Origin of the sequence: Micromonospora sp. NPDC053740 (assembly GCF_040677775.1) — a bacterium.
GTDB lineage: Bacteria > Actinomycetota > Actinomycetes > Mycobacteriales > Micromonosporaceae > Micromonospora > Micromonospora alfalfae.
In genome coordinates this window covers 621617-677265 of sequence record NZ_JBFASO010000003.1, presented here as the reverse complement: position 1 = coordinate 677265, position 55649 = coordinate 621617, and the positions used below count along the sequence as shown (strand labels likewise).

At 71.0% G+C, this 55649-nt stretch carries 55 protein-coding genes and 1 pseudogene (2 of these 56 running past the window's edge); 17 read left to right on the top strand and 39 right to left on the bottom strand.

Going from position 1 to position 55649, the window contains the following annotated elements:
- The 18 genes and pseudogenes from AB0K35_RS12000 to paaA all read right to left on the bottom strand — a co-directional run.
- A protein-coding gene (locus AB0K35_RS12000) for an NADH-quinone oxidoreductase subunit G (RefSeq protein ID WP_238668749.1) crosses the window boundary here: on the bottom strand, positions 1-692 show its 5' portion. Its footprint begins 1816 nt before the window's first position; the window shows 692 of its 2508 coding nt (coding positions 1-692); the start codon lies at positions 690-692; its stop codon lies off the left edge, out of view.
- A gap of 55 nt (positions 693-747) precedes the next feature.
- Positions 748-2064 carry an NADH-quinone oxidoreductase subunit NuoF gene (gene nuoF / locus AB0K35_RS11995; RefSeq protein ID WP_238668747.1) on the bottom strand — a complete coding sequence of 439 codons (1317 nt, stop codon included), beginning with the start codon at positions 2062-2064 and terminating at the stop codon, positions 748-750.
- Positions 2061-3287: an NADH-quinone oxidoreductase subunit NuoE gene (nuoE, locus tag AB0K35_RS11990; RefSeq protein ID WP_363885116.1), complete on the bottom strand. Its 1227-nt coding sequence runs from the start codon at positions 3285-3287 to the stop codon at positions 2061-2063. The genes nuoF and nuoE overlap by 4 nt, the downstream gene beginning before the upstream one ends.
- A 109-nt stretch (positions 3288-3396) precedes the next feature.
- Positions 3397-4722, bottom strand: a complete 1326-nt coding sequence (locus AB0K35_RS11985; RefSeq protein WP_238668744.1) for an NADH-quinone oxidoreductase subunit D — start codon at positions 4720-4722, stop codon at positions 3397-3399.
- Between the two features lie 55 nt (positions 4723-4777).
- Entirely contained in the window at positions 4778-5515 is a 738-nt protein-coding gene (locus AB0K35_RS11980; protein WP_112620361.1) for an NADH-quinone oxidoreductase subunit C, read from the bottom strand.
- On the bottom strand, positions 5512-6189 hold the full coding sequence (locus tag AB0K35_RS11975; RefSeq protein WP_238668742.1) for an NADH-quinone oxidoreductase subunit B: 678 nt from the start codon (positions 6187-6189) through the stop codon (positions 5512-5514). Before AB0K35_RS11975 ends, AB0K35_RS11980 begins: the two co-directional genes overlap by 4 nt.
- A gap of 14 nt (positions 6190-6203) precedes the next feature.
- A complete protein-coding gene (locus AB0K35_RS11970; protein WP_007454588.1) occupies positions 6204-6569 on the bottom strand; it encodes an NADH-quinone oxidoreductase subunit A in 366 nt (121 codons plus the stop codon).
- A 135-nt stretch (positions 6570-6704) separates the two neighbouring features.
- Positions 6705-7982, bottom strand: a complete 1278-nt coding sequence (locus AB0K35_RS11965; RefSeq protein WP_238668741.1) for a geranylgeranyl reductase family protein — start codon at positions 7980-7982, stop codon at positions 6705-6707.
- A 140-nt stretch (positions 7983-8122) separates the two neighbouring features.
- Entirely contained in the window at positions 8123-8347 is a 225-nt protein-coding gene (locus AB0K35_RS11960; protein WP_091395588.1) for a hypothetical protein, read from the bottom strand.
- Between the two features lie 87 nt (positions 8348-8434).
- The gene (locus AB0K35_RS11955) at positions 8435-9145 is read right to left on the bottom strand and encodes a demethylmenaquinone methyltransferase (protein ID WP_363885113.1); all 711 of its coding nucleotides are present in this window, start codon (positions 9143-9145) and stop codon (positions 8435-8437) included.
- A 738-nt stretch (positions 9146-9883) separates the two neighbouring features.
- Positions 9884-10969, bottom strand: a pseudogene (locus tag AB0K35_RS11950) (cell wall anchor protein); the annotation flags it as partial.
- A gap of 374 nt (positions 10970-11343) precedes the next feature.
- The gene (gene mqnC / locus AB0K35_RS11945; protein ID WP_238668738.1) at positions 11344-12534 is read right to left on the bottom strand and encodes a cyclic dehypoxanthinyl futalosine synthase; all 1191 of its coding nucleotides are present in this window, start codon (positions 12532-12534) and stop codon (positions 11344-11346) included.
- A gap of 70 nt (positions 12535-12604) precedes the next feature.
- Positions 12605-13006, bottom strand: coding sequence for a hypothetical protein (locus AB0K35_RS11940; RefSeq protein ID WP_363885111.1), 402 nt, complete (start codon positions 13004-13006; stop codon positions 12605-12607).
- Positions 13003-14112 carry a 1,2-phenylacetyl-CoA epoxidase subunit PaaE gene (gene paaE, locus AB0K35_RS11935; protein ID WP_238668735.1) on the bottom strand — a complete coding sequence of 370 codons (1110 nt, stop codon included), beginning with the start codon at positions 14110-14112 and terminating at the stop codon, positions 13003-13005. Before paaE ends, AB0K35_RS11940 begins: the two co-directional genes overlap by 4 nt.
- Entirely contained in the window at positions 14109-14603 is a 495-nt protein-coding gene (paaD, locus tag AB0K35_RS11930) for a 1,2-phenylacetyl-CoA epoxidase subunit PaaD (protein ID WP_238668905.1), read from the bottom strand. Before paaD ends, paaE begins: the two co-directional genes overlap by 4 nt.
- 23 nt (positions 14604-14626) lie before the next feature.
- Positions 14627-15352 (bottom strand): 1,2-phenylacetyl-CoA epoxidase subunit PaaC, encoded by a 726-nt coding sequence (gene paaC, locus AB0K35_RS11925; RefSeq protein ID WP_363885109.1) that lies wholly within the window; start codon positions 15350-15352, stop codon positions 14627-14629.
- Entirely contained in the window at positions 15349-15633 is a 285-nt protein-coding gene (gene paaB, locus AB0K35_RS11920) for a 1,2-phenylacetyl-CoA epoxidase subunit PaaB (RefSeq protein WP_238668904.1), read from the bottom strand. The genes paaC and paaB overlap by 4 nt, the downstream gene beginning before the upstream one ends.
- A gap of 32 nt (positions 15634-15665) precedes the next feature.
- Complete coding sequence (gene paaA / locus AB0K35_RS11915; protein ID WP_363885107.1) at positions 15666-16742, bottom strand: 1,2-phenylacetyl-CoA epoxidase subunit PaaA; 1077 nt, start codon at positions 16740-16742, stop codon at positions 15666-15668.
- A 371-nt stretch (positions 16743-17113) separates the two neighbouring features.
- Between paaA and AB0K35_RS11910 the strand changes: the two genes are divergently transcribed.
- Both AB0K35_RS11910 and AB0K35_RS11905 read left to right on the top strand, forming a co-directional pair.
- Positions 17114-18091, top strand: a complete 978-nt coding sequence (locus AB0K35_RS11910; RefSeq protein ID WP_363885105.1) for a hypothetical protein — start codon at positions 17114-17116, stop codon at positions 18089-18091.
- The gene (locus AB0K35_RS11905) at positions 18091-19050 is read left to right on the top strand and encodes a class A beta-lactamase-related serine hydrolase (RefSeq protein WP_238668730.1); all 960 of its coding nucleotides are present in this window, start codon (positions 18091-18093) and stop codon (positions 19048-19050) included. Before AB0K35_RS11910 ends, AB0K35_RS11905 begins: the two co-directional genes overlap by 1 nt.
- 105 nt (positions 19051-19155) lie before the next feature.
- Here AB0K35_RS11905 and AB0K35_RS11900 read toward each other — a convergent pair whose 3' ends face one another.
- From AB0K35_RS11900 to AB0K35_RS11890, 3 genes are read right to left on the bottom strand one after another with little or no spacing between them, the layout of a single operon-like run.
- Entirely contained in the window at positions 19156-20007 is an 852-nt protein-coding gene (locus AB0K35_RS11900) for a menaquinone biosynthesis protein (protein WP_238668729.1), read from the bottom strand.
- Positions 19959-21341, bottom strand: a complete 1383-nt coding sequence (locus AB0K35_RS11895; protein WP_363885103.1) for an MFS transporter — start codon at positions 21339-21341, stop codon at positions 19959-19961. The genes AB0K35_RS11900 and AB0K35_RS11895 overlap by 49 nt, the downstream gene beginning before the upstream one ends.
- Positions 21342-21383: 42 nt before the next feature.
- The gene (locus AB0K35_RS11890) at positions 21384-21968 is read right to left on the bottom strand and encodes a winged helix-turn-helix domain-containing protein (RefSeq protein ID WP_238668727.1); all 585 of its coding nucleotides are present in this window, start codon (positions 21966-21968) and stop codon (positions 21384-21386) included.
- A 524-nt stretch (positions 21969-22492) separates the two neighbouring features.
- Between AB0K35_RS11890 and AB0K35_RS11885 the strand changes: the two genes are divergently transcribed.
- Positions 22493-24754 carry an AAA family ATPase gene (locus tag AB0K35_RS11885; protein WP_363885101.1) on the top strand — a complete coding sequence of 754 codons (2262 nt, stop codon included), beginning with the start codon at positions 22493-22495 and terminating at the stop codon, positions 24752-24754.
- A 13-nt stretch (positions 24755-24767) separates the two neighbouring features.
- On the opposite strand, the gene AB0K35_RS11880 is transcribed toward AB0K35_RS11885, so the two are convergent.
- From AB0K35_RS11880 to AB0K35_RS11865, 4 genes are read right to left on the bottom strand one after another with little or no spacing between them, the layout of a single operon-like run.
- The gene (locus tag AB0K35_RS11880) at positions 24768-25379 is read right to left on the bottom strand and encodes a hypothetical protein (protein ID WP_238668725.1); all 612 of its coding nucleotides are present in this window, start codon (positions 25377-25379) and stop codon (positions 24768-24770) included.
- On the bottom strand, positions 25379-25723 hold the full coding sequence (locus AB0K35_RS11875; RefSeq protein WP_357364833.1) for a YbaB/EbfC family nucleoid-associated protein: 345 nt from the start codon (positions 25721-25723) through the stop codon (positions 25379-25381). Before AB0K35_RS11875 ends, AB0K35_RS11880 begins: the two co-directional genes overlap by 1 nt.
- A gap of 9 nt (positions 25724-25732) precedes the next feature.
- Positions 25733-26659, bottom strand: coding sequence for a WXG100 family type VII secretion target (locus AB0K35_RS11870; RefSeq protein WP_238668723.1), 927 nt, complete (start codon positions 26657-26659; stop codon positions 25733-25735).
- Entirely contained in the window at positions 26656-27051 is a 396-nt protein-coding gene (locus AB0K35_RS11865) for a type VII secretion target (RefSeq protein WP_238668722.1), read from the bottom strand. Before AB0K35_RS11865 ends, AB0K35_RS11870 begins: the two co-directional genes overlap by 4 nt.
- 135 nt (positions 27052-27186) lie before the next feature.
- On the opposite strand from AB0K35_RS11865, the gene AB0K35_RS11860 reads away from it, so the two are divergent.
- The 5 genes from AB0K35_RS11860 to AB0K35_RS11840 all read left to right on the top strand — a co-directional run bounded on the left by AB0K35_RS11860 (position 27187) and on the right by AB0K35_RS11840 (position 30669).
- Positions 27187-27831, top strand: coding sequence for a transporter (locus tag AB0K35_RS11860; RefSeq protein ID WP_363885098.1), 645 nt, complete (start codon positions 27187-27189; stop codon positions 27829-27831).
- Entirely contained in the window at positions 27828-28139 is a 312-nt protein-coding gene (locus AB0K35_RS11855) for a transcriptional regulator (protein WP_357267490.1), read from the top strand. Before AB0K35_RS11860 ends, AB0K35_RS11855 begins: the two co-directional genes overlap by 4 nt.
- The gene (locus tag AB0K35_RS11850; protein WP_238668719.1) at positions 28136-29062 is read left to right on the top strand and encodes an ABC transporter ATP-binding protein; all 927 of its coding nucleotides are present in this window, start codon (positions 28136-28138) and stop codon (positions 29060-29062) included. The genes AB0K35_RS11855 and AB0K35_RS11850 overlap by 4 nt, the downstream gene beginning before the upstream one ends.
- Positions 29063-29072: 10 nt before the next feature.
- Positions 29073-29810: an ABC transporter permease gene (locus AB0K35_RS11845; protein WP_363885096.1), complete on the top strand. Its 738-nt coding sequence runs from the start codon at positions 29073-29075 to the stop codon at positions 29808-29810.
- A gap of 94 nt (positions 29811-29904) precedes the next feature.
- Entirely contained in the window at positions 29905-30669 is a 765-nt protein-coding gene (locus AB0K35_RS11840) for a VOC family protein (protein WP_238668717.1), read from the top strand.
- A gap of 45 nt (positions 30670-30714) precedes the next feature.
- Here the strand turns inward: AB0K35_RS11840 and AB0K35_RS11835 are convergent, their stop codons facing one another.
- The 4 genes from AB0K35_RS11835 to AB0K35_RS11820 form a co-directional block, all read right to left on the bottom strand.
- Positions 30715-31518, bottom strand: coding sequence for an ABC transporter ATP-binding protein (locus AB0K35_RS11835; RefSeq protein WP_363885094.1), 804 nt, complete (start codon positions 31516-31518; stop codon positions 30715-30717).
- Complete coding sequence (locus AB0K35_RS11830) at positions 31515-32543, bottom strand: iron ABC transporter permease (RefSeq protein WP_238668903.1); 1029 nt, start codon at positions 32541-32543, stop codon at positions 31515-31517. The genes AB0K35_RS11835 and AB0K35_RS11830 overlap by 4 nt, the downstream gene beginning before the upstream one ends.
- 154 nt (positions 32544-32697) lie before the next feature.
- A complete protein-coding gene (locus AB0K35_RS11825) occupies positions 32698-33627 on the bottom strand; it encodes an ABC transporter substrate-binding protein (protein WP_238668715.1) in 930 nt (309 codons plus the stop codon).
- 367 nt (positions 33628-33994) lie between these two features.
- Entirely contained in the window at positions 33995-35887 is a 1893-nt protein-coding gene (locus AB0K35_RS11820) for a M14 family metallopeptidase (protein WP_238668714.1), read from the bottom strand.
- A gap of 210 nt (positions 35888-36097) precedes the next feature.
- On the opposite strand from AB0K35_RS11820, the gene AB0K35_RS11815 reads away from it, so the two are divergent.
- Positions 36098-37435 (top strand): C39 family peptidase, encoded by a 1338-nt coding sequence (locus tag AB0K35_RS11815; RefSeq protein ID WP_363885092.1) that lies wholly within the window; start codon positions 36098-36100, stop codon positions 37433-37435.
- Positions 37436-37512: 77 nt separating this feature from the next.
- Here AB0K35_RS11815 and AB0K35_RS11810 read toward each other — a convergent pair whose 3' ends face one another.
- The 3 genes from AB0K35_RS11810 to mqnE all read right to left on the bottom strand — a co-directional run bounded on the left by AB0K35_RS11810 (position 37513) and on the right by mqnE (position 39522).
- The gene (locus AB0K35_RS11810; RefSeq protein ID WP_363885279.1) at positions 37513-37818 is read right to left on the bottom strand and encodes a DUF4229 domain-containing protein; all 306 of its coding nucleotides are present in this window, start codon (positions 37816-37818) and stop codon (positions 37513-37515) included.
- Positions 37819-37891: 73 nt separating this feature from the next.
- Positions 37892-38329 (bottom strand): hypothetical protein, encoded by a 438-nt coding sequence (locus tag AB0K35_RS11805; protein ID WP_091395682.1) that lies wholly within the window; start codon positions 38327-38329, stop codon positions 37892-37894.
- 23 nt (positions 38330-38352) lie between these two features.
- The gene (mqnE, locus tag AB0K35_RS11800) at positions 38353-39522 is read right to left on the bottom strand and encodes an aminofutalosine synthase MqnE (protein ID WP_091395685.1); all 1170 of its coding nucleotides are present in this window, start codon (positions 39520-39522) and stop codon (positions 38353-38355) included.
- A 239-nt stretch (positions 39523-39761) separates the two neighbouring features.
- Between mqnE and AB0K35_RS11795 the strand changes: the two genes are divergently transcribed.
- The 4 genes from AB0K35_RS11795 (at position 39762) to AB0K35_RS11780 (ending at position 45949) form a co-directional block, all read left to right on the top strand.
- On the top strand, positions 39762-41309 hold the full coding sequence (locus tag AB0K35_RS11795; protein ID WP_363885090.1) for a C40 family peptidase: 1548 nt from the start codon (positions 39762-39764) through the stop codon (positions 41307-41309).
- Between the two features lie 114 nt (positions 41310-41423).
- The gene (locus AB0K35_RS11790; protein ID WP_363885088.1) at positions 41424-42980 is read left to right on the top strand and encodes a hypothetical protein; all 1557 of its coding nucleotides are present in this window, start codon (positions 41424-41426) and stop codon (positions 42978-42980) included.
- Between the two features lie 353 nt (positions 42981-43333).
- On the top strand, positions 43334-45226 hold the full coding sequence (locus AB0K35_RS11785; protein WP_363885277.1) for a DEAD/DEAH box helicase: 1893 nt from the start codon (positions 43334-43336) through the stop codon (positions 45224-45226).
- Between the two features lie 102 nt (positions 45227-45328).
- On the top strand, positions 45329-45949 hold the full coding sequence (locus AB0K35_RS11780; protein ID WP_238668901.1) for a putative glycolipid-binding domain-containing protein: 621 nt from the start codon (positions 45329-45331) through the stop codon (positions 45947-45949).
- Positions 45950-46066: 117 nt separating this feature from the next.
- Here the strand turns inward: AB0K35_RS11780 and AB0K35_RS11775 are convergent, their stop codons facing one another.
- From AB0K35_RS11775 to AB0K35_RS11765, 3 genes are read right to left on the bottom strand one after another with little or no spacing between them, the layout of a single operon-like run.
- Positions 46067-47158, bottom strand: coding sequence for a PLP-dependent cysteine synthase family protein (locus AB0K35_RS11775; RefSeq protein ID WP_238668707.1), 1092 nt, complete (start codon positions 47156-47158; stop codon positions 46067-46069).
- 32 nt (positions 47159-47190) lie between these two features.
- Entirely contained in the window at positions 47191-48021 is an 831-nt protein-coding gene (locus AB0K35_RS11770; RefSeq protein ID WP_363885086.1) for an SDR family NAD(P)-dependent oxidoreductase, read from the bottom strand.
- 50 nt (positions 48022-48071) lie between these two features.
- Positions 48072-48530 (bottom strand): Lrp/AsnC family transcriptional regulator, encoded by a 459-nt coding sequence (locus AB0K35_RS11765; protein ID WP_238668705.1) that lies wholly within the window; start codon positions 48528-48530, stop codon positions 48072-48074.
- A 270-nt stretch (positions 48531-48800) separates the two neighbouring features.
- On the opposite strand from AB0K35_RS11765, the gene AB0K35_RS11760 reads away from it, so the two are divergent.
- A complete protein-coding gene (locus AB0K35_RS11760) occupies positions 48801-49067 on the top strand; it encodes a BldC family transcriptional regulator (protein ID WP_007454516.1) in 267 nt (88 codons plus the stop codon).
- 143 nt (positions 49068-49210) lie between these two features.
- Here the strand turns inward: AB0K35_RS11760 and AB0K35_RS11755 are convergent, their stop codons facing one another.
- Positions 49211-49840 (bottom strand): UbiX family flavin prenyltransferase, encoded by a 630-nt coding sequence (locus AB0K35_RS11755; RefSeq protein ID WP_363885084.1) that lies wholly within the window; start codon positions 49838-49840, stop codon positions 49211-49213.
- A gap of 151 nt (positions 49841-49991) precedes the next feature.
- Between AB0K35_RS11755 and AB0K35_RS11750 the strand changes: the two genes are divergently transcribed.
- The gene (locus tag AB0K35_RS11750) at positions 49992-50978 is read left to right on the top strand and encodes a terpene synthase family protein (protein ID WP_363885082.1); all 987 of its coding nucleotides are present in this window, start codon (positions 49992-49994) and stop codon (positions 50976-50978) included.
- 21 nt (positions 50979-50999) lie between these two features.
- Here the strand turns inward: AB0K35_RS11750 and mqnP are convergent, their stop codons facing one another.
- Positions 51000-51911 (bottom strand): menaquinone biosynthesis prenyltransferase MqnP, encoded by a 912-nt coding sequence (gene mqnP / locus AB0K35_RS11745; RefSeq protein WP_363885080.1) that lies wholly within the window; start codon positions 51909-51911, stop codon positions 51000-51002.
- Positions 51911-53371, bottom strand: coding sequence for a menaquinone biosynthesis decarboxylase (locus AB0K35_RS11740; RefSeq protein WP_238668701.1), 1461 nt, complete (start codon positions 53369-53371; stop codon positions 51911-51913). The genes mqnP and AB0K35_RS11740 overlap by 1 nt, the downstream gene beginning before the upstream one ends.
- 314 nt (positions 53372-53685) lie before the next feature.
- Between AB0K35_RS11740 and AB0K35_RS11735 the strand changes: the two genes are divergently transcribed.
- On the top strand, positions 53686-54561 hold the full coding sequence (locus tag AB0K35_RS11735) for an alpha/beta hydrolase (protein ID WP_363885078.1): 876 nt from the start codon (positions 53686-53688) through the stop codon (positions 54559-54561).
- 24 nt (positions 54562-54585) lie between these two features.
- On the opposite strand, the gene AB0K35_RS11730 is transcribed toward AB0K35_RS11735, so the two are convergent.
- On the bottom strand, positions 54586-55140 hold the full coding sequence (locus AB0K35_RS11730) for a carboxymuconolactone decarboxylase family protein (RefSeq protein ID WP_238668699.1): 555 nt from the start codon (positions 55138-55140) through the stop codon (positions 54586-54588).
- A gap of 82 nt (positions 55141-55222) precedes the next feature.
- Between AB0K35_RS11730 and AB0K35_RS11725 the strand changes: the two genes are divergently transcribed.
- Positions 55223-55649, top strand: partial view of a MarR family winged helix-turn-helix transcriptional regulator gene (locus tag AB0K35_RS11725; RefSeq protein WP_238668698.1) — the 5' portion only. 50 nt of this gene lie beyond the right edge of the window; only the first 427 of its 477 coding nucleotides appear in the window; its start codon is at positions 55223-55225; its stop codon lies off the right edge, out of view.

Below are 55649 nucleotides of genomic sequence, written 5' to 3'. Positions count from 1 at the left end.
AAGCGGTACTGGGCACCGGTCAGCGCACCCACCGGGCAGATCTGCACCGTGTTGCCGGAGAAGTAGGAGTTGAACGGGACGTCGCCGGCGTCACCCTCTTCGCCGTACGCGTCGTCCCGGTAGATGTTGATCTCCTCGGCGGACGACCGGCCCATCAGGTCGATGAACTTGTCGCCGGCGATCTCCTCGGAGAACCGGGTGCACCGCTGGCAGAGCACGCAACGCTCGCGGTCCAGCAGCACCTGGCTGCTGATCGCCATCGGCTTCTCGTACTCCCGCTTGTGCTCGTGGAAGCGCGAGTCGGTGCGGCCGGTGGACATCGCCTGGTTCTGGAGCGGGCACTCGCCGCCCTTGTCACACATCGGGCAGTCCAGCGGGTGGTTGAGCAGCAGCAGCTCCATCACCCCCTCCTGCGCCTTCTTGGCGACCGGGGAGGTGATCTGGGTACGCACGACCATGCCGTCGGCGACGGTCTGGGTGCAGGAGGCGACCGGCTTGCGCTGCCCCTCCACCTCGACCAGGCACTGCCGGCACGCGCCGGCCGGGGCCAGCAGCGGGTGGTCGCAGAACCGGGGGATCTCGGTGCCCATCTGCTCGGCGACCCGGATCAGCAGCGTCCCCTTGGGGGCGGTGACCTCGACGCCGTCGATGGTGAGGGTGACGGTCTCGGTCTGCTTGGCTACGTCGGTCATCAGAGTCGCCTTCCATTCGCGACTGCGGGACTCGCAAGCTCATTCCTCGCGCTCATCAGTGCGCCCCTACCAGGGTCTTCTCCGACAGCTTGGGTGCGGTCCGACCCTCGATGTAGTCGAGGTAGTCCTGCTTGAAGTACTGCAGCGAGGAGGTCACCGAGCTGGTCGCGCCGTCACCCAGGCCGCAGAACGAGCGGCCGAGGATGTTGTCGCAGGTGTCCAGCAGGGTGTCCAGGTCTTCGTGGGTGCCTTGACCGGCGAGGATCCGCCGGTAGACCCGGACCATCCAGTAGTTGCCCTCACGGCACGGGGTGCACTTGCCGCACGACTCGTGGTGGTAGAACTCCAACCACCGGTACGTCGCGTAGACCGGGCAGTCCTGGTCGGAGAAGATCTGCGTGGCGGTGGTGCCCAGGATCGAGCCGGCCGCCGCCACCCCCTCGAAGTCCAGTGGCACGTCCAGGTGCTCGGCGGCGAGCAGCGGGGTGGACGAGCCGCCCGGGGTCCAGAACCGGAGGTTGTGGCCGGGCTGCATGCCACCGGCCAGCTCCAGCAGCTCGCGCAGCGTGACACCCATCGAGCACTCGTACTGGCCCGGGTTGACGACCCGGCCGGAGAGCGAGTAGATCATCGGCCCGGAGGACTTCTCGGTGCCCATGCTCTTCCACCAGTCGGCCCCACCGAGCACGATCGGCGGCACGCTGGCGATGGTGCCGACGTTGTTCACCACAGTCGGGCTCGCGTACAGGCCGTGGGTGGCCGGGAACGGCGGGCGCAGCCGGGGCTGACCCCGGAACCCCTCCAGCGAGTCAAGCAGCGCCGTCTCCTCGCCGCAGATGTACGCCCCGGCGCCGGAGTGCACCACCAGCTCCAGGTCGTAGCCGCTGCGCAGGATGTTCCGGCCCAGGTAACCCTTGTCGTACGCCTCCTGGACCGCGTTGCGCAGCCGACGCGCGGCGTGCACCGCCTCGCCCCGGATGTAGATGTAGGCGCGGGCGGCCCGGATCGCGTACGACGCGATGATGACGCCCTCGACCAGCGCGTGCGGGTCGTGGGTCATCAGCGGCAGGTCCTTGCAGGTGCCCGGCTCGCCCTCGTCGGCGTTGACCACCAGGTAGTGCGGCTTGCCGTCGCCCTGCGGAATGAAGCCCCACTTGAGGCCGGTGGGGAAGCCGGCGCCGCCTCGGCCCCGCAGCCCGGAATCCTTGATCAGCTGGATCAGGTCGTCCGGGTGGGCCTTGAGCGCCTTGCGCAGCGCGGCGTAGCCGTCCAACTGCTCGTACGTGCCGATGCGCCAGGCGTCCGGCGACAGCCAGCGCTTGGTCAGCACCGGCGTCAGCTTGGCCAGCGTCTCCGGGCGGGGAGTGGTCACTTCTGGGCCCCCGTTTCGTTCGCGTCCGCCGGTCCGGCGCCGTCGGCGTCCGTCCCAGCCTTCGCTTCGGTGAGGTTGCGCTCCTGCGCCCCGGCCTCGTCGCCGGCGGGCTTGCCGTCGCCGGCCGGCGGGTTGGCCGCCACGCCGGCGGCCTCGGCCGCCCGTGCGTCGCCAGCCTCGGGCGCGGTGCCGGTGGCGTCCGTCGGGACCTTCGTGCCACTGGCGTCCGGCGCTGCCGTGCTCGCGTCCGGTTGCCGGGTCTCGGCGGTGCGCACCTGCGGCGACTTGTCGTCCGGTGCCTTGACGTCCCGCGTGGTGCTGCCGGTGGCGTCTGCCGGCTTCGCCGGCTCAGTGGCTCCTGCCGGCTTCGCGGGCTCAGTGGCTCCTGCCGGCTTCGCGGGCTCGGCGACTGCGGCCGCCCCCGTCGGGGCGGACGCCCCGTCGCTGCCCTTGACCGGGGCCGCGCTGGCCTCGACGGGCGCCGGCTTGGCGGCCTCCGCCTTCGCTTTCGCCTCGGCGGCGGCCTTGTCGGCCTCGGCCTTGCTGCGGATCGGGGTGTTCGGGTCGAAGCCCGGCACCGAGACGCCGTGCTGCTGGGCCAACCGCAGCCCGCGCAGGGTGGGCTCACCCGGCCCGCCGTCGGCGACCGCACCGTCGCGCTCGTCGGCGAAACCGGCGAGCTGCACCGCCATCTCCTTGAGCGTGCAGAGCCGGGCACCCCGGGTCGGCATCGGCCGACCGCCGGCCCGCAACTCGTCGACCACACCGACAGCGGTGGAGGCGTCCACACCGTCGAAGAAGTCGTAGTTGACGGTCATCACCGGGCCGTAGTCGCAGGCCGCCAGGCACTCGGCGTGCTCCAGCGTGATCGTGCCGTCCGCCGTGGTCTCGTCGTGCCCGACGCCCAGGTGCTCGGCGAGGGTGTCGTAGACCTCCTGGCCACCGAGCACGTTGCACATCGTGTTGGTGCAGACGCTGACCAGGAAGTCACCGGTCGGCTTGCGCTTGTACATCGTGTAGAAGGTGGCCACCGCGCCGACCTGGGCCTTGTTCAACCCCAGCACCTCGGCGCAGAACGCGACCCCGGCCGGGGAGACGTACCCCTCCTCGGCCTGGACCAGGTGCAGCAGCGGCAGCAACGCCGAGCGGGACCGGTCCGCCGGGTAACGGGCGATGATGTCGCGCGCCCGCTCCCGGGTCTCGTCAGTGAAAGTCGTCGTCATCAGAGCCGCCTTCCGTTCGCGACTGGGCTGCCCTCTGCCCGCGACTGCGGGGCTCGCTTCGCTCGCTCCTCGCGCGTGCGGCTGGGGCTCGCAAGCTCACTCCTCGCGCTCACCTGTCACACCCGCCCATCACCGGGTCCAACGAGGCGCCGCCGGCGATCACGTCGGCGATCAGACCGCCCTCGGCCATCGCCGGGAGGGCCTGCAGGTTGACGAAGCTCGGCTCCCGGTAGTGCACCCGGTAGGGCCGGGTGCCACCGTCGGAGACCGCGTGGACGCCCAGCTCGCCGCGGGGCGCCTCGATGGCGACGTACACCTGGCCGGGCGGGACCCGGAAGCCCTCGGTCACCAGCTTGAAGTGGTGGATCAGCGACTCCATCGACTGACCCATGATCTTCGCGACGTGCTCCAGCGAGTTGCCCATGCCGTCCACGCCGATGGCGAGCTGCGCCGGCCAGGCGATCTTGCGGTCGGCGACCATCACCGGGCCCGGACGGAGCCGGTCCAGTGCCTGCTCGACCAGCTTCATCGACTCCCGGATCTCGGCGAGCCGGACCTGGTAGCGACCCCACACGTCACCGTCGGGGTGGGTCGGCACGTCGAACTCGTACGTCTCGTAGCCGCAGTAGGGCATGGTCTTGCGCAGGTCCCAGGCGAGGCCGGCGGAGCGCAGCACCGGGCCGGTGATGCCGAGCGCCACGCAACCGGTGACGTCAAGCACCGCCACGTTCTTCGTCCGCTCGGTCCAGATCGGCTGGCCGGAGAGGAGGTCCTCGTACTCCTTGAGCTTCTTCGGCATCATCTTCAGGAACTCGCGGATCTTGACGATCGCGTCGTCCGGCACGTCCTGTGCCACGCCGCCCGGCCGCACGTACGCGTGGTTCATCCGCAGGCCGGTGATGGTCTCGAAGATGTCGAGGATGTACTCCCGCTCGCGGAAGCCGTACAGCATGATCGAGATCGCGCCCAGCTCCATGCCGGTGGTGGCCAGCCAGACCAGGTGCGACGAGATCCGGTTGAGCTCCATCATCAGCACGCGGATGGTGGTGGCCCGCTCGGTGATGTCGTCGGTGATGCCGAGCAGCTTCTCGACAGCGAGGGCGTACGCCGTCTCGTTGAAGATCGGGGCGAGGTAGTCCATCCGGGTCACGAACGTCGAGCCCTGGACCCAGTTGCGGTATTCGAGGTTCTTCTCGATGCCGGTGTGCAGGTAGCCGATGACCGAACGGGCCTCGCGGACCGTCTCGCCCTCCAGCTCCAGGACCAGCCGCAGCACCCCGTGCGTGGACGGGTGCTGCGGACCCATGTTGACCACGATCCGCTCGTCGTTGATCGGGTCGGTGCCCGAGACGATCGTGTCCCAGTCCCCACCGGTGACGGTGAAGACCCGACCCTCGTCGGTTTCGCGCTCGCTGGCGTAGTTCGACGTCGTCACAGTGCCGGCCCTCCGATCGCGACTGCGGGGCTCCGCTCCGCTGCACTCCTCGCGCTCACTGGTACGACCTCCGCTCGTTCGGCGGCTGGATCTCCGCGCCCTTGTACTCGACGGGGACGCCGCCGAGCGGGTAGTCCTTCCGCTGCGGGTGGCCCTCCCAGTCGTCCGGCATGAGGATCCGGGTCAGGTTGGGGTGGCCGTCGAAGACGATGCCGAACATGTCGTACGCCTCGCGCTCCTGCCAGTCCGCCGTCGGGTAGATGGCGGTCACGCTGGGCAGGTGCGGGGCCTCGACGGAGACCGCGGCCTCCAGCCGGACCCGCCGCCGGTACGTCATCGAGGTGAGCAGGTAGACCACGTGCAACCGGCGCTCGTCGGCGCCCAGGTAGTCCGCACCGGACACCGAGGAGCACAACTCGAACCGCAGCGCCAGGTCGTCCCGCATCACCTGGCACACCTCGGCGATCCGCTCCGGGCGTACGTGCAGGGTCAGCTCACCCCGGTCGACGACAACCTTCTCGATCGCGTCGTTGAAGGCCGGGTACGCCTCCTCCAGCGCGTCGCGTACCTCGTCGAAGTAGCCCCCGTACGGCCGGGACGCCTCCTCGATGGGCTGGCGCTGGCGGACCAGGCCGCCGTAGCCGGACACGTCGCCGGTGCCCTGGTTGCCGAACATCCCGCGACCGGCCGGGCTGGCCGGCGGGAACTCGGCGGGGGCACCACTGGTGGCGCCGGCCGGCACCACCGGCAGCGGTACGCCGCCGTCGTTTGGCTTGTCCGTGGGTGACGTCATTTCGGGCCTACCTGCGGGTGGAGGTGGTTCTGAGCGTTCATCCAGTTCTCGATGCGCAGCTGCTCCTCGCGGCCCTCACGGACCGCCCGGGTCCACTCGGCGCGCCGGGACTTGTCGCTGCGGTACGAGGAGGGCATCGAGCCGTAGGGCACGATCGGAACGTCACCGCGCTCCTGGCGGGCCGCGAGCATCTTGCGGCCGTTCGGGCCCAGCGGCTCATACATGATCTTCTCGCGGAGCTTGAGGATCGCGTCGATGAGCATCTCCGGCCGGGGCGGGCAGCCGGGCAGGTACATGTCGACCGGCACCACGTGGTCGACGCCCTGCACGATCGCGTAGTTGTTGAACATGCCGCCGCTGCTGGCGCAGACGCCCATCGAGAGCACCCAGCGCGGCTCGGCCATCTGGTCGTAGATCTGGCGCAGCACCGGTGCCATCTTCTGACTCACCCGGCCGGCCACGATCATCAAATCGGCCTGCCGGGGGGACGCCCGGAAGACCTCCATGCCCCAGCGGCCCATGTCGTAGTGCGGACCACCGGCGGCCATCATCTCGATGGCGCAGCAGGCCAGGCCGAAGGTCGCGCCCCACACGGACGACTTCCGAGACCAGTTGACCAGCTTCTCCACCGAGGTGAGCAGGACGCCGGCGGGAAGCTTCTCCTCGATGCCCATCTGACGTTCCTTCCTCAGTCCCAGTCCAGGCCGCCGCGCCGCCACACGTAGGCGTACGCAACGAAGACCGCGACGATGAACAGGACCATCTCCACGAAGCCGAAGATCGGCAGAGCGTCGAACGAGACCGCCCAGGGGTAGAGGAAGATGATCTCGATGTCGAAGACGATGAAGAGCATCGCCGTCAGGTAGAACTTGATCGGGAACCGCCCGCCGCCGACCGGCTGCGGGCTGGGCTCGATGCCGCACTCGTAAGCCTCGAGTTTGGCCTTGTTGTAGCGACGGGGACCGGCGAAGCGGGCGGCGCCAACGGAAAACAGCGAGAACGCCGCGGCGAGGGCGAACAGCCCGATGATCGGTGCGTAAGGCGAGAGCGACATCGTTTTCTCCTGCTCGTCCTTCCCTGCCCTCGGTGCTTGACGAAAATCACACTATTCACGTCCCTCGCAGTGGCAGTCGGCGGGGGTCGATCTTTGTCGGCATCGGCGCCGTGACCAGCGCCGATGCCGTCCTACCTAGACGGCCGGGGCGGCCTTCGTCATCGCGTTGATGACCCGATCCATCGCATCCCCGCCGCGCGGGTCGGTCAGATTGGCCAACAGCTTGAGCACGAAACGCATCAGCGTCGGGTGCGGCATGCCGTGTTTGGTGGCGATCCGCATGATCTCGGGGCGGCCGATCAGTTTCACGAAGATGCCGCCCAGCCGGTAGTAGCCGCCGAGCCGCGCCTTCAGCTCGTTTGGGTACGCCAGCAGCGCGCGCTCGCGTTCCGGGCCGGCCGGGCGGGCGAGGGCCTGGACCATGACCTCCGCGGCCAGTTCGCCGGACTCCATCGCGTACGCGATGCCCTCACCGTTGAACGGGTTGACCATGCCGCCCGAGTCACCGACCAGCAGCACACCCCGGGTGTAGTGGGGCACCCGGTTGAAGCCCATCGGCAACGCGGCACCGAGGATCGGGCCGTCGGCGTTGGTCTCGTCGGTCATCCCCCAGTCTTCCGGGGTGTTGGCGAGCCAGTCGGTGAGCAGCCGGCGGTAGTTGGTCTTGCCGAACGCCGAGGACGAGTTGAGCACGCCGAGCCCGACGTTGACCCGCCCGTCACCGAGGCCGAAGATCCAGCCGTACCCGGGCAGCAGGTTGTCACCGCTGTCCTTGCTGCGCAGCTCCAGCCAGGACTCCAGGTAGTTGTCCTCGTGCTTGGCCGGCGAACGGTAGTAGCGGCGGACGGCCACACCGATCGGCCGGTCCTCCCGCTTGGCCAGCCCGAGCGCGAGCGGGAACCGGCCGGAGACGCCGTCCGCGGCGACGACCAGCGGGGCGTGGAAGGTGGTGGGCTCCTTGCCCGGCCCGACCTCCGCCTCGACGCCGGTGACGCGGCCATCGTCGTCGAGCACCGGGCCCAGCACGTTGACGCTGGTCCGCAGTTTCGCGCCGGCGGCCACCGCCCGCTGGGCGAGCAGGTCGTCGAAGTCCAGGCGCGTGCGCACCAGACCGTAGTTGGGGAAGCTGGCCAGCTCCGGCCAGTCCAGTTCGAGGCGCACCCCGCCGCCGATGACCCGCAGACCGCGGTTGTGCAGCCAGCCTGCCTCGGGCGAGGTGTCCACACCCATCCGGACGAGCTGGCGCACCGCGCGGGGGGTCAACCCGTCGCCGCAGACCTTCTCCCGGGGGAACTCGGTCTTCTCCAACAACAGCACCCGTACGCCGTGCCGGGCCAGGTGGTACGCGGTCGCTGACCCACCGGGACCGGCGCCCACGACAATGACGTCGGCATCGTGTTCCACCGCGGTCATTTCGCGCCTCCTCCCGCACGCTCGTGAAATGCTTCACAAGCCAGACGGGACGAGTGTATGACCGGCGTCATACCAGCGCAGGATCAGGGGTACCTAACTCGCCGATGTGACAGCTCACCACCGTCCACAGCGGTCAGGCGTCACGCCGGGCTGGAGGCGTCCAGGCCCGCATCGACCCGAATTGTCTCCGGTAGATGCTCGCGGAGCGCCCCACCCGCCGCCCGGTCCAGAGCCGCCAACACCTCGGCGACCACCTGCCGGACCTCCACCGGGTCGGCACCGGCCAACTCGCGCAACTGGGAGATGAGTTCGGCCGCGTCGTCGTCGGTGGCGGCCACCGGGTCCGCCGGGTCTGCTCCGGTCATGCGATCGAGCGTACCGGGCAAAGTGGACTAAAGACCGATATTAACGAAACCTGAATAATGTCCGTACCGGGCGGGTGCGGTACCCCGCTACTCGCGGATCCCCCGGTGCAGGGCCACCACGCCACCGGTCAGGTTGCGCCACGCCACGCGCCCCCACCCGGCCGCCGCCACCCGGCCGGCCAGCGCGGACTGCGCCGGCCAGGCCCTTACCGACTCGGCGAGATACACGTACGCCTCGGGGTTGCTCGACACAGTGCGGGCCACCGCCGGCAGCGACCGCATCAGGTACGACAGGTAGACCGTCCGGAAGACCGGATTGACCGGGGTGCTGAACTCGCAGACCACCAGCCGGCCGCCCGGCCGGGTCACCCGGGCCAACTCACGCAGCGCCGCGTCGGTGTCGTTGACGTTGCGCAGCGCAAACGAGATGGTCACCGCGTCGAAGCTGGCGTCGGCGAACGGCAGCCGCAGCGCGTCCCCCGCCAGCAGCGGCACCTCGGGCCGGACCCGCTTACCGGTGTGCAGCATGCCCAGCGACAGGTCGACCCCGACCGCGTACGCCCCGGACTGGGCCAGCTCGCGCGTCGAAACGCCGGTGCCCGCCCCCACGTCCAGGACCCGCTCACCCGGCCGCAGCCCGAGCGCCGCCCGGGTGGCCCGCCGCCAGGAACGATCCTGTCCCAGCGAGATCACCGTGTTGGTCAGGTCGTAACGCTCTGCCACGCCGTCGAACATCGCGGCGACCTCGTGCGGCTGCTTGTCCAGACTGGCGCGCTGGCCCTGCGGGGTACGGCTCACCCCCTCACTCTGCCAGCCGCCCGCCAACCCTCGTTCGCTGGGTGGGCGGCACACACCCGGTACGCGAAAGGGCGGGGTGGTCGCCCACCCCGCCCTCGCGTCGTGCCCGCGTCAGTGACAACTCGGTCAGGACGCCTCTCGCCATCGCACCCGTCGCTGGCGCGCCTCGTCTGCGCGCCGCTGGTCAGGGCACCGGTGTCAGTCGGTCGACTTCTCGTCGGTCGGCGAGACCAGGACCACCTTGCGGCGACGGGTGAGCACCAGCAGCGCCCCACCCACCAGCAGGATGATCACGCCGATGCCGCCGATCAGCCCGACCTGCACACCGGTCACCGGCAGGCCGCCACCGCCCGGGCCACCACCCGCGGAGCCACCACCGGCACCCGGCGAGGCGGTAGTGCCCGGCGTCGCCGTACCGCTGGGGATCGGCGTCGGCGTGCCCGTCGCGGTCGGCGTGGCCGTCGGCGTCTCCGTCGCTGTCGGCGTCGGCGTGGGCTTCTCCGTCGGGGTCGGGGTCGGGGTGACGGTGGGCGTCTCGGTCGGCGTGACAGTCGGCGTCGGCGTGACCGTCGGCGTCTCGGTCGGGGTGACAGTCGGCGTCGGCGACTCGGTCGGCGTGACCGTCGGCGTCGGCGTCGGCGTCTCCGTCGGAGTGACAGTCGGCGTCGGCATCGGCGACTCGGTCGGGGTGACAGTCGGCGTCGGGGTCGGCGTCTCCGTCGGGGTCGGCGACTCCGTCGGCGTGACAGTCGGCGTCGGCGTCGGCGACTCGGTCGGGGTGGCCGTCGGCGTCGGGGTCGGCGACTCGGTCGGGGTGACAGTGGGCGTCGGCGTCGGGTCGACGGCCAGGTCGACGAAGACGTCGAAGATCGCCTGGTTGTCGCCCTCGTCGATCTCGGTGAAAGCCTTCCGCTGGGCGGTGTTGGCCCGCCGCGGCTGCTCCTCGGGCCTGCCGGCTGCCACGTCCAGGCCGTGCGCCACCAGCTCGCCGACCCGCAGCACGGGCTCGGTGACGTCCTTGCCGACTGTCACCTTGATGTCCGCGGTGTAGTAGTCGCCGGGCCGGATCACCGCGCCGTCGTCCTGGCAGAGCGCCTGAGCGACGCCGAAGGTCTGCGTGGTGCACGTGTCCGGCAGGGTGTCGAAGGTGACGCCCGCCGGGAGGGTCAACACGTAGGCGAGGCCGGTGGCCTTGCGGCTGCCGTCGTTGTAGACCGCCCAGTCGACCGGCACCGTCTCGCCCGGCCGCACCGGCCGAAGGTCGGGGTCGTCGCCGTTGACGCCGTTCACCACGACGTTCGCGTTGACGTCCTGCACCCAACTGGTCAGGTCGTATCCGGGCTCGGTGACGGTGATGTCGTGCTCGACCTTGTTGTCGTCCTCGTTCGGGTCCTCGGTGGCCGAGCGGATGGTGACCACCAGAGTGCCGGCGTCACCCTTGCCACCGGTGGAGAAGATCGGGATACCGAAGTCCTCGCTGGTGCCGGCGGCCAGGTCGCCGAGGCGGCAGGTGAACTTCTTGCCGTTCACCCGGCAACCGTCGGGCACCACGACCCGTACCTTGTTCGTCTTCAGCTTGCTGGTGTCCACTGTGTAACTGACACCCTTGGCGTCTTCCTTGCTCCGGGTGTTGTCGACCGAGAACTTGAACGGCTTGCTCTTGGCCTCCGTCACACCCTTGGCCAGGTTGTAGCTGAGCGGCACCAGGGCCAGGTCGGCCTCCTCGGCCGCCAGCACTGGAGCGGCCACGGCGGCGATGCCGCCGGCCGCGAGCAGCGCCACGACACTGGCGCGTACCAGCGTCGAGCGGTGGAACGCTGTCATCAGTCCCCCGGGGGTAGGGAAGAAAGAATGGTTGCGGAACGAGCGGACGTTATCGGAGGCCGATCTGCCACGCCAGCAGGCGGAGCCGTTTTCATCCGTCCGGTCCGAGCTGGGCAGACAGTACGGGCGGGATGGTCACCCATCCCGCCCGTACTGCCGTGCGTTATATGAACGACCCGCAGCGGGCCGATGGAGGACAGCCTCTTCCGTCGATGGTGGCGACGGATATGAGCCGGGACGCTAGCCGCCGACGATCATCTCCACCAGCCCCGCACCGGAGAGGCTGACGCTGCGGCGGCGGGGACCACCCGTACCGCCGGGGTGATCCGGCGGGAGCATGAGCGTCGATCAGCCGAACGGCCGGGTGCCGACAGTCAGCTGACGTCCACCAGGGGCAGGGATCGACCCGCGCCGCCGCCGGGCAGCGCGATCGAGGAGAAGTGCGAGACCACCCGCTCATCGGTCGGGTCGTCGGCCGGCGTGTGGTGCACGGCGAGCCGGTTGTAGAGGGTGTCGCGCTGCGCCGGGATCCGGTCCGCCGAGCGGATCATGCCGATCAGCTCGTGCAGGTTGGAGCGGTGCCGGGCACCGGCGGAGGAGATGACGTTCTCCTCCAGCATGATCGAGCCGAGGTCGTCCACGCCCATGTGCAGCGCGAGCTGCCCGACGTCCTTGCCGGTGGTCAACCAGGACGCCTGCAGGTGCGGCACGGTCTCGAAGAAGAGCCGGGCCACCGCGACCAGCCGCAGGTATTCCAGGGTGGTCGCCTGGGTGCGGCCCTTGAGGTGGTTGTTCTCCGGCTGGTACGTCCACGGAATGAAGGACCGGAAACCGCGGGTGCGGTCCTGCACGTCACGGATCATGCGCAGGTGCTCGATCCGCTCGGCGTGCGTCTCGCCGGTGCCCATCATCATGGTGGCGGTCGACTCGATGCCCTGCCGGTGGGCCAGCTCCATGACCTCCAGCCAGCGCTCGCCCGACTCCTTGAGCGGGGCGATCGCCTTGCGGGGCCGCTCGGGCAGCATCTCCGCGCCGGCGCCGGCGATCGAGTCCAGCCCGGCGGTCTTGATCCGGGCGATGGCCTCGTCCAGGCTCACCCCGGAGACCTTGGCCATGTGCAGGATCTCGCTGGGGCCGATCGAGTGGATGACCAACTGCGGGTACGCCTGCTTGACCGAGGAGAACAGCTCCTCGTAGTACTCCACGCCGTAGTCCGGGTGGTGCCCGCCCTGGAGCATCACCTGGGTGGCGCCCAGCTCGACCGCCTCGCCGCAGCGGCGCAGGATCTCCTCGGTCGGGTGGGTCCACCCTTCCGTGTGCTTGGGCGCCCGGTAGAACGCGCAGAACTTGCACGCCGTCACGCAGACGTTCGTGTAGTTGATGTTGCGGTCGATCAGGTAGGTGACGACGTTGTCCGGGTAGCGCCGCCGACGCACCGCGTCCGCCGCCTCGCCCAACGCGTGGAAGGGCGCCTCGGTGTAGAGCAGCAGCGCCTCCTCGGGCGTGATCCGCCCGCCGTCAGCGCCACGCTGCAGGATGTCGTCGATCTCCCGGCTCACCGTCACACCCCGAGCCTACGTCGGCCCACCCGACTCGACCGCCGGACCCCGCTGGGTGCGGCACGTCCCACAGCCGTCAGTCTTCGCGTACCTCGACGTGGACGCCGTAGGTGCCGCGCAGCTCCGCCGCGAACTCCGGTCCCGCCCACGCCGGCACGTACGCCTGCCACCACGGCTGCTCGGAGCGGCCCGGCATCGGCCGCGCGGAGAGCACCGCGCGGAACCGCTCGTCCGCCGCCTCGATCCGCTCCCGGACCCACCCCATCTGCGGAAAGCCGGACAGCCGTTCGTCGGTCAGCACCCGTTCGATGGCGTCGCGGACGCTGAGGTCGAACCAGTACTCGTCGAGGTTGTCGTGATAGCCCGCCTCGCAGAACTCGACGAACTGCTCCCACCCCTCCACGTAGCCGGTCGGCCGCCGTCCCCCGGCGACCTCGGCGAACCGCTCGACGAACTCCCTGTCGTTCGGCGTCGTCATGCGTCGTAGTCGACGGTGAGCTTGTCGGTGGTCGGGCTGGACTGGCAGGTCAGCACGTAGCCGGCGGCCAGTTCGTCGGGCTCCAACGCGTAGTTGCGGGCCATCGTGACAGCGCCGTCGACGACCTTCGCCTTGCAGGTCGAGCAGACGCCACCCTTGCAGGCGTACGGCAGCTCGCCCCGCACCTTGAGCGCGGCGTCCAGCACCCGTTCCTCGCGACCCATCGTGAAGCTCGACGACCGGCCGTCCAGCACGATGGTCACCTCGGCCCCGGCGCCCGCCTGGTCGACGGGTCGACGGACCGGCTCCGGCGGCGTGTCGACGTGGAACAACTCGGTGTGCACCGCCGACTCGGGCAGCCCGCGTGCGGTGAGCACGTCCCGGACGTCGACCACCATGCCGTACGGGCCGCAGAGGAACCACTCCTCGATCAGGTCGCCCGGCACGATGGTGCCCAGCAACCGGCCCAGTCGCTCGGCGTCGATCCGACCGGAGAGCAGCGGCGACTCGCCCTGTTCCCGGGAGAGGACGTGCACCAGGTGCAACCGGGTCGGGTAGCTGTCCTTCAGGTCGGCCAACTCCTCGGCGAACATCACAGTGTTCGCCGTGCGGTTGCCGTACACCAGTGTGAAGGTGCTGGCCGGTTCGACGGCCAGGGCGGTCGCTACCAGCCCGAGCACCGGCGTGATGCCGGAGCCGGCGACGACAGCGCCGTAGTGCCGCACCCGGTCCGGCGCGAACGCCGTGGTGAAGGTGCCCAGCGGCGGCAGCACCTCGACGGTGTCGCCGCCGCGCAGCGCCCCGCAGGCGAACGCCGAGAACGCGCCGCCGGGGATCTCCCGCACCCCGATCCGCAACCGGCCGTGCCGGGCCAGGTCGTCGGGGGTGGAGCAGATCGAGTACGACCGGCGCACGTCGGCGCCGTCCTCGGCGGCTCGCCGCACTGTGAGGTGCTGGCCCGCGCGGAACGCGAAGGTTTCCCGAAGTTCCTCGGGTACGGCGAAGGTGACCGCCACGGAGTCGTCGGTGAGCCGGTCGACGGCGGCTACGGACAACGGGTGGAAGACCGGCCGGCGGCGAACCGGGCGGGTGATGGTGACAGTCACAGCGCCTTCAGGTGGTCGAAGGGTTCGGAGCAGGAACGGCACCGCCACAGTGCCTTGCAGGCGGTGGAGCCGAACCGGCTGACCTGCTCGGTCTCCGGCGAGCCACACTGCGGGCAGCGGACCGCGAGCGTCAGCGACACGACGCCGGCGGTGCCCACCGGGGCCGGCGGGGCGATCCCGGCGGCGGCGAGCTTGGCCCGCCCACCCTCGGAGATCCAGTCGGTGCTCCACGGTGGGCTGTAGACGGTCCGGACCTCCGCGTCCGGGTGGCCGGCAGCGGCGAGCGCGCGGCGGATGTCGGCCCGGATCACGTCCATCGCCGGGCAGCCGGTGTAGGTCGGGGTGATGGTGACGGTGACCCGCCCACTGGCCGGATCCTCGTCGACCGCGCGCAGGATGCCCAGCTCGTCGATGGTGATGACCCGGATCTCCGGGTCCACGACGCTCGCGGCGGCCTGCCGTGCGCTCGCCCTGCCGGTGGCGTTCGCGATGGTGGGGCTCGCGCTCCTCGGGCTCACCACTTCGCTCCGGGGTGGGCTCGGTGCAGCACCTGCATCTCGGCGAGCAGGTAGGCCAGGTGCTCGGTGTGCACACCGGTCCGCCCACCGGCGGGGGCCCAGGCACCACCCGGCTGGGTGAGCGTCGCCTCGGCCAGCACCGGGCCGACGACCTCGTCGAACGCCGGCCGCAGAGTGGCCGGGTCGACCGGCGCCGCCGGGTCCGCGACGAACAACTCGTGGGTGTACGGCCACACCTGGTCGACGGCCGCCTGCATCCGACGATGCGACTCCTCGGTGCCGTCACCGAGCCGCTTCACCCACAGCGCGCCATGGTCCAGGTGGTACGCCGACTCCTTGCGCGCCTTCGCGCCGATCGCGGCCAACCGCTCGTCCGGACAGCCGGCCAGCGCCGTGTACAGCGGCAGTTGGTACGCCGCCAGGAAGAACAGCTTCGCCATCGTCACCGCGAAGTCGTCGTTGGGCAGCTCGACCAGGAGCACGTTGCGGAACTCGCGGTCGTCGCGCAGGTACGCCAGCGCGTCCTCGTCGCGGCCGGCGCCCTCCAGCTCGCCCGCGTACGACAGCAGCAGGCGCGCCGCGCCGAGCTGGTCGAGGGCGATGTTGGCCAGCGCGATGTCCTCTTCCATCTCCGGCGCGCGGGTGGTCCACTCGGCCAGCCGCTGGGCCGCGATCAACGCGTCGTCGGCGAGGGAGAGAGTGAAGTCGAAGGGCCCGTTCACAGGTGGGCCACCCCGTCCGGCACCTCGTAGAAGGTGGGATGGCGGTAGACCTTGTCGGCGGCCGGGTCGAAGAAGGCGTCCTTCTCGTCCGGGCTGGACGCGGTGATCGCGCCGGCCGGCACCACCCAGATCGACACACCCTCCTGGCGGCGGGTGTAGAGGTCGCGGGCGTTGCGCAGGGCAAGCTCAGCGTCGGGGGCGTGCAGGCTGCCGACGTGCGTGTGCGACAGCCCACGCCGGGCCCGCACGAAGACCTCCCACAGAGGCGAATGACTCGTCATGCCGGGTTGCTTGGCTTGCTCGCTACGCTCGCTCACGCGGCCACCGTCTCCTTCTGTCCCGCCCGCTTCGCGGCGTATGCCGCGGCGGCCTCGCGTACCCAGGCGCCGTCGGCGTGCGCGGCCCGGCGGTGGGCCATCCGCTCCCTGTTGCACGGCCCGTCGCCGGAGATCACCTGCATCAGCTCGTCATAGTCCGGCTGGGTGTAGTCGTACGCCTGCCGCTCGTCGTTCCAGCGCAGGTCGGCGTCGGGGATGCGCAGCCCGAGGATCTCGGCCTGCTGGACGCACATGTCGACGAAGCGCTGGCGCAGATCGTCGTTCGAGAAGCGCTTGATCTTCCAGGCCATCGACTGGGCGGAGTGCGTGGAGTCGCCGTCCGGCGGGCCGAACATGGCCAGCGACGGGTACCACCAACGGTCCACGGAGTCCTGGGCCATCGCATGCTGGGCGGGGGTGCCGTGCGCCAGGGTGTGCAGGATCTCGTAGCCCTGCCGCTGGTGGAACGACTCCTCCTTGCAGACCCGGATCATCGCGCGGGCGTACGGGCCGTACGAGCAGCGGCAGAGCGGCACCTGGTTGACGATCGCCGCACCGTCCACCAACCACCCGATGGCGCCAACGTCGGCCCAGCTGAGGGTGGGGTAGTTGAAGATCGAGCTGTACTTCTGGCGGCCGTCGAGCAGCAGTTGGACCAGCTCGTCGCGGCTGATGCCGAGGGTCTCGGCGGCGGCGTAGAGGTAGAGGCCGTGACCCGCCTCGTCCTGCACCTTGGCCAGCAGGATCGCCTTGCGCTTGAGCGACGGCGCCCGACTGATCCAGTTGCCCTCCGGCTGCATGCCGATGATCTCGGAGTGGGCGTGCTGGGCGATCTGCCGGATCAGCGTCCGCCGGTACGCGTCGGGCATCCAGTCGCGGGGCTCGATCTTCTGCTCGGCGTCGACGACCTCGGCGAAGTACGCCGCCAGGTCCTCGTCCGGCGCGGGCCCGCCACGCCGCCCGCGCGCCGCCGCTGCCCGCAGCTCGGCCTCGGCGGCCTCGACCTCGCCCAGCAGGCCGCCGGATGCCTCGTCGGTGGCGCCGTTCGGGGCGGAGAAGTCGTTGCCATACATGAGGCTAAGTGTTACAGCTTGCGCCGCGTTGCACCAGGGGGTGTAACAGGAATCCGCGCATCCCATCTGTGAGCGCATGAGCGCTTTGCGCTACTTGGACACCGTCATCTCGTCGTGACCTAGGCCACGAAACAAAGGTGAATCCCTGCAAAAACCTCATACCGGCCCCATAGCCCGCCTTTATCGCAGGTTGCCTAGTGTCGAACCCTGGCGGTCCGCCGGTCCGGACGTAGACTTCTGCCGGACAACCGATCGGCTGCCGACATCGACATATCTACTGAGGCCATCTCCCCCGGCCCCGGCGATCGCATCCGATTCGTCCCGACGACAAGCCGGTCCCCCCGGCCCTGACACCTGGAGTTCACCCACTCATGCGATCTCGCGTGACCCTGGTGCTCGCCATCACGGCAGTCGTGCTCGGCGGCGTCCTACTGGTCCCCACCGCGTACGCCCGACTCGCCAGTGACGACAGCGGCGGAGGTACGTCGACCGTCGCCGCGCCCGCGCCCACCCCACCACCGCCGCCCACCCTGGCGGCCGGCCCGGTGTCGGTGAGCTTCAAGGGTGAGTTCTTCTCATGGGCCCTGATGGATCGCAAGACGGGCAAGATCTCCGGGTCGTCGAACATGACCGCGACCAGCTCCACCGAATCGATGATCAAGGCGTGGATCGTCTCCGACTACCTGCGACAGCTCGGCGACAGGGAACCGCCCGCAGCGATGAAGGAGGCGGCTCGACTCGCCATCGTCGACAGCAACGACAAAGCCGCCAACAAGGTCCACGCCGCTGCGGGTGGCTCCTACAAGCCCTCGTCGAGCAGCGTTCCGGACGCGGTGATCCAACGGGCGATCAAGATCTGCGGGCTGACCGACACCAAGCGCGGCAACACGCAGCCGTACACCGGCTTCTGGAGCTATACCCGCATGTCTCCCCGGGACGCGGTCCGGGTCGGCGACTGCATCGCCGACGGTAAGGCTGCCGGCCCGAAGTGGACCAAGTGGGTGCTTGACCAGATGAGCAAGGTCAAGGGCACCACCGCGGCCAAGGACCAGAAGGCCTCGTACGGTGGTGGCCGCTGGGGGATCATCGACGGTCTACCGAAGTCGATCACCGCACAGGGTCCGGTCAGCATCAAGAACGGCTGGACCCCGATCTATGGCGACGGCAACTGGCACGTCAACTGCCTCGCCGTCACCAGCAAGTGGAGCCTCGCGGTGATGCTGCGCTACCCGATCAGAACCGGTCTGGACTACGGCGCGAAGGTCTGCGCCAGTGTGGCCACCCAGCTGGTCACCCCGCAGCCGGGCGCCGCGCTCAAGGTGCCGCAGCAGCCGGTCGGGAAGCTCTGATGGCCGGCAACCGTCGGGTCGATCGCGGCGGCGGCGAGACCTCTCCGATTCGGCTGATCGCCGTCGCGGTCATCCTCGTCGGGCTGGTCCTGGTGTCGTTGCGGCTACTACCCGGGTCGCCGTTCGAGTCGTCCGCAGCGGCCAAGTGGGGTGACGCGGGCTCCGGCACCAGCGACCGCCCCACCGGCGCCGGTACCGACCGCAGCGCCCGCCAGCCGTCCTCGCCGTCACCGAGCCCCAGCCCGTCGCTGGAGCCGCTGCCCTTCGTGGCCAAGAACCTCGATCTGGACATCGAGGGCTGGTACTCCTGGAGCGTCCTCGACCGCCGAACCGGAAAGATCATCGGTTCGAAGAACATGGGCGAGACCAGCACGACCGCCTCGATGATCAAGGCCTGGATCGTTGCCGACTACCTGCGTCGCGCTGCCGATGCCGGCCAGACGCCGAGCGACGCGAAGCTCGCCGACGCGACGCGGATCATCCGGGACAGCGACAACACCCGGGCCGAACAGTTCTACAACCAGGTCGACCGGGACGCCTCGATCAAGCGGCTCATCTCCATGTGCAAACTGACCGACAGCAGTGTCGCCCCCGACGGCGGCTGGAGCCGGACGGCGCTGTCCCCCCGGGACACCGCCCGGATGGGCAACTGCATCGTCACCGGCACCGCCGCCGGGCCGAAGTGGACCAAGTGGCTGCTCAACGAGATGAAGCTGGTTCGCGGTGCCGGTGACTTCGGCATCCGCAAGGCCTTCCCGGCTGCCGAGCAGAAGAAGATCGCCATCAAGAACGGGTGGATCGACCGGACCAGGGAGCAGGAGATGCACATCAACTGCCTGGCCATCGGCGACACCTGGACGATGGGCGTGATGGTCAAGTACCCGATCAACATGGGCTACGACTACGGCATGAAGAACTGCGAGAAGATCACCGAGGCGCTCCTGCGCCCCGGCACCTGAGTCGCTCAGGCTGACGCCGGCCGCACCGACCCGAGGGCTGCGAGCCGAGGTCTGGCGGCTCGGCGTCTGGCGGCTCGGCGCTTCGCCGGGCCCACTTGGCAGCGGTCAGCCGGCGAAGAACTCCGGGCCGCCGTCCGGCAGCGCCGGGGCCTCGCCGATGGCGGCGGCCCGCCGAGCCCACTCGCGCAGCCCGGCGACCTGTCGGTCGCCGAGGGAGAAGTCGAGGGTTCGGAAGTACGTGGCAAGCGTCTCCGCGTCGAAGGTCTCCCAGCGGGCAGCCGCCTCGGCGACCTGGTCCAACTCCGCCAGGCAGAGATCCCGCGAGCGCAGGAAGGCCTCGTGCACCTCCTTCACCAGGCCCGGATGGGCGGCGGCGAAGTCGCGGCGGACCGCCCAGACGGCGAAGACCATCGGCAGCCCCGTCCACTCCCGCCACGCCTGCCCGAGGTCGGTGACAGTGAGGCCCTTCCGCGGCGCCTCGTAGTACGCCCGCAGCGCCACGTCCCCGATCAGCACGGCGGCGTCGGCCTCCAGCAGCATCTGGGTCAGATCCGGCGGGCAGCGGAAGTACTCGGGTCGCACGTTGTACTGCTCGGCGAGCAGCAGCTGAGCCAGCATGACCCCGGTCCGCGAGGTGGAGCCGAGCGCCACCCGCGCGCCGTCCAGCTCGCCCAGGGGTCGGGTGGAGACCATGTTGACGGAGAGCACCGGACCGTCGCTGCCCACCGCCAGGTCCGGCAGGAGCAGCAGCTCGTCGGCGTGCTTCAGATACTCCAACAGCGTGATCGGGCCGATGTCGAGGTCGCCGGCGACCAGCGCCGCGCTCAACCGGTCCGGCGAGTCCTTGTGCAGGTCGACGTCGAGCAGTGCACCGGAGCGCATCAGACCCCAGTAGATCGGCAGGCAGTTCAGGAACTGGATGTGCCCGACCCGCGGGCGTGCGATGCGCTCAGCCATGGCCCGACCGTATCCCCGGCGGCTGGCTCCGGCTCGGCGGGTCGGCCCGGAGTGGCCAAGCCCGCACTTGACGACCGTCGTGCCGCCCCGGTCACGAACGGCACGAAGACCAGCACCACCAGCAGCCCGACCACACCGACACCGGCGATCAGCGGACGAGGCGGAACGACAGCGAGCAACGCCCCGCCGATCAGAAAGCCCGCCATCGAGCCGCCCTGCACCGCCGCGCCGTAGCTGGCGTACGCCCGGGCGCGCATCGCCTCCGGTACCCGCCGAGCGGTGAGCAGGTTGGCGAAGACGTTCTCGCCACCGTTGGCGGCACCACCCACCAGCCAGAGCGGCACCAGCACACCCGCCGCCGGCACCATCGACGCCAGCAACACCATCAGGCTGCACACGGCCAGAGTGGCAAGCACTCCCCGTACCAACGCGCCGTCGTCGTCAAGCCGCCTGGCAAGTCGTACGGCGAGCCAGGTTCCCGGCAGCATGCCGGCCATCCACGCGGCACTGACCAGGCCGTACGTGGTCGCCGAACCCTCCAACGTCTCCCTGATGAAGAAGACCTCGATCACGTTGATGCCGCCGATCGCCGCGATCACCACAGCGGTACTCGCCACCATGACGAGCATCAGCGGATCGCGGCGCAGTCGCCAGCCGATCTCCGTACCCCCAGGGGTTGCCACGCCGCCCGAAACGGCCGGGCCGCTCACCGCCGTGGCCGGGCTGGCGGCGGCCTCGCTGCTCACGGCGGCGCGGGACCGGCCGCCGCGTCGGGTCCGCAGCAGCAGGCCCGCGACCACGAGCGCCAGGTAGGTCGCGGCATCGAGGAGCAGCGGTACGCGCGTGCCGAACTGTCCCACCAGCAGGCCGGCCAGCACCGGGCCTCCGAGCGCACCGAGCGAGACAGCGGTCTGGCTGATCGCGCTGGCTCGCGGCAGGTCGGCCGGACGGACCATCGCCGGCAGCAGCGCGGCGAGACAGGGTTGGGTGACCGCGAGCCCGCAGGCCAGCAGGGCGACGAGCCCCACCACCAGGACCGGATGCTCGACAACGGCGAGCAGCGCGCAGATTGCGGCCTGCCCGAACCCGATGGTCACCAGCAGGGTACGGCTGTCAGTCCGGTCGGCGAGTCTGCCCGCGAGTGGGGCGAGGACCACAAGGGGCAGGGTGGCGGCCAGCAGCAGCCCCGACACGGCCAGCCCGCCGGCGCCGGCACCCTGTAGCGCCAGCGCCAGGGCGGTCGCGGCGAGGAAGTCGCCGCAGATCGTGGTGCCTCGAGCGGCGGCGGCGAGCCACACGTCGGACCAGCGCGACTCGTCAGTTGTGAAGGACATACTTCGAAAATAATCCTTCACAACTGCTTCGTGCAAGCCTGGCTATGCCAGCGGCACCGTCCGGTACTGCACAGCGACAGTGCGCGCCCCCGCCGGCGGTTCACCCTGCCGCCGCCGCGGGTGATACGGCCGGAGCAGCGCCAGCACCGCCTCGTTCAACTCGACCAACTCCTCGGCGGTGAGGAGCAGCAGCGTGTCGCTGAACAGGGCCGTGTCGTACCACTCGGCCGGCTCGTCCCCGGCGCGGCGCAACCAGTCCCGGGTCCGCTCCATGGCCCGGACCGCATGCGCCTCCACCAGCGCCTGCTCGGCCGCACGCGCCTCAGGCCCGGCATCACGACCCGCCTCGACCAGCACACTCACACTCGGCACACGCCACAACCGCTCGCGCGCGTCCCCCCGACTCGGCGCCTGCTCAACCAGACCGAACTTCGCCAGCGCCCGCAGGTGGTAACTGGTTGCGCTCGGCGACAGCCCGACGATCTCGGCGCACTCGGTGGCAGTCCCACCGCTCTCACGGCTGTTCAGGTACTCCATGATCGCGATCCGGGCCGGATGGGCCATCGCCCGCATCACCTGGGGGTCGCTGATCGTCATCCGGCGCGATTCGGAGCGGGCCTCGGTCATACGCCCATGATCCCGCCAGCCCACCCCAACCTGCCATCACCCCCGCAGCGCGGCCCGACCGCGCGGCCAGCGCGGGCTTGGCGGACGGCCTCGGCGGACGGCCTCGGCGGACGGGCAAGCGGGGCACGGCGAGCGGGCAGCTCCCGGTGATCGACTCGACTTCCTGGAAACCGGGGTGTCTCACCGGCCCAGACACCGCGACTTCCTGAAAGCCGAGTCGATCAACCAGAGACGCGGCCCTCACGGCACGGCACGGCACGGCGCGGGGCGGGGCGGGGCGGGGCGGGCGGGCGGGCGGGCGGGCGGGGCGTTATCGCCCAGCGAAGCCGGCCAGGCAACACGCCGTCTCGGACAGGTGGTCGCGTCGGTAATTCGCTGGATACGTCGGGTTGGGGGGCGTAGGGTTGCAGCCCGCTTGACGGCCGAGGTGAGCTGCACCGGAACGGACGTCTTCGCGCCGGGCGGCCGGCCATCCGCCCCCGGACACGCGAGCGCGCAGCAGATGTGACCGATGGGACGTCAGCATGCCCGCACTTGACCTCGACACCCAGCTCAGCACCGAAACCGACCTCGACGCGGACCTGGCCGCCGAACGCGCACACCTCACCACCTCGCGGGCGGCGCTGGCTCGGATGCGGGAGCGGGCCGAGTCGCTCTTCGCCACCGGTGACCAGGTGGCCGGCGACGCGTACGCGGCCGAGACGCTCGGCCGCACCCTGGCCCGCCGGGTCGCCGAGCTGGCCGACGACCCGACCACTCCGCTCTTCTTCGGCCGCCTCGACTTCGGCGGCGCCCCGAACAACAGCACCACTGACAACGGGACCACCAACAACGGGAGCACCGACAACAGCACCACTGACCACAGCACCACCAACAGCGGGACCACTGACAACAACACCGTCGAGGGCAGGACCACCGACAGCAGGATCAGGGGCGACGGGACCACTGCGGGCGGGCCCGCCAGCGACCCGACCGCGCCCGACACCAGCGGCGATCATCACGGTCGGCGGTATCACGTGGGGCGGCGGCATGTCACTGATGAGCGTGGCGAGCCGTTGGTGCTGGACTGGCGGGCACCGGTCTCCCGCTCGTTCTACCGGGCCAGTGTGCGGGATCCGCAGGGGGTGGCGGTTCGGCGGCGGTTCGGGTTCAGCAATGGTGTGCTGACCAGCTTCGAGGATGAGCGGTTGGATCGGGGCGAGGAGCTCGGTACGACAAGTCGGATCCTCACCGCCGAGATCGAGCGTCCGCGCGTCGGGCCGATGCGGGACATCGTCGCGACGATTCAGCCGGAGCAGGACGAGCTGGTCCGGGCTGACCTCGCCGACTCGATCTGTGTGCAGGGCGCGCCGGGTACGGGGAAGACCGCGGTGGGTCTGCACCGGGCGGCGTACCTGCTCTATCTGCATCGGGAGCGGTTGCGGCGGGCGGGTGTGCTGATCGTCGGGCCGAACCGGGCGTTCCTGTCGTACATCGCGGCGGTGCTGCCGGCGCTCGGTGAGGTCGAGGTCGAACAGGCCACTGTGGAAGAGTTGATCACCCGGGTGTCGGTCCGGGCGGTTGAGGCGCCGGCGGTGGCAGCGCTCAAACACGACGTACGGATGGCGAGCGTGTTGCGGCACGCGGTGCAGGCGCAGATCGGCACCCCTACCGAGTCGATCACCGTGTCGGACGGTTCGTTCCGCTGGCGGATCGGGGTGGATCCGTTGCACCGGATCGTCGAGGAGACCCGCCGGGAGGGGCTGCCGTACGGCACGGGTCGGGAACGCGTCCAGGCGCGGGTGGTGAGTCTGCTGCAACGGCAGGCCGAGGCGCGGCGTGCGGAGTCGCCCAGCGATGCCTGGCTGCGCCGGATGAGCCGCTGCCGGCCGGTGCTCGACTTCCTGGACGCGGTCTGGCCGGCGCTCACCCCGGAAGGGCTGGTGCACAGCCTGTTCTCCGATCCGGACCGGCTCGCCGCAGCGGCGGACGGGCTGCTCAGCGACGCCGAGCAGGCGCAGTTGATCTGGGCGAAGCCGGCCCGTACGCCGAAGGCGACCCGTTGGACAGCTGCCGACGCGGTGCTGATCGACGAGGCGACCGGGCTGTTGGAACGGCTCTCCGGGTTCGGGCACGTGGTGGTGGACGAGGCGCAGGACCTCTCCCCGATGCAGTGTCGGGCCATCGCCCGGCGCAGCGAGCACGGCTCGGTCACGCTCCTCGGTGACCTGGCCCAGGGCACCGCGCCGTGGGCGGCGACGGACTGGAGGGAATCCCTCGCCCACCTGGGCAAGCCGGACGCGGTGGTGGTGCCGTTGACGATCGGTTTCCGGGTGCCCGCCGCAGTCGTCGCGTTCGCGAACCTGCTGCTCCCGGCGCTCGCGGTGGACGTACCGCCGGCCGAGTCGCTGCGGCATGACGGCGGCCTGGACGTGCGTACGGTGACCGACCTGACCGCGGCGACGGTGGCCGAGGTGCGCGCGGCGCTCGCGCACGACGGCTCGGTCGGTGTGATCGCCGCTGACGACGCGGTCGACGGCCTGCGCGCGGCGTTGGCCGCGGCCGGTGTGGAAACCGCGACCGCCGACGACGTGGCGGCCGCGGAGCGGGTCACAGTGGTGCCGGCGACGCTGGTGAAGGGCCTTGAGTACGACCATGTGGTGGTGGTCGAGCCGGCGGCGATCGTCGCGGCCGAGCCGCGCGGGCTGCACCGGTTGTACGTGGTGCTCACCCGGGCGGTGTCCCGGCTGGCGGTGCTGCACGTTGCGCCGCTGCCCGCGCCGCTCGTCGGCGGGTCAGCCGGCTGACAGGGTCGGCGGGTCAGCCGGCTGACAGGGCCGCCGCGACCTCCCGCAGCGGGCGGCTGGAGTCGGCCAGCGGCACGTGGAACGACAGCCACGACCCGTCGGCGAAGTCGATCCGCAGCCGCTTCCAGTTCAACCGGTACCTGCCGACTCTGGCGGCGACGGTGGCGCGCGGGACGGACCCGAGCAGTTCGATGTCGGCCTGCGCCTGTTCGTCTGCCGCCGAGCTGGAGAGCAGCCCGACGGGTGCTGTCGCGCCGAGCAGCAGCCGCTGGTCGGTGACCCCCAGTACGAGGTTCCGGAGGCCGGGGCCCTTCGCCGCCACGGTCAGGGCCTGGTGCAGGACCGATGCCTGGGAGTCCGGTTCGCCTCGACCGCCGACACCGAAGAAGAGCCAGTCGACGGCATTGTCGGCCCGGCCGAAGGTGATGTTCGGTGACAGCACGTTGAGCAGGACACCCAGGAAGCCCGGCCCACCAGTGGCGGTTGGGGCCGACGGCTGGGAGGGCGGTGCCGGGGTCAGCCCGCCGCCCACTCGGACCTGGGCCACCGCGCGCACCCGCTCGTCGGCGGCCAGCAGCCGGGCGATCCCCTCGACGTACCGTGCCTGGCTCTCGTCGGCCGTCATCAGCGCCCCTCGTGGTCGCCGGGCTGGCGCGGACCGGCGCCCGGCGCGCCGATGACCTCACCGACCAACTCCCGGACCTGGGCCGCAGCGGCCTCCTGCGCCCGGTTGGCGGCTGCGGTGAACTCCTCGGCCAGGCTGTACGAATCCAGTCGCATCGCCCGTGCGTTCAGCTCCGTGGAGACGATCTTGCCGTCGGCGGCGGCGGTGACCCGCACCAGGCCGGAGTCGCTGACACCCTCGGCGGTGGTCTGCTCCAACTCCGCCATCCGGTCGGCGAGTTGCCGCTGCCATCCGTCCAGGTTGCGAGCCAGCGCCTCGATGCGGTCCAGGGCGGGGAAGGTCATGGCTGCCTCTCAGTTCACGATGGAGTCGAAGACATTCTGCACACCCGCTGTGTACGGGCCCAGGTCCTCGCTGTACGTGCCGTCCACCAGGTAGTTGCGGTCCTTGTGACCGTCGGAGATGTCGTGCAGGCCCACGCCGGTGTCCAGCAGAGCGCCGCCAAAGCCGGGGATGTTGACCGGCGAGACCTGATTGATGACGAACTTGCCGGGAAACAGGGTCTTGAGCTTCTCGACCTGGAAGGCGCGCCCCTCGGCCGTCCAGCCGCCTTTGCTGAGCAGCTTGTACTGCTTCTTGCGCTGCTTGAGCTCCATGACGGTGTCCGCGTACTTGCGGAGCTGCCCGGCGACCTTGCCCAGCCGGGCGGCGAGGCGGGTGAGCACCTCGGCGAACCGGGCGACGATCTTGACCATCCGACCAACAGTGGTGGCCAGCCGGGCCAGCACCCGAACCACGGTGGCGGCCAGCGAGACGCCGGCGCTCAGCGCCGCGGCCACCGCCGCGATGATCACCTCGGTGAGGAACCAGAGCAGGAACTCAAGGATCAGCTCGACCAGCAGATTGAACGCGTCCACCGCCGCGTTCGCCGCCTCGACCAGCACCTCCTTGGTGCCGTCGAGCCCCTGGGCGAGCTCCTCGATCGCCGCCTCCACCGATTCCATCGAGGCATGGAAGCTGTCGGCGGCGTCGCCGGTCCAGGCGCCGCGCAACCGGGCCCGGTCGGCGATCTGGTCACCGGCGATTTCCCGCACCGCCGCACCGGTGTCCAGGCAGAGCTGCGCAGCCCGCATCAGGTCGTCCGGTTCGCCAGCGACCAGCTCCAGCAGTTGCTCGAACGGCCAGAGCACCGCGTTGGAGAGCGGCTTGAAGGGTTCGGGTGTGCCCGAGACGATCTGCTCGAAGTAGGTCTTGTTGCGCTGCAACGCCTCGGTGCTCACGCGGGCACCGACCCGCTCGGAGTGGCGGCGCCACCCGACCAGGGGCCGGGCGCGATGACGTCGGGAGCGGGCGGGCGGCCGGGCACGAACAGGTCGGTGTTCGCCGCGTCAGTGCCGGTGTAGGCGGCGGCGGTGTCGGTGAGCCCTTCGGCGATGTCCGCCATCATCTCGGCACCGTCGGCGAGCCCCTGAAGGCACGCCTCGAACTGCTCGGCGTACGTCGCCGCGAGGCTGAAGGACGCCGGCATCACTCCGAAGGCGTGCCGGGGCACGTGGCCGTCGCCGAAGGCGCGGTGCAGCTCGCGAAAGCGGGCCGCCCGATCCTTGGACCCTGCGGCGAACGCCGTCAGGGCCTCCGGCTGGACCTCCAGCTCATTGCTCGGGCTTGACACGGACCCTCCCCTGTGGGCTGTGCGACGGATCAGTCGCCGCGACTCCCCACCATAGGCACTGCTCGCCGAGATCGGGGGTCCTGGCCGGTGCTGGCGGGGCCACCCAGCTCGACTTTGTATCGTAAAGTAGTTTGCGTGGACCTCGACGATGATTCACCACCCACCGACGCCGCGGCAGCGCTGCGGCTGATCCAGCACCAACGGTCGGCGACGGCACGCCGGCTCGACCCCGACGCCCGCCTGCTCTACTGGCCATGGGGTGTCGCCTGGCTGGTCGGTTTCGGGCTGTTCTTCCTGCGGTTCTCCCCCGGCGATCGGGCGCTGGTCTCACTGCCGAGCTGGCTGCCGCTGACAGTCCTCTTCGTCCTGCTCGCCAGCGCCGGGGCGATCCAGGCGGTGGTCAGCGTACGGGCCTACGGCCAGGTGACCGGCGAGTCCGCCCAGCGTGGACGCTGGTACGGGTACGCCTGGGCCCTCGGCTCGGTGAGCGTCTACGCGGGGCTGGGCCGGATCTCCGAGCACCTGCCGCACGACCTGGCGGCGCTGCTCTGGTCGGCGACCGCCGTCGGGCTGACCGGCGCGCTGCACATGGCGGGCGGGGCGGTCTGGCTGGACCAGGACCTGTTCCGGCTGGGCGTCTGGATCAGCGTGATCAACGTGATCGGGGCGATCGCCGGGCCGGGTTGGCACCCGCTCGTCGTGGCGGTGGCCGGCGGCGGCGGAATACTGGTGGCCGGCGCGCTCGCCCGGCGGCGACAGCGACAGCGACAGCAGCCGTGACCGAGCTGGATCCGGTCATCCACGCGCAGGCCCGGCTGCGGGTGGTGGCCAGCCTCTCCGCTCTCAACGTCGGCGACAAGATCGCGTTCCCCCGCTTGCAGGAGCTGCTCGCGATGACCGCCGGCAACCTCTCGGTGCACCTGCGCAAGCTCGAGGACGCCGGCTATGTGGAGATCAGCAAGACCCATCGTGGACGCACCCCGGCGACCCTGGTCGGGCTCAGCCGGCGAGGTCGGCTGGCGTTCGAGGAGTACACCGAATCGATCCGCGCCCTGCTCGACCCCACCCAGTCGAAGGAGCAGCCATGACCCTCGCCCGCGCCGAACAGGCCAGCCGCCGGTACGGCGACGTCCTCGCCCTCGACCGTGTCGACCTTGAGGTCCGGGCCGGTGAACTGGTCGGCCTGCTCGGGCCGAACGGCGCCGGCAAGAGCACCCTGATGAAACTGCTGGTGGGGCTACGCCGCCCCAGCTCGGGGCGGGTCGAGCTGTTCGGCGGAGACCCCCGCGACGCGGCGAGCCGGCGACACATCGGGGTCACGATGCAGGAGACCGGCCCACCCAGCACGCTGCGCGTCGGCGAGGTCGTCGACTTCGTCTCCGCGCACTACCCCGACCCGGTGCCCCGGGCGGAGCTGCTCGACCGCTTCGGCCTCGCCGACCTGGCCCGACGGCAGACCGGTGGGCTCTCCGGCGGCCAACGCCGCCGGTTGGCGGTGGCGTTGGCGTTCGTCGGCCGACCCCGCCTGGTGCTGCTCGACGAACCAACCACGGGCCTGGACGTGGCCGCCCGGCACACCCTGTGGGACGCGATCAGGGCGTTCCACGACGACGGCGGCACAGTGCTGTTGAGCAGCCACTACCTGGAGGAGGTGGAGGCGCTCGCCCACCGGGTGGTGGTCATCGGGCAGGGCCGGGTGCTCGCCGACGACACGGTGGACGCGGTGCGCGGCATCGTGGGCGTACGCCGGGTCAGCCTGGTCGCCGACGACCTGCCCGACCTGCCGGGGGTGGTCCGCACCGAACGGGTCGACGGTCGGTTGCACCTGCTCACCACCGACGCCGACGAGCTGGTCCGAGCGCTGGTCACGGCCCGGACCCCGTTCACCGACCTGGAGGTACGGCCGACCTCGCTGGAGGAGGCGTTCCTCGCCATCACCAGCGCAGACGTGCCAGCCGACACCGGCCGGCCCACCACCGCCGCTGCCGGCGGCCGACCCACCACAGTCTGAGGAGGCGACAGTGCAGCTCGCCCTGGTCCACGCCCGCTACCAACTCCTGGAGATCATCCGGATCCCGGTGGCCGTCTTCGGCAGCGCCTTCTTTCCGGCCGCCTCCATGATCTTCTTCGTGGTGCCGTTCGCCGGTGACGACCCGGTCGGCGCCACCTACGCCACCGCGTCGATGGTCACCTTCTCGGTGATGAGCGCCAACATCTTCCAGTACGGCGTCGGTGTCGCCGAGGACCGCGACCAGCCCTGGAACCCGTACACCCGGACCCTGCCGACCGGGCCGGCGCCGCGGTTCGCCGGCCGGGTGCTGGCCGGCCTGGCGCTGACCTACCTCTCGCTGATCCCGGTCGTGGTGATCGGCGCGACGCTGACCGCGGCCCAGATCACCCCGGCGGCGTTCCTGTTGGCTCTCTGCACCGTGGCAGTCATCTCGGTGCCGTTCACGCTGATGGGGCTCGCCATCGGCTACCTGCTGCCGAGCAAGGCGGCGATCGTGGTGGCACAGCTGATCTTCCTGCCGCTGGCGTTCGGCGGCGGCCTGCTCTCCGCGCCGGGCGACGCGCCCGGGTTCATCGAGACGATCGCGCCGTACCTGCCCACCCGGGGCGCTGCCGAACTGATGTGGGCGGCGGTGGCCGACTACGACGTGGAGCCGATGGCGATGATCATGCTTGGTGTCTGGGTGGTGCTGCTCGCCGCGCTCGCCGGTTGGGCGTACCGGCGGGACGAGGGTCGCCGGTTCAGCTGACGATTCGTCCGTTTCCGCCCCGAGCCGCGGCGGGACGGTGCCAGGATTCCGGCAGGGGGCCGCCGTGGCCGCCCGGGCCGAGAGGGGTCTTGACGTGAGCACCGTCCCGCCGGGTACGCCCTGCTGGGCCGACCTGGCCACCCCGGACCTGACCGACGCGCGGCGCTTCTACCCGGAGCTGTTCGGGTGGACCGGCCAGGTCACCCCGGAGCCCGAGGCGGGCGGCTACACGGTCTTCCTGCTCGACGGCAAGCCGGTGGCCGGCGCCGGCCCGCCAGCGATCCCGGACCAGGTCCCGATCTGGTCCACGTACCTCGCCACCGACGACGCCGAACTGGTCGCCGGCCGGGTCGAACGGGCCGGCGGGCAGGTCGTCGTACCCCCGTTCGAGGTCTTCGACAGGGGTTGGATGGCGGTCTTCGCCGACCCGGCCGGCGCCACGTTCAGCGTCTGGCAGCCGCTGGCCATGGCCGGTGCCGAGGTGTTCAACGTGCCGGGCGCGATGAGCTGGAACGAGCTGGTCACCCCCGACCCCGAGGGCGCGAAGGTCTTCTACGAGCTGGTGTTCGGCTGGCAGCCCGACGACCAGGCGGTGGGCGCGATGACGTACACCGGGTGGCGGCTCGGGACGCAGATCGTCGCCGGGATGATGCCGCCGCTGGCCGACGACTTCCCGGCCGACCTGCCCGCGTACTGGACGGTGTACTTCGCGGTGGCCGACGCGGACGCCGCCGCGGCCCGCGCCTCCGAGCTGGGCGGAACGATCCTGGTCCCGCCCCGCGACATCCCGGCGGGCCGCTTCGCCGCCCTGCGCGACCCCCAGGGCGCCCTCTTCTCCGTCATCGACCTGGGACCCTGACGAACCCGTCGCGCGCCCCGACCCTGGCCACGTCAGCAGCGGGGCTCAGGGGCGGGCGGGGCGGACGGGGACCACCAACGGGCCGTGGGCCCCGGGGACCACCCGGACGCTGGCCCGGTAGTGGGTGGCGAGCAGGTCCTCGGTCAACACCTCGGACGGAGTTCCGGCGGCCACCACCTGACCGGCGGCGAGCATCACCATCCGGTCGGCGTACTCACCGGCCAGGGAGAGGTCGTGCATGGTGGCCAGGACGGTGAGGCCGTGCTCCCGGCGTAGCTGGTCGACGACTTCGAGCACGTCCTGCTGGTGGCCGATGTCGAGCGCGCTGGTCGGCTCGTCGAGCAGCAGCAGCGTCGCGCCCTGGGCGAGCGCGCGGGCGAGGAACACCCGCTGCCGTTCGCCGCCGGAGAGGGTGGCCAGTTCGCGACGGTGGAAGCCGGCGAGGTCCAACCGCCCCAGCACCTCGTGCACGGCGTCGACGTCGGCGGTGGACTCCCGGCCCAGGGTCGGGATGTACGGGGTGCGGCCGAGCAGCACGTAGTCCAGCACCGACATGCCGGGCGGCACCACCGGCGACTGTGCCACAGTGGCCACTATTCGGGCGCGGTCCCGACGGCGCAGCGCGGCACTCGGCGTACCGAAGAGGGTGATCGCCCTCGGCGCGGGCAGCAGGCCGCCGACGGCGCGCAACAGTGTGGATTTGCCGGCGCCGTTCGGGCCGATCACGGTGACCCATTCCCCGGCGGCGACGGTGAGGTCGACGCCGGTCAGGATCGGCGTGCCACCGAGGGCTACGTGCAGCCCGCGCACCTCGACGGCCGCCGCACCGACGGCGGGTTCGCGGCTCACGTGAGCACTCGCCGGGCGGTCCGCAGCACGAGGACGAAGAACGGGCCGCCCAGCAGGGCGGTCACCACCCCGATCGGCAGCTCGGACGGTGCGGCGACGGTGCGGGCCACCACATCGGTCAGCGCCAGGAACGCGCCGCCGAACAGCAGTGACATCGGCAGGATCACCCGGTAGCTGGACCCGGCGAGCAGCCGGACGGTGTGCGGCACGATGATGCCGACGAAACCGATCAGGCCGGTGGCGGAGACCGCCGCCGCGGTGCCCAGCGAGGCAGCGGCGATCAACAGGTATCGGGTGCGCTGCGGGTGCAGGCCCAGACTCCTCGCCTCGTCGTCGCCGACCGCGAGGACGTCCAGTTCGCGGCGGTGCAGCAGCACCACCACTGTGGTGAGCACGGCGTACGGCAGCACCAGCAGCACGTCGTGCCAACCGGCGGTGGCCAGCCGGCCGAGCAACCAGGAGTAGACCGGCTGGATGGTGTCGGCGTGTCGTTGCAGAAGGTACGTCTGCCCGGCGGAGAGGAACGCGGAGACCGCCACCCCGGCCAGGATCAGCATGGCCGGTGACCCGCGTCGCCCCCCGGCCGCGCCGAGCACGTAGGTCATCGTGACGGCGAGCAGCGAACCGGCGAACGCGGCCAGCGGAATGGTCATCGGCAGCCCGGAGAGCGTGCCCTGCTGGCCGGCGCCGCCGAGGGCGATCGCCGCGGTGACCGCGAGGCCGGCGCCGGCGGCCACACCGAGCAGGTACGGGTCGGCCAGCGGGTTGCGGAACACGCCCTGGTAGCAACCACCGGCGAGGGCGAGCAGACCGCCGACGAGCAGGCCCAGCACCACCCGGGGCAGGCGCAGCTCGGTGACGATCGCGATCTCCCGCTCGGTCAGCCCACTGTCGAGGTGCACCCCGGGAAACAGGTTGAGCAGCTCGGCGGCGACGCTGCCCGGGGGCAGGCTCACCGGGCCGAGCGACACCCCGACGACGAGCGCGACGAGCACCGCGACCAACCCCGCGACCAACCACCGCATGCGCAGCCCGGCGGGCCGGGCCCCGGACGGCAGCCCGGCGGGCCGGGCCCCGGAACGTGGCTCGGCCCGCGGGGCTGTCGGCGGCGGCTCGGCCAATCGACCGGTTGGTGCCGGATCGGACACCTGTCGCGGCCCGGTCACTGACTGACGACGGTCATGCGGGCACCTTGGCGACCGCGTCGATGATGACCCGGAGCAGGTCCACGACCCGTGGGCCCCAGCGGGAGGCGATGTCATCGTTGAGGGCGACGACCTGGTTGTTCTTCACGGCGGTGAGGCCGGCCCAGCCGCTGCGTGCCTTGACCGTGTCGGCGCTCTGCTGACAGCACTTGGCATCGGCCAGGAAGACGAAGTCCGGGTCGGCCTTGACGATGAACTCCTGGGACAGCTGCGGGTAGCCGAAGTTCTTACCGTCCGCGTCGGCCGGGTCGGCGATGTTCGTCAGGCCGGCCTGGCTGTAGAGCGAGCCGATGAAGGTCTTGCTGGTGGCGCTGTACAGCTCCGGGCCCAGCTCGTGGAAGTAGGTGAGCTTCTCGGTGCGCTGCGGCAGGTCCTTGACCAGCTTGGCGATGTCGTCCTTCATCCGGGTGGCGACGTCGGTGGCCTGGTCGGCGTGCCCGGTCAGCGTGCCCAGCTCGGTGATCTGCCGGTACGAGTCGTCGAGCGTGGTCGCCGCCGGGGTCTGGTACACCGGGATCTTCAGCTTGCCGAGCTGCTCGACGATCTTGTTGCGGTCGTCGGAGAGCACCACGAGGTCAGGGTTCCTACCGGCGATCGCCTCGGCGTTCGGCTGGAAGGCGGAGAGGTCGGTCTTGGGCACGTCGGCCGGGTAGTTCGACTGGTCGTCGACGGCTGTCACCTGCGGACCGGCACCGATCGCGAAGAGCATCTCGGTGGCGGAGGGCGACAGCACGACGATCTTCTCAGGGCGCTTGTCGAGGGTGAGCGCGCCGACGGTGACCGGGTAGGCGGCGGCTGCGGTGCCGGCGTTCGGCTGGTCGTCGGCCTTGTCGGCGCAGGCGCCGAGGGCGAGCGCGGTGACCGCGAGTGTCGCCGCGAAGAGCCGAGGGGTACGTCTGTTCATGGGGGCCTCCTGTCGGTCGAGGAGTGTGGTGCTTCGCCGACAGGGACTTTCGTACGCCCGCCCACGAGGCGCCCTTCCTCGAGAGCGCGTTTCGCGACCGATCCGTAGGCGACCTGGCTCGTCCCCACCTGGCGGTGGGGCATCACAGTTGCGGGACAGCGCCGGGATGAGCACCGGCTTCGCTGCGGACTGGTCGGTAAGACGGTAGCGCACCGCCAGGAGATGTCGGATCGATCAAGGGCCGGTCGGTGGCCGTCGATACCTCGGACACCCGCACCACACCGGGCGGGGGAGGCTTATGTCCGAGATCCAGAGGTTTCCGAGCGGGTGGTGGGGCCCCGCCGGGGCGGGACGGGGCCCCACCCGATCAGGAGGACGTGATGGTGACGTTGTCCACAGCCGCCTCCACGAGGCTGGCTCCGGACGCGTCCGCCGCCTCGACGAGCACGCGGACCGACTGGCCGGCGTACGGGGTGAGGTTGAGGTTGGCGACCGCCCAACTCCCGTTGCGGTTGCTGGCCGCGCCGGCCTGGGTGAGCAGCGCTGTGGTGCCGCCGTTGTGCACCACGCTCACCCGCAGGTAGTCCGCCGACGACGCGTTCGAGCCGTGCGCCAGGTACCAGGCGAGCGAGAGGGTCAGCGTGCCGGAGGACGGCAGGGTCACCGCCGGTGACCGGGCGCTGGTCACGCCGCCGTCCAGGTCGTAGTCACCGGCCGCCGAGCCGGCGAGCCGGCCGGTGACCAGGTCGTTGGACCCGGCGTACGGGGTGAGCTGCTTGGCCCCGGAGGACGTGGTCGCCTGGGCGGCGCCCCGCTCGAACGCGCCAACCGTGGCGGTGTCGGTGCCGGCCGGGTTGATGGTCCAGCCGGTGGCGGTCTCGAAGGTGTCCGACCAGACAGTGGTGCCGCCACCGCCGCCGCAGTACTGCGACTGCTTGCCGATGGCCCGGTACGGGCAGTCGGCGTACTCGCTGAGGATCAGCACCGCCTCGCGGTTACGCGAGGTCTGCGCCGGGATCACCTCGTCGGGCGGGTAGAAGCCGCCGCCACCGGACGAGCCCGGGTACATCTCGAACGTGTACGCCCAGATGTTGTGGGTGGCCCACATCCAGTCGAGGCTGTCTCCGTCGGTGATGTAGAGATCGCTGGACTGTTCCGGCGTGTAGCCGTTGGTTGCGGCCATCTGCTGACCGATGGTGGCGAAGGTGTTGTACTGGTCCGCGTTCATCCCGGTCGCGGTGTTCGCCGTGGTGTAGCCGTAGGGCCAGAGCACCAGCTGCGAGTACGTGTGGAAGTCGATGTTCGCCTTGATCTGCTGCACACCGCCGACCACCCGGCCGTTGACGAAGTTGCGCAGCGCCTGCGTCTCCGGCGCGGAGAACGCCGACGGCCCCCGGTAGGTCTCCGACGAGGTGCTGCCGGACGAGCCGCCGCAGCATCCCCAGTTGTAGGACCAGTTGCGGTTCAGGTCGGTGCCGACGTTGGACGAGCCACTGTTGGGTTGCCGGTTCTTGCGCCAGGACCGGTACGACCCGGTGGCGATGTCGTACTCGCTGCCGTCCGGGTTGACAGTCGGCACGATCCAGAGCTCCCGGCCGTTGACGATGTTGGTGATCCGGGAGTCGCTGCCGTAGCCGTCGGTGAAGAGGTTCAGCAGGTAGATCGCCATCTCGACGGTCAGGTGCTCGCGGGCGTGCTGCTGGGAGTTGAACAGGATCTCCGGCTCGTTCTCGTCGGTGCCGACGTTGTCGGAGATCTTCACCGCCATCAGGTCGCGGCCCTCGTACGACGAACCGATGCTGATCTTGCGGGCGATCGCCGGATGGTCCGCGACGACCTGGTTCACGACGGCTGTCAGTTCCGCGTAGTCGTGGTAGTTCGAGTCGGCCGGCGGGAAGGCCAGCGCGCCGAAGTCGCCGGCGCCGCGCTCGGCGTTGGGCGGCGGGGCGAGCGGTTCCAGCCGGAAGCCGAGCTTGCCGATCGCGGCGGCCTCGGCGGCGGTGGCCGAGATGTGCAGCACGCCGTGTTCGGAGTAGTCGATGGCGGCTCCGGTGCGGGCCACCGCGTTGCGGTCGGCGAGGGTCCGGGGCCCGAGCACCCGGTAGCCGGCGGCGACCTGCTCAGCGGTGCGGTCCGGTGCCGGTCGGGCGGCGGTCGGGCCGGCGGTGACCGGGCCGGCGGCGACGGTGACGATGCCCAGCCCGGTGACGACAGCGAGCACCAGGACACGGCGGAGGGGGGTGGGCGTGCGGAGGGCCATGGACTACCTCCTCGATGGGCGGGAGATCCCGCTCGGTGAAGGACACTTCACCACCTGTCACATGGTCATATCAATATTGATCGCTGCGTTGGCCATCCCAGGCGGATCATCATGGCGGCAATGATTTTCCATCTGTCAACATCTGGCGAAACTTCCCTCCAAGCGGAAAACTGACCAGCGACGATGCCCCCTCGACACCGCGGAGCACCCATGGCCAGATCCCGCCTGCGCGCGGCCGCCCTCGCCGGCGTCACCACGCTCGCCCTGCTCACCAGCGCCGCGCCCGCGCTGGCGGCCCACCCGCCCGCCCCCGCCCACGACGAGCAGATCACCTACCAGGACTGGTCCGGGCCCGCCGACTGGCACCGGGGCAGCCGGGCCGGCACCCGCGTCGTGCCCGGCGCCCGAGCGGGCATCACACTGGCAAGCCCGGCCGGCACCACCGAGTACGCGGACCCGCACACCGGCACCACCCGCACCTGGGAGTACGGCACCTGGACCTCGCCGGTGACCCGGATCGGGTTCGACGCCACCGAGCTGATCGCCTCCTGGAACGCGGAGACCCCCGCCGGCACCTGGATCCAGGTGGAGATGCAGGGCAGCTACACCAGCGGCGACCAGACCCCGTGGTACGTCCTGGGTCGCTGGGCGTCCGGCGACACCGACATCAAGCGGACCAGCGTCAACCGGCAGGGCGACCCCTGGTCGACGATCTGGACCGACACCTTCAGCATCGACGACGCCACCGCCGGGGTGCTGCTGCGGTCGTACCAGCTCAAGCTGACCCTCTACCGCGCACCCGGGCAGAGCGCCGCCCCGGTGGTCCGGATGCTGGGCGCGATGAGCTCCACGGTGCCGGACCGGTTCACAGTGACCCCGAGCGCCGGGCACATCGCCTGGGGCCGGGAGCTGCCGGTGCCGCGCTACTCGCAGAACGTGCACTCCGGGCACTACCCCGAGTACGACGGCGGCGGCGAGGCATGGTGCTCACCCACCTCGACGGAGATGGTGGTCGAGTACTGGGGACGCAAACCGTCGGCGGCCGACACCTCCTGGGTGGACCCGACCTACCCCGACCCGACCGTCAACCACGCCGCCCGGATGACCTACGACTACGCGTACGACGGCGCGGGCAACTGGCCGTTCAACACCGCGTACGCGGCCAGCTTCCCCGGGCTGGAGGGTCGGGTGACCCGGCTGCACTCACTGGACGAGGTGGAGCGCTTCATCGCCGCCGGCATCCCCGTCGTGACCAGCCAGTCCTTCCTCGCCAGTGAGCTGGACGGGGCGAACTACGGCACCTCCGGGCACCTCTTCGTGGTGGTCGGCTTCACCGCCGACGGCGACGTGATCGTCAACGACCCGGCCTCGTCGAGCAACGACGTGGTGCGCAACGTCTACAAGCGTGAGCAGTTCGAGCAGATCTGGCTGCGCACCAAGCGAACCAACGCCAGCGGTGGTGTTTCCGGCGGCTCCGGCGGCATCGCGTACCTGATCAAGCCCACCGCCAAGCCCTGGCCCAAGGTCCCCGGCTCCACCAACTGGTAGCCCCACCCCCACCCCCGCGCCGTTGATCATGAAGTTATTGCCCGACTACTCGGCGTGTCGTGGCAATAGCTTCATGATCAACGCGGGGAGTCGGGGCCCTGGGTGGGAGGGTCAGGGGTGGGGGTGGGGGTGGGGGTTTGGTCTTCGCCGGCCAGGGCGGAGCGGAGGCGTTCCTTCTCGGTGCGGCGACGCTCGGCCGCTTCGGCGATCTCCCCGGCCATCTCGTCCCGCCAACCACGCAGCAGGAAGAAGGAGAGCGCAGCGGAGAACACCAGCGCCAGCATCAGCTTCAGGAACACGTTCATGTCGATCAGCCAGAGGCCGGCCAGCACGGCGACGAACAGCCCGATCCGGCCCAGCGTGTACTTGAGCGCGGCGCTCACCTGCACCACTCCGTTCTCTCCGTCGCCCGCCACTGCCGGCGGAAGGGTCGAGCCGCCCGGCGGGCGGTCGTGGTCAGCCGGTCCGGCGGGCCAGCCAGCGGACACCCGGGAACCAGAGGGCCGCGTACGCCACTGTGAACGCCCCCGCCGCCAACGCGCCGGAGAGCAACGGCGGCAACCCCGCGCCCAGACCGGCGATCAGCAGCCCGGCGAACACCCCGACGGCAGCGGCGACCACCGCCGCCACCACCCGGGCCGCGCCGAACTCCCAGGCCCGGAAGTCGTCCCAGAACAGCCAGGCGGGCAGGATCACCGCCAGCCAACCATTCGTGTGCCCGAAGTCGCCGGCGCCGATCGAGGCGAACGCCCAGTCGAACAACACCAACGCGAGCACGCCGATGACCAGGCCGGCCAGGCACACCCCGAGCAGATCGCCCAGGGTACGGATGCGGCCCTCGGCGTCCCGGCGGGGAAACCCGCTCTGCTGCTCAGGTCCTCGTTGCTCGGTCATCGACTGCGAGGGTACGTGGTGACTCAGGCCCAGACCTGCTGCGGCTCGGCACGCCGCTCGGCCAGCGACGGGGCCTTGTCGTACTCCCGGACCACGTTGTAGCGGGTGTCCCGCTCGACGGGCTGGAAGCCGGCGTCCCAGATCAGGTGCAGCAGGTCGTCCCGGTGCATCGTGTTCGGGGTGCCGTACGAGTCGGCGTCGTGGGTGATCTTGTATTCGACGACGGAGCCGTCCAGGTCGTCCACGCCGAAGTTCAACGAGAGCTGGGCCACCGACAGCCCGTGCATCACCCAGAAGTTCTTCAGGTGCGGCACGTTGTCGAAGAGCAGCCGGGAGACGGCGAACGTCTTCAGCGACTCGGCCGGCGAGGCCATCGTGGTGCGCGCCTGGATCCGGTTGCGGATCTTGCCGTCCGCCGAGTCGACGAAGTCGTGCTGGTAGCGCAGCGGAATGAAGACAGCGAAGCCGCCGGTCTCGTCCTGCAACTCGCGCAGCCGCAGCACGTGGTCGACGCGGTGCCGGGGCTCCTCGATGTGGCCGTACAGCATCGTCGCCGGGGTCTTCATGCCCTTGCTGTGCGCCAGGGCGTGGATGCGCGACCAGTCTTCCCAGTGGCAGGCGTGGTCGACGATGTGCTGCCGGACCTCCCAGTCGAAGATCTCCGCGCCACCACCGGTCAGCGACTCCAGACCGGCGTCCATCAGCTCGTCGAGGATCTCGTCGGCGCTCAGGCCGCTGATCTTCTCGAACCACTGCACCTCGGTCGCCGTGAAGCACTTGAGCTTCACGTTCGGCAGCGCCGCCTTCAGCTCGCGCAGCACCTTCGGGTAGTAACGCCAGGGCAGCGTGGGGTGCAGGCCGTTGACGATGTGCAACTCGGTGAGCTGCTCGTCCTCCATCTCCTTGGCCTTGCGGACCGCCTCGTCGATGCGCATCGTGTACGCGTCCTTCTCGCCCGGCTTGCGCTGGAACGAGCAGTACGCACAGGACGCCGAACAGACGTTGGTCAGGTTGAGGTGCCGGTTGACGTTGAACATCACCCGCTCGCCGTTCAGCTCGGTGCGCTTGTGGTGCGCCAGCCGTCCCAGCCAGGTCAGGTCGTCGCTCTCGTAGAGGGCGACCCCGTCCTCCCGGGTCAGCCGCTCACCGGCGTACACCTTCGCTTCGAGCTCACGCTTGAGTCCGGCGTCCATGGCACGTCCCTTCCACCTGCGGTCCGGATCGAGCGTACGTCGCGGTGCCGACGGGCCCGGCGGCACGGTCGCCGGCAGCGACCCACTTCACCAGACTCTCAGCCTCCCGTAACCCGGCAACGCATCGACATGAGTGGCGCGGTGCGGTAGTAACAAGGTGGGGCGGAACACACACACTGGTACCGTCCCGGCGGTCGCGCCCACCGAGCGCGGCGACGAGCGGTTGGACGGGGAGCGGCATGATCTACAGCGGGCGCGGGCGACGGCAGCGACGGCGGAGCCCGGTGATCTCGCCGGTCCTGCGTCCGAAGCTCTGGGCCGCCCTGCTCGGCGCGATCGCCGCGGCCGTGCTGGCCACCCCCGCGTACGCGGAGCCCGGCGTGCCGACCACGGTTCCGGACACCGGTTCACGCCCGGCGGTCACCGGCTCGCTTCAGCTGCCCGGCGGCGCGCCGGTCGCCGGCGTGCCCGTTCCTCCGGTGGTCAACATCGGCAACGGTCCGCTGGCCACCGCGATCTCCGCCGGCGAGGCCCAGGTCGGGGCGCTCGGCGAGGATCTGCTGGTGAGACGGCAGAAACGCGTCGACGCCCAGGCGCAGCTCGACGCGGCCGGCAAGGCGCTGGCGACCGCGCAGGACGCCCTGCTCCGGGCCCAGCAGACGGCCGACACCGCCGCCGCCGAGGCCGTCAAGGCCGCCGCCGCGCTGCCGCCGGGCGAACTCGCCCAGGACATCCGTGGGCTCAGCCGCCTCCAGGCGATCACCCGGGGCGAGAAGGTCGACGGCGGCACCACAGGGGTGGCCGGGGAGCTGTCCCGGGCCCGCGCCGGCGAGCAGGCCGCGTACCAGAAGCACGCCGACGCCAAGAATCTGCTCGTCGCCGCCGAGGCGGAGTTCACCACCGGTGAGACGGCGCTCCGCACCGCCGAGGCGAGCCTGCTCAAGCTGCGCCGGGACAACGCCGCCGCGCTGATCGAGATCGAACGTCAGCAGGAAGCCGCCGAGCAGCAGATCGGCGCCGGCTACGTTTCCAACCAGAGCATCAGCGGCATGGCCGCGCACCCCCGGGCACTGGCAGCGGTCCGGTACGCGCTCGCCCAGCTCGGCGACCCGTACAAGTGGTCCGAGGAGGGGCCGAACCAGTTCGACTGCTCCGGCCTGATGTGGGCGGCGTACCGGTCCCCCGGCGCCGACTACTTCGAGCTGCCCCGGGTCTCCCGCGACCAGTACGCCGCCACCCGGGGGCGCACCGTTCCGCAGAGCGCGCTGCTCCCCGGCGACCTGCTCTTCTTCGCCTCGGGCAGCAGCTGGACGACGATCCACCACGTCGGCATGTACATCGGCAACGGCAAGATGGTGCAGGCACCCACCACTGGCGACGTCGTCAAGATCTCCGTCGTCCGCTGGTCCCGGCTGTACGCCGCCACCCGGGTGATCGGCGCGGTGCCGGCGCCGGTCGTGACCAACCCGACCCCGCCGGTCTCGACCCCGAAGCCGACGCCCACCCCGTCGCCCACGAAGACCACCAAGCCGACGCCCACGCCGACGCCCACGAAGACCACCAAGCCGACGCCCACGCCCACGCCCACGCTGACGACCACCCCGACGCCCACCCCCTCCGTCAGCAAGACGCCGAAGCCGTCGAACACCCCGAGCAACACTCCGTCGACAGCGCCCTCGGCACCGACCAACGCGCCGACCAGCGCGTCTCCGACGACCACGCCGAAGGCCAGCACGAGCGCGACGGGCAGTAGCAGCGCGACGGGTAGCCCCAGCGCCACGGGCTGATCCGCCACGACCGCTCCGGCTGTCCGCTCGGGACGATCTGTGGCACCGTGACAACCAGGCACATCCGACTCGACGTCACGGGTCCGGGTGCGAGCATTGGCGCGGAGGGCGGAAATGGCCGAGCAGAGAGATCCGGTGGAGACTGTCGACCCCGTGGTCGACCAGGCCGGCCCATCAGGGCCGGACAACGCCGACCCGGTGGCCGCCAGCGACGCCAGCCCGGCTGCCACCAGCTCGACAGGCAGCGACACCAGCTCGACTGCCACCAGCTCGGCCGACTCCGGCTCCACTGACGGCGACGCCGCCTCCGCTGTCAGCGGCCCGGTCGGCAGCGACCCAGTCGGCAGCGGCCCGGTCGGCAGCGGCACTGCGACGGACGTCGCGGACGCCGCCGAGGCCGATGACGACGCATCCGCCGGCGGCGACGAGCGCCAGAGCGCGGCTGCGGCACCGGTCCGCGCACGTGCCAGCGTCGTGACCGCCGGTGCTCTCCGCAGTGACCTGCCGGCCAGCGCTCCGGTCACCGCTACCACCTACCGTGCGACAGGCTCGGCCAGCCCAGCCGACGTGTCGTTGCCGGGCCAGCGAAGCGACTCCTCCACCCCGGCCCGGGCCAGCGCCACGGTTCCGAGCAGCAGCCGGGGCACTGCCAGCGCCCTGGGCACCCCGGACCGTCGCGAGAGCACGCCGGCCGTCTATCGAGCCGCGCCGGTGGGTGCCGAGCCGGCCCAGCCTCCGACGCCGTCGACTCCGGAGCCGGAGCCGGAGCCGGACCCCACGCCACCCGGCCCCGGGCCGACCCAGCCGCCGCCACCGGAACCGGAGCCCGCGCCGGCCCCTGGCCCGTACCCGCCCGGCCCGGTGCCGACGCCGGGTCCTCGACCCACGCCGCCGCCCGGTCCGGTTCCACCAGTCCCGGGCCCGCCCACCCCACCGCCCTCGCCGGTGCCGCCCATTCCCGGCCCGCCGACGCCGCCCGTCCCGAGCCCGCCGCTGCCGCCACCCGGTCCGCCGCTGCCGCCACCCGGTCCGCCGGTGCCGGCGCCACCGGCCCCGCCCGCCCCGATGCCGGCACCGCCGTTCCCGCCGCCGCCCGCGATGTCCGACACGCCCGGCGTACGGGGCAGCGCTTCAGTTTCCGCACCACCGGCCGGGTGGGCGTCCACCGGTGGGGCGACCCGCCCGACGTCCGGTGCCGGATGGGCCGGGGCACCCGCCTCCGCGCCGCCGGTAGTGCCCGCACCAGCGCTGCCGAGCTGGCCACCATCCACCGCCGGGGCCCCCTCGTCGACCAGGAACACCGGAAACTCCCGCGTGACCTCGCCGCCGAGCGGCCCACCGGCTGGTTCCGCCGGACGGGACGCTGCCGGTGTCCGTGGTGGGCGGCACGACAGTCGTACCGACCTGGCCGGCACCGTCTACGGCAACGGCGAGGGCGCCGGCTTCACCACTGTCGCGATACCCGCCAACGCGGTGGAGACCTCCGGCTCGCTGACCGGGCACATCCTGGCCCAGGGCTGGTCCGACACGCCGGCCGAGCGGTCCAGTAACGCCCGGGTGATGATCGTCCTGGCCGCCGCTCTGGGGCTGCTGGTGGCGATCAGCGTCATGGTCGTTCTGCTGGCCGGTGACGCCCTGGACGGTCTGGTGGGCAGCGTGCTCAACGGGTGAGCCAGCGAGCGCCAGCGATGGTGAGTCCGCCCACTACGGTCGGTCAACCGGCTGGCGGCTTCGCCAGACCGCCGTACACTGGCTGAGATCACTGACCCGGCGCGCGTGGTGTGCGCCCCTGGGCGATCTTGCGGGCGATCCGGCGGTACAGCCGCGGCAGGCCATCGCGAAGATGCGCCCCGCTCGAAAGGTTTTTGTTGACCACCTCTGCTGACCCCAGCACCGTTACGTCCGTTTTCAACTCAGTCCCGGCGGCCGACGCCGCTCGGGAGCAGCTCGACGTCGCCCCGAGCGAGGCCGGCACCCCGCCGGTAGCGACAGCTCAGGCCGAGCCGACCGAGACCGCCGAGCCGATGAGCTTCGCCGCTCTCGGCCTGCCCGAGCCGCTGGTCCGCGCGCTCGCGCAGCAGGGCATCACCAGCCCGTTCGAGATCCAGCGGGCCACCGTTCCGGACGCGCTCGCTGGCCGCGACGTGCTGGGCCGCGGGCAGACCGGTTCGGGCAAGACGCTCGCCTTCGGGCTGCCGATGATCGCCCGGCTGGCCAACCGCAACCGGGCCCGGCCGATGCGTCCGCGCGCCCTGGTCCTGGTGCCCACCCGCGAGCTGGCCATGCAGGTCAACGACGCCCTGGTGCCGCTGGGCAAGTCCGTCGGCATCTTCCTCAAGACCGCCGTCGGCGGTGTTCCGTACGACCGTCAGATCGACGCGCTGCGCCGCGGCGTGGAGGTCATCGTGGCCACCCCGGGCCGGCTCGGTGACCTCATCGAGCGGGGCATCTGCCAGCTCGACGACGTCGAGGTCACGGTGCTCGACGAGGCCGACCAGATGGCCGACATGGGCTTCCTGCCCGAGGTGACCGATCTGCTGGCGAAGACGCCCGCGAACGGTCAGCGGCTGCTCTTCTCGGCCACCCTGGACGGTGACGTCGACGCGTTGGTCAAGCGGTTCATGACCGACCCGGTCACCCACTCCACGGCGCCGTCCACCGCCTCGGTGTCCACCATGGACCACCACATGCTGTTGATCCCGCCGCACGAGAAGTTCCCGGTGGCGGCCTCGATCGCCGCTCGGGACGGCCGGACGATGGTCTTCGCCCGTACCCAGCTCGGGGTGGACCGGCTGGTCGAGCAGCTCGCGGCCGTCGGCGTACGCGCCGGTGGGCTGCACGGCGGCAAGACCCAGCGGATGCGCACCAAGACGCTCGCCGAGTTCCGTGAGGGCCGGATGAACGTGCTGGTCGCCACGGACGTGGCGGCACGAGGCATCCACGTCGACGGGGTCACCCTGGTGCTGCACGTCGACCCGCCGAAGGACCCCAAGGACTACCTGCACCGCGCGGGGCGTACCGCCCGGGCCGGCGAGTCGGGCGCGGTTGCCACGCTGGTGCTGCCCAAGCAGCGTCGCACCACCCTGGCGATGATGGAGAAGGCCGGCGTGGCGCCGGCCGAGACCCGGGTCCGGGTCGGCGACGCGGCGTTGGCCGAGCTGGTCGGCGCCCGCGAGCCCAGTGGCGTCCCGGTCCGCGTCGAGGCGGAGCCCCGGGGTTACGGCGACCGCTCCGGCGGCCCGCGCCGGTTCGACGACCGCTCCGGCGGCCCGCGCCGGTTCGGCGACCGCACGGGAGGCGAGCGCCGCTACGGCGACCGTCCGCAGGGTGACCGGCGCTTCGGCGACCGGCCCACCGGCGAGCGCCGCTTCGGTGACCGGCCGCAGGGCGACCGGAGCTACAGCGACCGCCCGCAGGGCGACCGGGGCTACAGCGACCGCCCGCAGGGCGAGCGCCGCTACGGCGACCGGCCCACCGGCGAGCGCCGCTTCGGTGACCGGCCGCAGGGCGACCGGAGCTACAGCGACCGCCCGCAGGGCGAGCGCCGGTTCGGCGACCGGCAGCACAGCGACCGCCCGCAGGGTGACCGGAGCTACAGCGACCGCCCGCAGGGCGAGCGGCGTTACGCCGATCGGGACACCCGGGGGTACGGCGACCGGCCGCAGGGCGAGCGTCGGTTCGGCGACCGGCAGCAGTTCGGCGACCGGGACGGTCGGGGCGACCGACCGACCGGCGAGCGTCGCTTCGGCGACCGGCCGCAGGGCGAGCGGCGCTTCGGCGACCGGGACGCTCGGGGTGGGTTCCGCCCGGAGAGCCGGGTCCGGGACGACCGGCCCCGCGACGACCGGCCCCGCGAGGACCGTCCACGTGACGATCGGCGCGGTTTTGGCGGGCGACCCGCAGCGCGTACCCACTGATTGATCCACTGAACGCCGTCGCGAAGCCCAGGCTTCGCGGCGGCGTTCGCGCATGCCCTGCCGATACCGAGCAGGTCGCGTAAGGTCCGGCTCATGCCGACCATGCCGAAGTCAATCTTCTGGTCCCGGACGGACACCGCCGGCAGTGAGCAGGTTCTGCTCGACGACGGCCAAGGGTTGGCGGCCCGGGGCACTCTGCTCGCCGTGGACCCGATCCCGTGGACCGCCCGCTACCAGCTGACCACCACGCCGGACTGGGCCACCACCCGGGTCGAGGTCGAGGCCGAGGGTCTCGGCTGGCTGCGCCGGGTGACCCTGGAGCGGGCCGCGGGCCGTTGGCGGGTGACCACAGCCGAACAGGGCGACCTGGACGCGGCCCTGGTCGCGGCCGGTCACCGCCGGGCCGGTCTGCCGGGTACGGACGACCCGGACCGGCTGGCCGACGCGCTCGACGTCGACCTGAGCGGTTCGCCGCTGTTCAACACCCTGCCGGTCCACCGCCTTCGGATGGCGGCCGAGCCGGCCGACGTGGCACACCGGATCACCGTTGCCTGGGTGCTGCTACCCGGTCTTGAGGTGGTGCCGGCCGAGCAGATCTACACCGGGCTCGGGCCGGGTCGGGTGCGGTTCGCCAGCGGCACCTTCACGGCCGACATCGATCTTGATGACAGCGGCTACGTGGTGCGCTACCCCGGGCTGGCCGAACGGATCGACCCCCGCTGATCAGCATCCCGGGCGGGCCGGGTCCGGCCGATCGGCCTTGGGCGAGCCAGGCCCGCTGACGGCCCAGGCAGGCCACGCCCCGCTGACGGCCCAGGCGGGCCAGGCCCGCTGACCGCGTCAGACGGGCCAGTCCCCGCTGGCCAGGAAGCGGTCGATGGTGGCCAGGTGCGGGGTCAGGTCGAGGCCCTGGGCGGCCACCCAGTCGTCGGCGTAGTACGTGTCGGCGTACCGGTCGCCCGGGTCGCAGATCAGGGTGACGACCGAGCCGGTCCGACGCTCGGCGAGCATCGCGGCGATCAGGCCGAACGCGCCCCACAGGTTGGTGCCGGTGGACCCGCCCACCCGGCGGCCGAGCAGCGCCGATCCGGCGCGCATGGCGGCCACCGACGCTGCGTCCGGCACCTGGACCATCCGGTCCACCACCGAGGGCAGGAACGACGCCTCCACGGTGGGCCGGCCGATCCCCTCGATGCGGGAGCCCTTCCCGGTGCGTACCGACCAGTCGGCGGCCTGCCAGGCCGGGTAGAACGCCGAGTTTTCCGGGTCGACGACGCAGAGCTTGGTGGCGAGCCGGCGGTACCGGGCGTAGCGGCCGATTGTCGCGCTGGTGCCCCCGGTGCCGGCGCCGACCACGACCCAGGCGGGGATTGGATGCCGCTCCAGTTCCAACTGTGCGTAGATCGACTCGGCGATGTTGTTGTTGCCCCGCCAGTCGGTCGCCCGCTCGGCGTAGGTGAACTGGTCCATGAAGTGCCCGCCGGAGTCCTCGGCGAGCCACCGGGCCTCGACCACCACGCTCGCCGGATCATCCACCAGGTGGCACCGGCCGCCCTGGAACTCGATCTGCGTGATCTTCTCGGGCGAGGTGGAGGCGGGCATGACAGCGATGAACGGCAGGCCCAGCATCCGGGCGAAGTACGCCTCGGAGACGGCAGTGGAACCCGACGACGCCTCGACGATCGTGGTGCGCGGCCCGATCCAGCCGTTGCAGAGCCCGTAGAGGAACAGTGAACGGGCCAGCCGGTGCTTCAGCGAGCCGGTGGGGTGTGACGACTCGTCCTTGAGGTAGAGGTCGATCCCCCATTCCCGGGGCAGCGGGAACGGCAGCAGGTGGGTGTCGGCGGACCGGTTCGCGTCTGCCTCGACGGCGGCGATCGCCTCGGTCACCCAGGTTCGGCTGGATTCGTCGCACCGGTCGAGATGAGTCACGCTCGGAAACCTAGCAAGCGGGCCAGCTGTGGTCAGCGCCGGTCCGGCGGCGTTGACCTGCGGCGTTGGCGGCGCTGACCGGCGCGGCCGGCGGCCCGGACGAGGGGGGTGAGTGCGACGGCCAACCTTGGCAGTGCGTCCAACAGGCGCACCTGCGCTCCCCGCCAGCGGGGCAGGCTGACCACCGGACGTGGCCGGCGGGCCAGCCGGACCGCGCGGGCCGCCACCTGCTGCGCGGTCAGCATCGATCCGGTGAACGAGGCTACCGCCCCCGGGTCGTCCAGCCGGTCGTGCAGCATCGGGGTCCAGATGCCGTCCGGGCAGAGGCAGGAGACGTGCACCCGCCGGTACCCGGCCATTCGCAGGTCGGACAGGGTGCCGAGGCTGAACGCCAGCAGGGCGTGCTTGCTGGCGGCGTACACCGTCTCGCCGGGCGCGGCGACCAGCCCGGCCAACGAGACGACGTTGAGCACGTGGCCGTGGCCCTGCCCGCGCATCACGCTCAGCGCGGCGAGGGTGCCGTTCATGGCGCCGTGGGTGTTCACGTCGAGCAGCCGACGGCGGGTCGCGGCGTCGTGCTCCCACGACGCCCCGGTGACCAGGATGCCGGCGTTGTTGACCCAGAGGGCGAGATCGCCCCGGCCTGCCGCGTTCGCGGCGATCGCGGCGCAAGCATCCTCGTCCCGGACGTCCAGGGCGGCCGACCACCCGCCGAGCGGCGCCGCGGCGCTCCGCACCGCCGCCGGGTCAAGGTCGGTGAGCAGCACCGACCAGCCGTCGGTGTGCAGCGCGGTGGCGATGGCGTGGCCCAGGCCGCCGGCAGCGCCGGTCACCACGGCCACTGGGCGCGCCGGCGGGGTCATCGGCGCACGCTACCGCCGGCCGCCCGGGCGACACCAGGGGTACGCGGCGGTCAGGCCGCGGGCGAGCCGACCGGCTGGGGGCGGTTCTCCCACTTGGTGGAGAGCGCGATGGCGGTACGGGTGGAGGCCACCCCCGGCGTCCGGTTCAACCGCACGATCAACTGCTCCAGCTCGGCGATCGTGCCAACCCGCGCCTTGAGCAGGAACGACTCCACTCCGGCCATGAAGTAGCAGGACTCGATCTCGGGCAGCACCCGCAGCGACTCGAGCATGTCGTCGGTGTCGGCACCGGAGTCCTCGACGATGCCGATCAGCGCTGTGACTCCCAACCCGATCGACTCCGGGGCCACGTCCGCGCGGTAGCCCCGGACCACGCCGCTGCTCTCCAGCTTGCCGACCCGCTCGTGCACGGCCGGGGCCGAGAGGCCCACCTGTCGGGCCAACTCGGCGTACGAGAGTCGGGCATTGCCGCGCAGCAGGTCGACGAGGCTCAGGTCGATGGCATCCACAGAGAGTGACCTTAACCGCTGACACGTAACGTGCTGCCTTCGGCACCCGTTGGACTGAGCGGTGAGTCACTGTTCATAAACCGCCGGTCAGGGCAGAGGTAGCACCAGTAACATTACTAACTCCCCACTCAGTGCATTTTTCGCGTTTGGGCGGACAGGCCATGTCCCTGGTGCTGTAATTGCCATACGTCCCTCATGACGGCTCTGGGCTACGCACCAGCCGGGGGCAGTGTGTTCAGCCGGGGGCTTCGTCGACGCGAGGAGGGGGCTGTGGACACTGGAGATCGCCTGCTGACACCGGGTGAGGTCGCCGCGCTGTTTCGGGTAGACCCGAAAACTGTGACGAGATGGGCGGCGGCCGGCCGGATAGGAAGCATCCGGACTCCAGGCGGGCATCGCCGGTTTCGGGAATCCGAGGTGCGAGCCCTGCTTGAGGGGGAGGGCATGCTGGACGAGGTGGATGAGGTCGGTAAGCCCCGCAATGTGGGGCCGGCGGCATCCACGGGGCCGGGTCCGGCCAACGCCGGCATGTACTGAACTGGTGCGGACAACGCCACGCGGACCGGACACCAGTCCGGTCCGCGTCCCGCTTCGGCCAACCGCCGGGCGGCAGCACCGCGCGTGCTGAGCAGCACAACGGTGCCCAGCGCGAGCGGACGGCCCAGCACGAGCGGGACGGCTCAGCTTCGGGCTGCGCCGAGCTGGCCGGACCACCGCCGGAACAGGGTGTGCGGGACGCCGAGCGCGTCCAGCACCTTGCCGGCCACGAAGTCGACCAACTGCTGGGCGCTGGCCGCCGCCCCGGCGCCGTAGAAGCCGGGGCTGGCCGGCAGCACCACAGCGCCCGCGTCGTGCAGGGCGATGAGGTGCTCCAGATGGCTGCGGGTCACCGGTGTCTCCCGGGGGACCAGCACCACGGGACGGCGTTCCTTGAGGTTCACCTCTGCGGCGCGCTGCAACAGGTCCTTGGAAAGCCCGATCGCGATGCCCGCGCAGGCGGCCGTGCTGGCCGGGACCACCACCATCCCGCGTACCCGGTAGGAGCCGCTGCTCGGCCCGGCGGCCAGGTCGCCGGCCGGCCAGTGCCGCACATCCGCACTGGTCAGGTCCCGATCCAGCCAGGCGGCGAGGTCCTCGGCCCAGTGCCCGTCGCGGAAGGGCCGGCCGGTCTCGTCGAGCACTGTGAGTCGTGCCGCCCGGGACACGATCAGGTCCACCGGTTCGCCGGCGTCGAGTAGTCCGCCGACGACTGCCGCCGCGTACGGCGTACCGGAGGCACCGGAGACCCCGACCACCCATGGTTCCCGCATGCCCCCAGCCTGCCTGGTCCGGCTGGCCCGCTGGTGGGCACCCCCGGGGTTGGTCCGGTCCGACATGTCGGACGGGGCACCTGCGCATCCCACCGACCTGACATGCTGCCGCTGGCGATTGCACCGGAACCATCTCGAAGAGGAGGCATCGGTGACTACCGGCGAGATCCTCCGGGCACTGCGTGCCGAATGTCCGATCCCGCCCCGGCTCCCACCACCACACGTCGATCGTGTGCAGGACTGGCTGCTCGGTCTGCTGCCCGACCTTGGCCTTCCACTGGACGACGCCGCGCTGCACCGGCTGTCCCGGGGCGCATTCGCCAGGTACGCCGCGCGGCTCTACCCGACGGCGACCGAAGCCGATCTGCGGGTGCTGACCGCGCTGTTCACCTGGTTCTTCCTGGTCGACGACGCCTGCGACGGGCCGAGTCGGTTGACGCCGGAGCAGATCCGGGCGCTGCGCAACGGCACCCTGGCGCTGCTGCACGACGGCACCCGGCTGCGGCAGGCCGGGCTGACCGGCCCGCTGCGCCGACTGCTGGTGCTGGCCTGGCGGGAGCCGCGCCGCCGGATGCCGGCACGGTGGCGGCAGCGTTTCGCCGACGCGGTGGCCCGGCACCTCGACGGCACCTGGCAGGAGGCCGTCACCAAGGAGGCCGGGCGCCGTCCGAGCGTCGACGAGTACGTCGAGCTACGTCGGTCGACCTCGGCGGCGGAGGTGTCGTACCCGCTTGTGGAGTTCGTCAGCGGCCGGGCACTGCCCGACCCGGTCTACCACTACCCGCTGCTGCGTCAGATCGCCCGCACCGGCAACGACCTGCTCTCCTGGTACAACGACCTGGCGTCGCTGGAACGGGACCGGAGGACCGCCGGCGGGCACAACCTCGTCCTCGCCATCGAGGCCGAACTGGGCGTGCCGGAGGCGGAGGCGGCCGAACGGGCTGCCGAGCACTGGCGGGAGGCGATGCGCCGCTTCGTCGCGTTGCGCGCCGCGGTGCCGTCATTCGGCCCGGCGTTGGACGAGGCGGTCGCCGATCATCTCGACGGGATTGCTAACGCCGTGCGCGGAACCATCGACTGGACCTTCGAGAGCGCCCGCTACCCCGTCAGCACCAGCCCACCAGCCTCAGTGCCGTAGGCCGAGCCGGACCACCCGGCCTCACTGCCGTAGGCCGAGCCGGACCACCAGGTCGAGCAGGGCGAAGAGGAACAGCGCGATGCCGACGAAGCCGTTTGCGGTGAAGAACGCCCGGTTGACCTTGCTGAGGTCGGTCGGGGTGACCACCAGGTGCTGGTAGCCGAACGCCACAGCGGTCAGCGCCAGCCCGATCCACCAGAGCCAGCCGAGACCGATCAGCGCACCGAACCAGATGAACAGCGCGAAGGTCACCACGTGCGCGACGGTGGAGGCGTGCAGCGCGAAACGCCGACCGTACCGGGCGGGCACGCTGTGCACGCCGATCTCCCGGTCGATCTCGGAGTCCTGGCAGGCGTAGATCAGGTCGAAGCCGCCGATCCACAGCCCCACTGCCGCGCCGAGCAGCCACGCCGGCCCGGAGCCGTCCAGGGTGCCGGTGACCGCCAGCCAGGCGCCGACCGGGCCGACCGCCTGGGCGATCCCGAGGATGGCGTGCGGCCAGTTGGTGAACCGCTTCGCGTAGGGGTAGACGACCAGCGGCACCACGGCGAGCGGCGCGAGCACCAGGCAGAGCGGGTTGAGCAGGGCGGCGGCGACGAGGAAGACCACAAGTGCGACGGCCGCGCCGGTCCAGGCCGTCCGCACGCTCACCGCTCCGGTGACCAGTTCCCGACCGGCGGTACGCGGATTCCGCGCGTCGATCTTGCGATCGAGGATCCGGTTGGCTGCCATCGCGAACGTCCGCGCCCCGACCATCGCCACTGTGATCAACAGCAGGTCGAGCCACCGTACCCGGCCGCCGTTGATCTGCATGGCGGTCAGCGCGGAGAGGAACGCGAACGGCAGCGCGAAGACCGAGTGCTCGACGGCGACGAGCTTCAGGAAGGACTTGGTCCGGCCCGGCTTCGCCGTCGGTGCGTCGATGACGGCCATCAGATCCCGTACTCCTTCCAGCGCTTGTCGACCAGGGCGGTGACTTCGGGGCTCATGCTCATTTCCTCCGGCCAACCGCGGGTGTAGCCCTCGGTGGGCAGCTTGCGGGTCGCGTCGACGCCAGCCTTGCCGCCCCAGAACTGCTGGTACGACGAGTGGTCGAGATGGTCCACCGGACCCTCGGTGAGCAGCAGGTCGCGGGCGTAGTCGACGTTGCCGAAGGCCCGGAAGGCGACCTCGTTGTAGTCGTGCACGTCGCAGTCCTCGTCGACGATCACGATCAGCTTGGTCAGAGACATCAGGTGCGCGCCCCAGATCGCGTTCATCACCTTCTGGGCGTGCTTCGGGTAGCGCTTGCGGATCGAGACGATCGCGCAGTTGTGGAAGACGCCCGCGGCCGGCAGGTCGTAGTCGACGATGTCCGGGATCATCAGCTTGAGCAGCGGCTGGAAGATCCGTTCGGTGGCCTTGCCGAGGCCGTGGTCCTCCTGCGGCGGCTTCGAGGTGACGATCGAGTGGTAGACCGGCTTGCGCTGCATGGTCATCGCTTCGATGTGCAGCACGGGGAACGGCTCGACCGGCGTGTAGAAGCCGGTGTGGTCGCCGAACGGCCCCTCGGGCAGCCGCTCACCCGGCTCCAGGTAGCCCTCCAGCACGATCTGCGCGTGCGCCGGCACCTGCAGCGGCACGGTGAGGCAGTCGACCATCTCCACCCGCTCGCCGCGCAGGAACCCAGCGAACAGGTACTCGTCGATGTCGCTGGGCAGCGGCGCGCTGGCCGCGTACGAGACGACCGGGTCGCAGCCGATCGCGACCGCGACCGGCAGGCGCTGCCCGAGCCGCTCGGCGACCGCGTGGTGCGCCGTGGAGTCCTTGTGGATCTGCCAGTGCATGCCCAAGGTGTTGCGGCCGTGCTGCTGGAGTCGGTACAGGCCGAGGTTGCGCTTGCCGGTCTCCGGGTGCTTGGTGTGGGTCAGCCCGTAGTTGTGGAAGATCCCGCCGTCGTCGGGCCAGACCTGCAAGCCCGGCAGCCGGTTGAGGTCGACGTCCTCACCCCGGTAGACGACCTCCTGGCAGGGGGCTGTCTTCACCTTGCGTGGCGGCAACGACTTGAGCTGCATGACCTTGCCGAGGCCCTCCCGGATGCCCGACCAGCCGACCGGCAACTCCGGCTTGATCATCGCGCCGATCCGGGCACCGATCTCGTCCAGCGAGTCGACGCCGAGCGCCATCGCCATCCGCTTCTCGGTGCCGAACAGGTTGATCGCCACCGGCATCTCGCCCCGGGTCGGACGCTCGAAGAGCAGCGCCGGGCCGCCGGCCCGCACCGTGCGGGTGACCACCTCGCTGATCTCCAGGGTCGGATCGACCGGGACGTCGATCCGGCGCAACTCCCCCGCGCGCTCCAGCGCCGCGATGAAGTCCTTGAGATCGGTGTACGGGAAGCCACGAGCCGCCATGTCGCCCAGTCTCCCGCACCGACTCCCGCAGGGCCCAAGCCGGGTGCTGTGACGCTCGCGATCGGCGCGTCTAGATCGACTCGGGTTCCTTGAAGTCGCGGTGTCCCGGGCCGCCGGACACCGCGACTTCAAGGAAGACGAGTCGATCAACCGGCAGGACCCGAATCTCGCGGGCATGGCGGGCGGTGGAGCGGGTAGCCGGGCAGGCGGCGGGCGGACGGCAGAGGACGCGCGCACGGCGGACGGCAGAGGACGCGCGCACGGCGGACGGCAGAGGACGCGCGCACGGCGGGCGGCGGCGGATGGAGGCGGCGATGGGTGGGGAGCGGGTTCCGGCGGGGTTCACCGAGCAGCGGGCTCGGGTCGGTAAGATCACCATGAACTACGTTCGTGGCGGTGCCGGCCCGCCACTGGTGCTGCTGCACGGGTACCCGCAGTGCTGGCACATGTGGCGGCATCTGCTGCCCGAGTTGGGGCGCTCCTTCGACGTGGTCGCGCCCGACCTGCGCGGTTTCGGGGGCAGCGACGCCGCGGACGGCGGGTACGACAAGAAGACTGTCGCCTCCGACCTGCATGGACTACTCGACCAGCTCGGCCTGGCCAGTGACCTTCGGCTGGTCGGGCACGACCTGGGGACCATGGTGGCGTACGCGTACGCCGCCGCCCATCCGCAGCGGGTGAGTCGGCTGGTGCTCAGCGAGGCGCCGATCCCCGACGAGAGCATCTACACGTTCCCCGCGCTCACCTCGGCCGGGCCCGGGGTGTGGAACTTCGGCTACTTCTCCATCGGCAACGGGCTTCCGGAGGCGTTGGTCGACGGGCGGGAGTCACTCTGGGTGGATCGGTTCACCGACGCGCTGATGGTGCGCAAGGGCAGCATCGCCGCGCCCGACATCGAGGAGTTCGCCAGCCATCTGCGTGACCCTGCGCATCTGCGGGCGAGCTTCGCCTACTTCCGGGCGTTCGAGCAGGACATCGCCGACAACGCGGCGTACCGGGGCACGAAGCTGACCATGCCGGTGCTGGCCGTCGGCGCGGCGGCCAGCCTCGGCGGGCAGGTCGCCGAGCAGGTTCGCCGGTACGCCGACACTGTCCGCGGCGAGGTGGTCCAGGACTGCGGGCACTGGCTGTACGAGGAGCGTCCGGACGAGATGCTCGCCCTGCTGCGCGACTTCCTTGGGGCGTCCTGAGCAGCGGTTGGCAGGCGTTCCAGGTCAGGCGGTGGGCGTCCAGGCGTGGGCTGCCAGCGGTGGGTCGAGCGGCGCCCGGGTGAGCCGGTTGGCGAAGGTGGACATTGTGTACGCGCCGACGCCGAGCACCACGTCCAGCGCGTGCCGGGGCTGGTAGCCGGCGGTCAGGAAGGCGTCCAACTCGTCGTCGGGCACTGCGCCTCGGTGGTCGAGCACGGCCAGCGTGAAGCGGCGCAGGGCCTCCAGTCGCGGCTCGGGCAGCGCCGAGCCAGCGCGTAGTGCGGTGATCAGTTCGGGCGTCGCGCCGAGTTGGGTGAGCTTGCCGGTGTGCAGGGCGACGCAGAAATGGCATTCGTGACTGGTGGAGATCGCCAGGATGACCACCTCCCGTTCCAGCGGGGCGAGGTCGGTCTGCTCGAAGCCCGCGCTGGCGGTGAGGAAGCCGGTGAGCAACTGCGGCGAGTCGGCTATCAGCGCCACCGCGCTGGGCAGCCAGCCGAACCGGCCGGCTACGCCCTCGATGGCTCGTCGGGCGGCGGCGGGCGCGGTCTCGGCGGTGTGAGCGGTGAAGACGGGCATGGCTGCCTACTTTCCAGAGTGCGGATCGGGTGACGTAAGATAGTCAACGTGGTTGACGAAATAGTAAACGTGGTTGTCGAACATGGCAACCCCTGATCCCGCGCGGCCCGGCTTCGCGCTGCCGCTGCTGCTGCTGGCCGGCTTCCGGACGCTGATCGACGACCTGCACGCCGAGCTGGCCCGGGAGGGGCATCCGGAGCTGCGACCGCTGCACGGGTTCGTGCTCCAGGCCGTCGGCGTGGACGGCACCACCGCCACCGAGCTGGGTCAGCGGCTGGGCATCTCCAAACAGGCAGCCGGCAAGACCGTCGACCGGTTGGTCGCCGTCGGCTACCTGGAGCGGGTCGACGACCCCACCGACGCCCGACGGCGGCTGGTCCGAGTGACAGCGCGTGGCGCCGACGGGCTACGCCGCTCGGCCGAGATCTTCGACCGGCTGCGGGCACAGTGGGTGGACACGCTCGGCCCGGAACGGGTCACCGCGATGGAAGACGACCTCGGCACCATGG

Excerpts from the sequence above, each read along its gene's own strand:
- AB0K35_RS11885 (WP_363885101.1), top strand. The coding sequence starts at position 22,493 with ATGCCCGCACTTGACCTCGACACCCAGCTCAGCACCGAAACCGACCTC.
- AB0K35_RS11815 (WP_363885092.1), top strand. The coding sequence starts at position 36,098 with ATGGCCAGATCCCGCCTGCGCGCGGCCGCCCTCGCCGGCGTCACCACG.
- AB0K35_RS11740 (WP_238668701.1), bottom strand. The coding sequence starts at position 53,371 with ATGGCGGCTCGTGGCTTCCCGTACACCGATCTCAAGGACTTCATCGCG.
- AB0K35_RS11850 (WP_238668719.1), top strand. The coding sequence starts at position 28,136 with ATGACCCTCGCCCGCGCCGAACAGGCCAGCCGCCGGTACGGCGACGTC.
- AB0K35_RS11880 (WP_238668725.1), bottom strand. The coding sequence starts at position 25,379 with ATGACGGCCGACGAGAGCCAGGCACGGTACGTCGAGGGGATCGCCCGG.
- AB0K35_RS11875 (WP_357364833.1), bottom strand. The coding sequence starts at position 25,723 with ATGACCTTCCCCGCCCTGGACCGCATCGAGGCGCTGGCTCGCAACCTG.
- AB0K35_RS11940 (WP_363885111.1), bottom strand. The coding sequence starts at position 13,006 with ATGACGACGCCGAACGACAGGGAGTTCGTCGAGCGGTTCGCCGAGGTC.
- paaB (WP_238668904.1), bottom strand. The coding sequence starts at position 15,633 with ATGACGAGTCATTCGCCTCTGTGGGAGGTCTTCGTGCGGGCCCGGCGT.
- AB0K35_RS11890 (WP_238668727.1), bottom strand. The coding sequence starts at position 21,968 with ATGACCGAGGCCCGCTCCGAATCGCGCCGGATGACGATCAGCGACCCC.
- AB0K35_RS11735 (WP_363885078.1), top strand. The coding sequence starts at position 53,686 with ATGGGTGGGGAGCGGGTTCCGGCGGGGTTCACCGAGCAGCGGGCTCGG.
- AB0K35_RS11830 (WP_238668903.1), bottom strand. The coding sequence starts at position 32,543 with ATGCGGTGGTTGGTCGCGGGGTTGGTCGCGGTGCTCGTCGCGCTCGTC.
- AB0K35_RS11770 (WP_363885086.1), bottom strand. The coding sequence starts at position 48,021 with ATGACCCCGCCGGCGCGCCCAGTGGCCGTGGTGACCGGCGCTGCCGGC.
- AB0K35_RS11970 (WP_007454588.1), bottom strand. The coding sequence starts at position 6,569 with ATGTCGCTCTCGCCTTACGCACCGATCATCGGGCTGTTCGCCCTCGCC.
- AB0K35_RS11820 (WP_238668714.1), bottom strand. The coding sequence starts at position 35,887 with ATGGCCCTCCGCACGCCCACCCCCCTCCGCCGTGTCCTGGTGCTCGCT.
- mqnE (WP_091395685.1), bottom strand. The coding sequence starts at position 39,522 with ATGGACGCCGGACTCAAGCGTGAGCTCGAAGCGAAGGTGTACGCCGGT.
- AB0K35_RS11825 (WP_238668715.1), bottom strand. The coding sequence starts at position 33,627 with ATGAACAGACGTACCCCTCGGCTCTTCGCGGCGACACTCGCGGTCACC.
- AB0K35_RS11805 (WP_091395682.1), bottom strand. The coding sequence starts at position 38,329 with ATGACCGAGCAACGAGGACCTGAGCAGCAGAGCGGGTTTCCCCGCCGG.
- AB0K35_RS11895 (WP_363885103.1), bottom strand. The coding sequence starts at position 21,341 with ATGTCCTTCACAACTGACGAGTCGCGCTGGTCCGACGTGTGGCTCGCC.
- AB0K35_RS11730 (WP_238668699.1), bottom strand. The coding sequence starts at position 55,140 with ATGCCCGTCTTCACCGCTCACACCGCCGAGACCGCGCCCGCCGCCGCC.
- AB0K35_RS11900 (WP_238668729.1), bottom strand. The coding sequence starts at position 20,007 with ATGGCTGAGCGCATCGCACGCCCGCGGGTCGGGCACATCCAGTTCCTG.
- AB0K35_RS11965 (WP_238668741.1), bottom strand. The coding sequence starts at position 7,982 with ATGACCGCGGTGGAACACGATGCCGACGTCATTGTCGTGGGCGCCGGT.
- AB0K35_RS11780 (WP_238668901.1), top strand. The coding sequence starts at position 45,329 with ATGCCGAAGTCAATCTTCTGGTCCCGGACGGACACCGCCGGCAGTGAG.
- AB0K35_RS11960 (WP_091395588.1), bottom strand. The coding sequence starts at position 8,347 with ATGACCGGAGCAGACCCGGCGGACCCGGTGGCCGCCACCGACGACGAC.
- paaA (WP_363885107.1), bottom strand. The coding sequence starts at position 16,742 with ATGTATGGCAACGACTTCTCCGCCCCGAACGGCGCCACCGACGAGGCA.
- AB0K35_RS11910 (WP_363885105.1), top strand. The coding sequence starts at position 17,114 with ATGCGATCTCGCGTGACCCTGGTGCTCGCCATCACGGCAGTCGTGCTC.
- mqnP (WP_363885080.1), bottom strand. The coding sequence starts at position 51,911 with ATGGCCGTCATCGACGCACCGACGGCGAAGCCGGGCCGGACCAAGTCC.
- AB0K35_RS11790 (WP_363885088.1), top strand. The coding sequence starts at position 41,424 with ATGGCCGAGCAGAGAGATCCGGTGGAGACTGTCGACCCCGTGGTCGAC.
- AB0K35_RS11785 (WP_363885277.1), top strand. The coding sequence starts at position 43,334 with ATGAGCTTCGCCGCTCTCGGCCTGCCCGAGCCGCTGGTCCGCGCGCTC.
- AB0K35_RS11905 (WP_238668730.1), top strand. The coding sequence starts at position 18,091 with ATGGCCGGCAACCGTCGGGTCGATCGCGGCGGCGGCGAGACCTCTCCG.
- nuoE (WP_363885116.1), bottom strand. The coding sequence starts at position 3,287 with ATGACGACGACTTTCACTGACGAGACCCGGGAGCGGGCGCGCGACATC.
- AB0K35_RS11975 (WP_238668742.1), bottom strand. The coding sequence starts at position 6,189 with ATGGGCATCGAGGAGAAGCTTCCCGCCGGCGTCCTGCTCACCTCGGTG.
- AB0K35_RS11755 (WP_363885084.1), bottom strand. The coding sequence starts at position 49,840 with ATGCGGGAACCATGGGTGGTCGGGGTCTCCGGTGCCTCCGGTACGCCG.
- AB0K35_RS11795 (WP_363885090.1), top strand. The coding sequence starts at position 39,762 with ATGATCTACAGCGGGCGCGGGCGACGGCAGCGACGGCGGAGCCCGGTG.
- AB0K35_RS11980 (WP_112620361.1), bottom strand. The coding sequence starts at position 5,515 with ATGACGTCACCCACGGACAAGCCAAACGACGGCGGCGTACCGCTGCCG.